Source organism: Gordonia sp. 852002-10350_SCH5691597 (assembly GCF_001665715.1).
In the GTDB taxonomy this organism is placed as follows: Bacteria; Actinomycetota; Actinomycetes; order Mycobacteriales; family Mycobacteriaceae; genus Gordonia; species Gordonia sputi.
On sequence record NZ_LZMO01000226.1, the window covers coordinates 1 to 49,452 of the forward strand.

Here is a 49,452-nt window from a genome sequence, read left to right on the forward strand (position 1 = left end):
TCCAAAAACTTGGACACACGATGCCAAAATATGGCATCAGACAATCTTGTCAATACACTATCGAGTTCTCAAAGAACACACACCTACCAGCGCCACCCCGCATGGCGAGGCGCTCTCTAGTAAGCTGGTGTTTGGATTTTGCTGACCCCGTCTCCGGAGCAACTCTTCCAAGCTACCAGATCCGATTCGCGTTCGCAACACTGTGTGTTGCGGGCTATTCGTTTCTGGCCGCATCGGTGTTCCAGGCTATCAGACCTGAGACACTGCAGTTTCCCCGATTCCGTGTCGGCCCCGGGGTCTTGCTCGCTGCGGTGCAACAAGAAAGTTACACACACGGGAACAGCGCGTCAAATCGCCTGGTCAGAGCGTTAAACGAGCGCCGGCAAAGCTCTTCTTACCGCGTCGGATGACCAGCCAACGGCCGTGAAGCAGGTCGGAAGTGCCTGGAGTCCACTCCGGATCGGTGATCTTGGCGTTGTTGACGTAGGCACCCCCTTCCCCGATCGCGCGCCGTGCAGCTTTATTGCTCTCAGAGAGCCCGCTGTCCACCAGAAGTCCGACGAGCGTCGGTGCGTCGGAGCTGTACTCGGCGATCGTCGTCTCGCCCAGTGCTGCGGCGAGCGTCGACTCATCGAGATCGGCCAGTTCGGCGCGACCGAACAATGCCTGGCTGGCGAGTTCCACGGCCTGGGTATTGGCTGCGCCGTGGATGAGTGTCGTCATCTCCGCTGCGAGGCGCTTCTGCGCCAACCGGAGATGCGGCGTCTCTTCGGTTGCGCGCTCCAGCTCGCCGATCTCCTCGCGCGTGAGGAACGTGAACCACTTCAGGTAGCAGACGACGTCGGCGTCGGACGTGTTCACGAAGTACTGGTACCAGGCGTAGGGACTGGTGAGTTCCGGGTCGAGCCAGAGGCTTCCGCCGCCGGTCGACTTACCAAACTTCTTGCCATCCGACGAGGTCACGAGCGGAACCGTCAGCGCGTGCACGGTGTTTCCGGTGATTCGGCGCGTGAGATCGACACCGCCGACGATGTTTCCCCACTGATCCGAGCCGCCGATCTGCAGGCTGCACCCGTGCCTGCGGTGCAGTTCGAGGTAGTCGTTGGACTGCAGCAGCAGATAGCTGAACTCGGTGTAGCTGATGCCATCGGACTCGAGGCGTCGTCGAACCGTCTCTCGAGCGAGCATCACGTTGACCGAGAAGTGCTTACCGAGGTCGCGAAGGAACTCGATGGCGCTGAGCCCTGCCGTCCACTCCATGTTGTTGACGAGGAGCGCGCTGTTCGGGCTGTCGTCGAATCGCAGGAAGCTGGCCAACTGGTCGCCGATGCGTCCCGTCCATCCGCCTACAGTGTCGACGGAGTTCATCGTCCGCTCACCGACGTCGCGCGGGTCGCCGATGAGTCCGGTGGCACCGCCGGCAAGAGCGATGGGCCGGTGACCTGCGAGCTGAAAGCGACGCAGCGTCAACAACGGCACCAGGTGTCCGGCGTGCAGGCTCGACGCCGTCGGGTCGAACCCGGCGTACACGGTGATCGGGCCCGCCTCGACCGCGGAGCGCAGTTCGTCGATGTCGGTTGACTGTGCGATCAACCCTCGCCACTGCAGATCGTCGAGAATGTGCGAACCGTCGATTCGGTCTTCAGAGGTCAGTGTGCTCACACATCGATCTTGTCATCCACCCCCGCGGGGTCGTCGCAGACCCGACCCCTGGTGATCAGGCAGATGTCAGGCGTTCGTGCTCGGCGTCGGCGACCGCCCGTGCTTCGGTGGCCAACATGACCGGGATGCCGTCGGCGTCGATCCGGTAAGCGACGCGAAGCCGCGGGTTGTAGAGCTCGTCGCCCGCGTCGAGCAGTGGCCCATGATCTTGCGGGCACACCAGCCGGTCACGAACGATCGGATCCAGTGACTGCGCGCGAGAACTCATCGACTTTGCTTCCTCTCTCAGCGGATATTCCCCAGCGACTGTTCGCACTGCCGCGGGGCATGCCAGCAAGCCTAGTGGCGCGCGCGAACGTGTCGGTCACCCAGTCGCCGCGACATCACCGTGTGCCGGTCGCCGTTTCCCCGACTCTCGTCCTCGTCGGTGTGGCCGTGGTGGCCGCCGCTTTCGCCGAGGTCGTGCGGCCGCGCGACGATGCTGACGAGGAGTCTGCGGAGGCCGGTAGCCAGTCCACTCGGCTCACCGCAGTCTTGGTGAACCGTCGGTACCTGCCCTCCGAGTCGCGGTACCAGACCTTTGACCCGGGTTTGGGAACGCCGCGGGCCGCCAGTTCGCGTGCCTGTGGCCGATACGACTCCGACACCGGAATCTCGTCGACGATCCAGACCAGATGGGGCCGGCGGTGCGCGGGCAGTGCGCCGAGCCCTAGTCGCAGTTGCGTGACGGTCAGTGAATCCACGTCGACGTCGGACCGCATGGTCAGCGCTGCCACGACGATCTGGCTTCCCGGATCGCCGAGCCGATAAGCGGCCACCTGGTCGACACCGGGTACGCGCGAAAGCAGTTGTTCGATCGGGGGAAGGTAGATGGGCCCTTCGACCGAATGCGCAACGGTGTCAACCGATCCCATGAACCACAAGTCGTCGTCGGAATCCCGGTAGAACAGGTGGCCGGACACCTCCCACCGGTCCTTGGGTGCGAAAACGTCACGCAAGACAGTCGCGGTGGTGTCGAAACGATGGCGCGATCGCGCCAGCAGCAGACCGACCTCGCCCTGCCCCGCACGATCTACGAAACCACTTTCGCCGACGACGAGACGTTCGGCGTCGACGTCGTACGCCGCGATCGCGACCTCGTTGGTCTCCGGAAGAGCGCGACCCATCGACCCGACCTTGTCGGCGGCGACGTTAGCGAGGATGGCCGACCCGTCGGCGGTCGCGAAGAACTCGAGAACGCGGGCGCGCGGAAACCGTTCACCGATCTCGTCCCACAGACCGGTGGGAAGTCCCGATCCCATGAACAACCGGATCGGATTGTGCTCGTTGACCTGAAAGTTCTTGTCGTGCAGTATCTCCCGCAACATCGACCAGGTATACGACACCACGGTGACGCCGTATCGATGAACCTCGGTGACAAAGTTCTCGGCGTCGACCCCCTCCGACAAGGCGATACGCGACCGGCCGACGGCTGTCGCCCCAAGCGTGGTCAGCAGTCCGGAGGCGTGGTGCAGCGGCGGGATGCAATAGACCGTGTCGCGGTCGGTGAGACCAGCCGCCGACGCCGCGCCGAACGCCGACATCGCAAACCGGTGATTGGTCACCGGCCACACGGCGAGTTTGCCGCGTGAGCGGGTGAAGAGGATGAACGCGAGATCGCCTGCGAGACCGGGATCCGGGCGGTACCACGCAGGCATCTGCACGACGTCGGGGTCGATCTGCTCCATGTCGATGATGGTGTGGCCGTCAGCGCCGTCGATCTCACGTGCCGACCCGCTTCCGCCACCGAGTACGAGCACCCGATCGCTGTGTGCGGTTGCGGTGTCGAGGTGAACGGGATCGCAGATGACGACGTTCGCGCCGGCCAGTCGCAGCATCTCCCCGACGTCGCCTTCACCGGCGAGGAGCACCGCAACCGCGCCCAATCGGGACAGTGCGGCAACGGCGACCAGCGCGCTCGGGCGCGTATCCATCAGGACGCCGATGTGCTCACCGGGGCGCACGCCGCACTGCACCAGTCCCGCCACCACGTTGTTGATGCGGGTGTCGACCTGAGAATGGGTGAGAACTCGATTCTCGAAGAGGAACACCTCGCGGTCGCTGCCCCAGTCGGTGTTCTCCGACATCAGCTTTCCCAGCGAGATCCGAGTGCCCGACTGGATCTGTCCGAGACGGAACAGTCGCGGCACCGTGCGGACGGATTCCTGTGCGACAGCCACCGATGTCCGCTGGACCGCGCCTGCCATTTCCCACAGCTCGCGGGACGCGCCGGCACCCGCATCGGCAACAGAACCGATGCCGTGGGTGATACGCGACAACAGTCCGACGCCGGTGCCTTTGCCGTCGATCGGTGCCTCCATCGGCTCCACGTGATCGGGCTCGGGCCCCAGGCCCTCCTGCCAATTGATCCATTCCGCAGTCGTCGGCCACGTACGAGTACCGGACGTACTTCCCACCACAAGTCCGAAATGGCCTACGGGCAACCGTGATTCGTACACGCGGGCTCGTGGCGCCGCACGGACGACACCTCGGATCGCGACCGGTTGCCCGATGTCGTCGACCTCCCCCACGAACCCCAGAACCGGAGCCGTGATCTCGGCGAGCGTCACCAGTTCTCCATTGATGACAAATCCGCCGGACACCATGCGATTGTGTGCGACGAACTGGCGCAGCAGTTCCGCGATGGCCGGCCCGGACCAGGCGACCCATCCTTCGGCTTCGAGGAAGCGTCGCTGGTCTTCGCGGGGCAGAAGCGCGTCGCGGTCGTGGAGTTGTCGGAGGAAGTCGAAGCGGCTGCGCGCGGTTTTCACCGGGTCGAGCATCTGGAAGCCGAGACGCGCGAGCCAACTCGGCACCCAGAGGTGGGGAAACACCTTGTCGGCCAGGACCTCGGCGCCCGGCGCAACCAGCGCTGCAGGGAGCCCGAGCGGTAACGCCGCAAGAACGTCGACGGGGCTACCGAAGGTGATCACGCTCGCCACGCCGCGGGATCGTCGATACGCGGCTGCCTGATAGGCGAACATGCCGCCCTGCGAGTAGCCGGCAACGTGAACGTCGCGGCCGGTGGACTCGATGATCCAGTCGACCGCCTCACTCACCGCGACCACGTGATCGGCGAGGTTGCGCTCCATCCCGCCCTCTTCGTGGTCGGGAGACCCGAAGTCGACGACCCATGGGGTGATGCCGTGGCGGTGCAACACCGAGACCGCGCCATTGTGTTCGGTCACGTCATAGACGTTGGCGGACACCATCATCGGGGGGATCAACACGATGTTGGGTCCGGTTGCGGGGGCATCCGGGAAATAGCGCCGCAACCGGAACATCCGTGTGGTCTCGACCACGGTGAACGGCGCGGGCTCGGTTCCGGTCTGCAGACCGCCGTACCGGAGCACCTCGAGCCCGTTCTGTGCCGTCGCGAGGACACGCTCGGCGAAGGCCTTCACGTCGGGAATGCCGCCGCCTGACATCAACCACGCTCCTCCCCACACACCGGATGGTGATCCAAGTCACTCTACCCAGCTCGGTCAACTCGCACCGTACACGGATCGACTTGGACCCCGCGCACTCGTCGGCCTCACTGTGACCGTGAACTCACCGACCACCGCGAGCGCAACGCGGGAAGCTCCCGATCGAGGACGTCGAGCTGTCGCTGCACCTGCGACGGAGCGGTTCCGCCGTAGGCGTCGCGCGACTCGATGGATCCGCGAACGGTCAGCACCTCGCGAACCTGTGGCGTGAGAGCCGGATCGATCGACGCGAACGTGGCGTCGTCGAGTTCGTCGAGTCCGACGCCACGGCTCTCTGCCTCACGCACGCACGCACCGGCGACCTCGTGCGCTACGCGGAACGGAACGCCTTGACGCACAAGCCATTCGGCGATGTCGGTGGCGAGGGTGAATCCCGCGGGAGCCAGTTCGGCCATCCGGTCCTCGTGGAACTCGAGTGTGCCGACCATGCCTGCGATCGCAGGCAACAGCAGTTCGAGCTGCGCGACGGCGTCGAACACCGGCTCTTTGTCTTCCTGCAGGTCGCGGTTGTAGGCGAGCGGCTGGGCCTTCAGGGTCGCCAGCAGGCCGGTGAGGTCACCGATCAATCTGCCGGCTTTGCCTCGTGTGAGTTCCGCGACGTCGGGGTTTTTCTTCTGCGGCATGATCGAGCTGCCCGTCGACCAGGCGTCGGCGAGCGTGACGTAACCGAATTCGGCGGTGCTCCACAGGATCACCTCTTCGGCGAGTCGCGACAGATCGACGGCGATCATCGCGAAGACGAACGATGCCTCGGCCGCGAAGTCTCGCGACGACGTCGCGTCGATCGAGTTCTCCGCGGCGGCCGAAAACCCCAGATCAGCGGCGATCGCCTCCGGATCGAGGCCGAGTGACGAACCAGCCAATGCACCGGACCCGTACGGGGACACCGCAGTTCGACGATCCGCGTCGGCAAGCCTGTCGACGTCGCGGATCAGCGGTTGCGCGTGCGCGAGCAGATGATGTGCGAGCAGCACCGGCTGGGCTGCCTGCAGATGTGTCTTGCCCGGCATGACGGCGTCGGGATGTGCGCGAGCCTGAGCCGTCAACGCCTCGACGACGTCGAGCACACCTGTTGCGATCGAGCGCATCGCCTCGCGCAGCCACATGCGGAAGAGCGTGGCGACCTGATCGTTGCGCGACCGTCCGGCGCGCAGCCTGCCACCGAGGTCGGCTCCGACGCGCTCGATGAGTCCGCGTTCGAGGGCGCCATGCACGTCCTCGTCGGACTCGGCGGCCACAAAGGTGCCGTCGGCGACGTCGCTCGCGAGCTGGTCGAGACCGGCGAGCATGGCGGTCAGATCGTCGTCGGACAGCAGGCCCGCGCGGTTAAGAACCCTGGCATGCGCCTTCGACGCCTGGATGTCGAACGGGGCGAGCACCCAGTCGAACTGCGTCGACTTGCTCAGCGCCGCCATCGCGTCGGCGGGTCCCGACGCGAAGCGACCCCCCCAGAGCGACCCCTTATTCGTTGTCCCCTGCTGGGCTGAGAGGCCCTGATCACTCACTGAGCAGGTCCCGCTTGGCCGCGATCTTCGACGACAGGCCGTGCAGCTCGACGAATCCACGTGCAGCGGACTGATCGAAGCTGTCGCCCTCGTCGTAGGTCGCGAGGTTGAAGTCATACAGCGACTCGCCGCTGCGGCGGCCGTTGACCGAGATGTGGCCACCGTGCAGCACGAGGCGGATCTCGCCGGAGACATGCTCCTGCGTGGAGTCGACGAAGGTGTCCAGCGAGCGCTTGAGAGGTGAGAACCAGAGGCCGTCGTACACCAGCTCGGCCCACTTCTGGTCGGTCCGACGCTTGAAGCGTCCGAGTTCGCGCTCGAGCGTGACGTGCTCGAGCTCTTCGTGGGCGGTGATCAGCACCATCGCGCCGGGAGCCTCGTAGATCTCGCGGCTCTTGATGCCGACGAGGCGGTCTTCGACGACGTCAAGGCGGCCGACACCCTGTGCGCCCGCGCGGCGGTTGAGTTCCTCGATCGCCTCCAGCACGCTGACCGGGCGACCGTCGATGGCGATCGGGCGACCCTTGTCGAACGTGATGATGACCTCGTCGGGCGAGTTCCAGTTGATCGTCGGATCCTCGGTGTAGCTGTAGACGTCCTTGGTGGGCGCATTCCACAGGTCCTCGAGGAAGCCGGTCTCGACAGCTCGACCCCACACGTTCTGGTCGATCGAGAACGGCGACTTCTTGGTCACATTGATCGGGATGTCGTTCTCCTCGGCGAAGGAGATGGCCTTCTCGCGCGTCCACGCGTAGTCGCGGACGGGGGCGATGACCTCGAGATCTGGTGCGAGCGAAGCGAAACCGACCTCGAAGCGCACCTGGTCGTTGCCCTTACCCGTGCAGCCGTGCGCGACGACGGTGCCGCCGTGATCGCGTGCCGCGGTCACGAGATGCTTGGCGATCAGCGGGCGCGACAGTGCCGACACCAACGGGTACCGGTCCATGTACAGCGCATTCGACGTGATCGCGGGCAGGCAGTAGTCGTCGGCGAACTCGTCGCGTGCGTCGACGAGCACGGCTTCGACGGCACCGCAGTCGAGCGCGCGTTGGCGGACGACCTCCATGTCCTCGCCGCCCTGTCCGAGGTCGAGCGCAACGGCGACGACCTCCTTACCGGTCTCCTTGCCGATCCAACTGATAGCGACCGAGGTGTCGAGGCCGCCGGAGTATGCAAGTACGACGCGTTCCGCCATGGTGGTGTGTGCTCCTATGTCGTGGTTCGACATCCATCATCGGATGTCGTGCCCGATGCGATCGGGCTGGGGTCTGTTTGTCGGTCCGGGTTTCGGGCCTCGGTGTGTCCGACTCCGGCTCAGGGGCCGCCGGGGCGTCGGTAAGGGGTTGTCACACGAGGCCCTCGATTCGTCGTGCGAGCTCGGCCCCGTCGATCGGTGCGCGTGCGCACACGAAGATCGTGTCGTCGCCCGCAATTGTGCCCACGACGTCGGGCAAGCTGGCCCGGTCGATCGCACTGGCCAGGTAGTGCGCGGCGCCGGGCGGGGTGCGCAGCACGGCGAGGTTTCCGCTCGCATCCGTCGACACCAGCAGTTCGCTGAGCAGGCGAGACAGTCGGGCAGTACCGCCGAACACCCCACGAACGGGCGCACCATCCTCGGGGACGACGTACACGCCGACGCCGCCGTCGGCCGCGCGCAACTTGACGGCGCCGAGTTCGTCGAGGTCGCGTGAGAGTGTGGCCTGCGTGGCGTCGACTCCCCTGCCGGCGAGCAACTGCTGCAACTCCGACTGCGACCGCACCTGATGGGAACCGAGCACTTCGACGATGAGCGCGTGTCGCCCTGCTCGCGTGCTCGCGAGCCTGGTGTCGGTGTGGTCGGCGATGCGCGCGGCGGCGCCCGCATCAGCGTTGCTGGTCACTTCTGCCCCAACAGCCAGATGAGCATGGCCTTCTGCGCATGCAACCTGTTCTCCGCCTCGTCGAGAACCGCACTCGCGGGGCCGTCGATCACCTCATCGGTGATCTCATCGCCGCGGTGAGCGGGCAGGCAGTGCAAGACGATCGCGTCCTTGTCCGCCACTGCGAGGAGGTCGGAGTTGATCTGGTACGGCCGGAACGGCGCGCGACGATCCTTGCCGTCGTCCTCCTGCCCCATGGAGACCCACGTGTCGGTGACCAACACATCGGCCCCACGCGAGGCGGCGACAGGATCGGATTCGACGCTGACCGATCCCCCGGTCAACGCAGCCCGCTTCTCGGCGTCGGCGATCACGACCGGGTCGGGCTCGAAACCGTCGGGCGCACTGATCGTCACGTGCATTCCCGCGGTCGCGCCGCCGAGCGCCAACGAATGCGCCATGTTGTTCGCACCGTCGCCGAGGTAGGTCATCGTCAGCCCCGCGGTGCGACCCTTGCGTTCGACGATGGTCTGCAGGTCGGCGAGCACCTGACAGGGATGGAACAGATCCGAGAGCGCATTGACGATCGGAATCGACGCCGTCGAGGCCATCGCTTCGAGGCGCTCCTGCCCAAAGGTCCGCCACACGACGGCCTCCACGAACCGTGACAGCACCCGGCCGGTGTCCTCGAGCGATTCGTCGCGGCCGAGCTGAGTGGTGCGTCCGTCGACGACGACGGCGTGACCACCCATCTGCGCGATGCCCATCTCGAACGAGAACCTCGTCCTCGTGGAGTTCTTGTCGAAGATCACCCCGACTCCCCGGGGACCCTCGAGCGGTCGGTAGGCGAACGGCTGGCGCTTCACCTCGGCGGCAAGGGCAAGCACTTCGGCCTGCTCGTCCGGTGTCAGGTCGTCGTCGCGAAGAAAATGTCTGGTCACTGTGCGCTGCTCTCGTCGGTTGCGGCGTCGAGGATCTGCGGCAGTGCTGCGACGAAGTCGCCGGCCTGCTCCTCGGTGAGGATGAGGGGCGGCGCGAGCCGCAGGACGTCGGGAGCCGGCGCGTTGATGAGGAATCCGTTGTCGCGAGCGGTCGACTCAACCTTCGCCGACACCGGCGCGGTGAGCACGACGCCGAGCAGCAGCCCTGACCCGCGCACGTGGGAGATCAGCGGATGGTCGAGTGCTTCAACGCCCGTTGCGATCGACTTTCCCACGGCGGCAACATGATCGACGAGGTTGCTGTTGTCGATCTCGTCGAGGACCGCGAGCGCCGCGGCCGCCGACACCGGGTTACCGCCGAATGTCGTGCCGTGCTGTCCCGGGGAGAACAGTTCCGCAGCGGGGCCCGTGGCGATGGTCGCCCCGATGGGCAACCCGCCGCCGAGCCCCTTGGCGAGAGTCATGACGTCCGGCACGATCCCCGCCGCCTGGTGTGCGAAAAACGTTCCGGTACGACCGATTCCCGTCTGCACCTCGTCGAGAATGAGCAGCGCGCCGTGCTCGGCGGTGAGCCTGCGCGCGTGCGCGAGGTAGTCCGCAGGCGGAACGATGACCCCGGACTCTCCGAGGATCGGCTCGAGAATCACCGCTGCGGTCTCCGACGACACGGCGGCGGTCAAAGCGTCGACGTCGCCGTAGGGCACGAAATCGACCCCTGCGGGCATCGGTTCGAACGGTGCGCGCTTCGCCGGTTGACCGGTCATGGCGAGCGCACCCATGGTGCGTCCGTGAAATGCCTTGTCCGCGGCCACGATCTGCGGCCTGCCGGTGAGTCTGGCCAGCTTGAATGCCGCCTCGTTGGCTTCGGTTCCGGAGTTGCAGAAGAACACCCGGCCCGGCTGCCCGAACTTGTCGAGAAGACGCTCGGCGAGTTCGACGACCCGCGGGTTGATGTACAGGTTCGAGACGTGACCGAGTGTCTGGAGTTGCTCTGTCACCGCGGCCACGATCGCGGGGTGCGCGTGACCCAATGCGTTCACCGCGATGCCACCGAGTAGATCGAGGTAGCGGTTGCCGTCGGCGTCCCACACGTAGGCTCCCTCGCCCTTCGTCAGGGCGATCGGCGGCGTGCCGTAATTCTTCATGAGGGCGGATGACCACCGCTCCTGCCAGGGTGCGGTCATGAGTGAGACGCTCCGTCTGTGTCTAGCGTGGTGTGCGTGGTTGCGGGAGAGAGGTTTTCGGGCGCGACGACGGTTGTCCCGGTGCTCGTCGCGGTCAGCAGTTCGGCCAAGACAGCGTGCGGCACACGGCCGTCGACGACATGAGCTCGCCCGACACCGCCTTCGACCGCACGCAGGCACGCCTCCATCTTGGGCACCATGCCCGCGTCGAGACTCGGAAGCAGTTGTGCCAGTGCGTCGGTCGAGATCTGCGACACGAGCGACGAGCGGTCGGGCCAATCGGTGTAGAGACCCTCGACGTCGGTGAGCATCACCAGCCGGGAGGCGCCGAGCGCCTCGGCGAGGGCGCCCGCAGCGGTGTCGGCGTTGATGTTGTGGACGACGCCGTCACGGTCGGGTGCGAGTGTCGAGACGACCGGAATCCGTCCCGCACCAACGAGATCGAGCACCGCGGAGGTGTTGACCGAGGAGATGTCGCCGACGAGTCCGATGTCCGTGGCAACTCCGTCGACGAGGACCGTGCGCCGCGTCGCCGTGAACAGGTTGGCGTCCTCACCGGTGAGGCCGACGGCATAGGGTCCGTGCGCGTTGATCAACCCGACGAGCTCGCGACCGACCTGACCGAACAGCACCATCCGCGCCACGTCCATCACCTCGGGCGTGGTCACGCGGAACCCGCCACGGAACTCGCCCGTCAGGCCGAGACGTGCGAGCATCGCCGAGATCTGTGGTCCGCCACCGTGCACCACGATCGGGTGCATGCCACAGGCGCGCAAGAAGACGATGTCGGCGGCGAAGGCGCGTTTGAGGTCGTCGTCGATCATCGCGTTGCCGCCGTACTTCACGACGACGGTTGCGCCGTGCATGGCCTGCAGCGCAGGCAACGACTCCGCGAGGATCGCAGCCTTCTCCACGCCGCTGATCGAGCCGTCCCCGCCGGGCGAGCCAGCTCCGCTGAGCGAGCCGTCCCCGCCGAGCGAGCCGTCCCCGCCGAGCGAGCCGTCCCCGCCGAGCGAGCCGTCCCCGCTGATCGAGCTTGTCGAGATCATGACGAATACGCCGAGTTCTCTTCGACGTACGCGTGCGAGAGGTCGGTGGTCCGGATGCTGCCGGTCTCCGCGCCCAGGCCGAGGTCGACGAGGACCGCGACGTCGGGACCCGACAGGTCGACGTCACGCGCGCCGTCGACGCCGGTGCCGTTGACGCAGACCGCTTTGCCGTTGAACGACACCGTGATTCGGTCCGGGTCGATGGTGACCGGTGCGATCCCCGTCGCCGCGAGCACGCGCCCCCAATTGGGGTCCGACCCGAAAAGCGCTGTCTTGACCAGACTGTCGCGGGCGATGGTGCGCGCCACTGCGATGGCGTCGTCTTCGGTGGCAGCACCGGTAACCGTGATGACGATGCGCTTGGTGACACCCTCGGCGTCGGCCATCAGCTGCGCCGCGAGGTCGTCGCACACCGACAGCACGGCGGCGTCGAGTTCGGTTTGCTCGACGGGGATCTGGCTGGCGCCGGAGCTGAGCAGGAGGACTGTGTCGTTGGTCGACGTCGAGCCGTCGATGTCGAGCCTGTCGAACGTCGTCGACGTCGCGCGCCGCAGCGCGAGGTCGAGTTGTTCTGCGCTGGCCCGCGCATCGGTGGTCAGCACGCACAGCATCGTCGCGAGCGAGGGTGCCATCATGCCTGCACCCTTGGCCATTCCGCCGATGTTCCACCCCTGTGGATGGTGCAGCGCAACCTGTTTCGGCACGGTGTCGGTCGTCATGATCGCGTAGGCGGCGTCGGTTCCGCCGGAGAGTCCGCCGCCCATCTCCTGGACGATCTCGGTCACACCCGCGAGCACCTTGTCCATCGGGAGGCGATCACCGATGAGACCGGTGGAACAGACGGCGACCTCGACGGCCCCGGTCTCGGTTCCCCAGTTGCTCAGCGCTTCGGCAACGGCCTCTGCCGTCGCGTGCGTGTCCTGGAAGCCCAGCGGACCGGTACAGGCGTTGGCGCCACCAGAATTGAGGACGACGGCGCGCAGCCTGCCGGTGGTGAGCACTTGCTTGCTCCACAGCACCGGCGCAGCCTTCACCTGATTGCGGGTGAAGACGCCTGCCGCCGAATAGTCGGGGCCCTCGTTGAAGACCAGTGAAAGGTCGGGGGCGCCGGAAGCCTTGATACCAGCGGCGATTCCCGCCGCGCGGAATCCGAGCGGAGCGGTCACACCCTGATTGCGCAGCAGGCGCGGGCCGGTCGCAGGCGCGCCACCGGTGATCCGATCGTCGTCGACCTGCGTCGTTGTGTTGCCTGCTGTCGAATTGCCTTCTGCGGCATTGCCACTCGAGCTCACGGTGCCACTCCCACGGTGCTCAGTCCTTCTGCTTCGTCCCAGTCCAACGCGAGGTTCATCGACTGGACGGCCGCGCCGCCGGTCCCCTTCGCGAGGTTGTCGATTGCACCGACCACCACGAGTGTTCCGACCCGCTCGTCGACGGTGACGGCGAGTTGCACTGCGTTGGAACCCATCACCGAGCCGGTCGCCGGAAGACTGCCCTCGGGAAGCAGATACACGAATTGCTCGTCGGCATACGCTTTCTCGTACACCGCGCGGACCTCGTCGGCCGACGCTGTGGTGCGCGCCGTGCACGTCGCGAGGATTCCGCGTGACATCGGAACGAGCACAGGCGTGAACGACACCGCGACCGGCTGGTCGGCGGCCTCCGAAAGCGCCTGCGAGATCTCCGGGGTGTGCCGATGCGACCCGCCGACGCCGTACGCACGTGCGGAACCGATCACCTCCGAGGCGAGTAGGACGACCTTGGGTGCCCGTCCCGCGCCCGACGTCCCGCTCACCGCGACGACCGTGACGTGTGGTTCCACGAGGCCGGCCGCAAGCGCCGGAAGCAGCGACAGGATCGAGACGGTCGGATAGCAACCGGGCACCGCGATCCGGCTCGCATTCCGCAGGACCTCACGGTTGCCGGGGATCTCGGGGAGTCCGTACGGCCAGGTACCCGCGTGATCGCCGCCGTAGTAGGCGACCCAGTCGTCGGAGTCACGGAGCCGGAAGTCGGCGCCGCAGTCGATGATCAGCGTCGTGGGAGGCAGAGCGTCGGCGATCTGTGCCGACGTTCCGTGTGGCAGGGCGAGGAACACGACGTCGTGACCAGCCAACACGTCGGGCGTCGTTTCCTGCAGTTCACGCTGCGCCAACGGCAACAGGTTGGGATGATGGGCACCGAGCAGCGATCCTGCGTTGCCGCCCGCCGTCAGGGCGCCGATCTCGAGGTCGCCTGATCGCAGACGCGGGTGTCCGCACAGGAGACGAAGCACTTCCCCACCCGCATAACCGCTCGCACCGGCGACAGCCACCTTGATCGTCATACACATCATTATGCATGGCGACGCAAATCAATACGGAACTAGGTCGGCGGGTGCACCGAAGTAGATTCCCAAACGGCGTCGTGTAGTCGTTCGACGGCCTCGAGAATCAGATCCACCGCGAACTCGAACTCGAAGTCGTCGTCGCAGCCAGCGGGCCCCGTACGGGCGCGAGCATCGAGGGCGATCGCCGTCACTGCGGGATATCGTTTCGCGAACTCGGCCTCCGCTGCCGCCCGGGCCGCCGGACCGAGGTCGGACGACGGCGCGGCACTACCGGTGAACACTTCCGCCGTGAAGCCCCAGATCCGTGACCCGACTACGTGCATGGCGTGGTGGGTCAGATCGACTGCGATGCCTCCGTCGATGAACTCCGCCGCCAGGGAATCCATGTACGCGAGCGCGCCCGGCGTCGGAGTGTGACGGGATTCGATCGCTGTGCGCATCCACGGGTGCGTCAGGTACACGCGCCGTGCGGCGAGTATTCGCGAGCGCACCGACCTGCGCCATCCCTGCGCAGAGGACGCGGGGTAGGAATCGACGACGACATCGATCATTCCGTCGACCAGGTCACTCTTGTTGGCCACATGCTTGTACAGCGCCATGGGCACCACGTCGAGCTCGGTCGCAAGCGCGCGCATGGTGACCGCGTCGAATCCCTCTGTATCGGCAAGGCGAACGGCACAGCCGAGCACTCGCCCTCGGTCGAGCGGAATTCGCTGGGCTGAGTCATCCGGCATACCCGAGACCCTAGCGAAGCCTTGACCAGGTGTACGTCGTACACCTACTCTCAGCGGTGTACGCCGTACACCGCTGAGACGGCACGCGTCACGGACACCAAGGCCACAGGCAGGAGACCCCGCATGGTCGAATCGAATGACCGAGCGCGAGCCCGATGGGCCGGCATCTGGTACCTCGTCACCTTCGCGACGTCGATTCCGGCTCTCGCTCTCGAGAAGCCCTTCCTCGACGGCGATCCCGCCGCATCGGTGGCCGCTGCCCAGTTCGGATGCGTGCTGGAGGTCATCCTCGCCGTGAGCTGCGTCGGCACCGCAATTGCGCTCTACCCCATCATTCGACGCCACAGCGATGCCCGCGCACGAGGCTTCATCGCGTCTCGCACCGTCGAAGCGACGCTCGTGGTGATGGGAGTGGTGGCGGTACTGGCACTCGTCACGGTCCGGGATGACCCCGGCACACCGTCAGGAGTCGACGCGGCGCTCGTCGCACTTCACGATGGCGCGTTCCTCCTCGGACCTGGCCTGCTACCGGCAGTCAATGCGCTCCTGCTGGCTCCGGTGCTGTACGCGAACCGACTGGTTCCGCGCGCCATTCCCGCCCTCGGGATCATCGGCGCGCCGCTTCTGCTCGCGTCGGCAACAGCGACGATCCTCGGCCTCGTGTCACAGGTATCGACGATCGGCGCGCTCGCCGCCGCCCCCATCGCACTCTGGGAACTCGCGCTGGGCATCTGGCTGACCGCGCGTGGCGTGCGAGAGCACAGCGAGGCGTCGGCCAGCACACCAGTCGCCGTCTCGTGACGGGCTACCGCAAGCTATCGACGGCACGAACTACCTAAGCCGCGCGCCGACGCCCTCGGTCGCGCGGGCCACGGCAGCCAGTTTGGCCGCGGTCGCCTCGTCTTCGGTGAGGGTCCGATCGCCCGCCCGGAACTTCAGCGCGAAGGTCAACGACTTGTTGCCCTCGCCGACCTGCGCACCGGTGAAGACGTCGAAGAGCTCGATGGAGTCGAGAAGCTCTCCGGCGCCCTCGCGCAGCAACGCCTCCACGTCTGCCGCGGGCACGCCATCCGACACGACGACGGCAACGTCCTGGAGGACCGCCGGGAAGACCGAAATATGCGGCGCCGGCAGTGTCGCGTCGAGCGGCAGCGCGTCGACGTCGATCTCGACGGCGCACATCCGCTTCGGCAGCCCTGCACGTTCCAGCACCGCGGGATGGAGCTCGCCGGCATGTCCGACGACCCGACCGTCGACGACGACGGCCGCACACCGACCCGGATGCCAGGGCGCGTAGGTGTCGGCCGCCAAGGTGACGTCGACCCCGGCGGCGACGCCGATCTCGCGGGCCGCTTCAAAGGCGTCGAGGTAGTCGCCGGGCCTTCCGGGACCCCACGGGCCCGCCGGATCACGCAGCCCGGTCAGCGCAACCGCGACGTGCAGTGGCTGAGCGGGTAGCGAGTCGTCGAGTTGGGCGATCTCCTCGGCGGTCGGGCGTCGGGTCACGTCGAGTTCGGCCACCGGGCGCATGCGGTCGGTGGCGAGAACGACCTGTCCGATCGTGTACAGCGACAGGTCGCGCTGGCCGCGAGCAATATTGCGGGCGACCATCTCGAACAGCCCCGGTAGGAGCGTCGTGTTCAGCTCCGGTCGGTCGGACTCCAGCGGGTTGAGCACCTTGACCGTGCGGCGTCGAACGTCACCGGCGGGCAGGTCCCAGGTGTCGAAGACGCCGGCGGGCATGAACGGGAACGGCAGTACCTCGACGTAACCGTCGAGCGCGAGCGTACGGCCGATGCTGCGGCGTCGACGCTGGGTTGGCGTCAGCCCGCGCCCGCCCGGAGCCGATGGGAGAACGGCCGGAATGTCTTCGAGTCCTTCGAGTCGCAAGACTTCTTCGACGAGGTCGGCGCGCTGGCGTAGATCCGGCCGCCACGACGGGGGCGTGACGGTCAGCGGGTCGGTGCCGGTGACCGTGCACCCGACCTCGACGAGCCGAGCTGCGGTGGTGCCGGCCGGATAGGTGACCCCGGCCGTGCGGTCGGGTTCGTCGGCCGCGATCGTGATGGGCGCGGTCGCCGAAACCGCGATCCGCTCCTCGGAGAGTGGCGACGCAATGGCACCACCCGCGAGTTCGACGATGAGGCCGGCTCCGCGGTCAGAGCCGGCGGCGGTGATCTCCGGGTCGACGACGCGCTCGAACCGCTTGCTCGCCTCCGACGTGAGCTTGTGACGCTTTCCGGTCCGGAAGACACGGACGGGATCGAAGGTCGCCGCCTCGAGCAGAACGCGCGTGGTCTGCGGGCCCACCTCGGTGCTCTCGCCGCCCATCACGCCTGCCAGTGCGACTGGGCCACTGTCGTCGGCGATGACGACGTCCTCGGGATCGAGCTCGCGTACGACGCCGTCGAGCGTTGTCAGCTTCTCCCCCGACCGCGCGTTGCGGACGGTGATGGTCCCTGACAATTTGTCTGCGTCGAAGGCGTGCAGCGGCTGTCCCAGTTCGAGCATCACGTAATTGGTGACGTCGACGATGGCGGAGATCGGGCGGACCCCGGCAACCATCAGTCGCTTCTGCATCCACCACGGCGAGACCGCAGTCGGGTCGACGCCCTCGATGAGTCGCGCGGTGTATCGGGTTGCGCCGGAATCCTTCTCGATCGCCACCGGCCAGGGCGCACCGTCGGACACCGAGATGTCGGGGACCGAGGTACCGGGATCGACGAACGGCACGGTGAAGCTGCTCGCCAGCTCGCGGCCGAGTCCGCGGATCGAGAACGCGTAGCCACGGTCGGGGGTGACGTTGACGTCGATCGCGGCGTCGTCGAGTCCGAGAACCTCGCGAGCGTCGGCGCCGGGCTCGGCGGTGCCGGGCGCCAGGACGAGGATGCCGCTGTGATCGGTGCCGATGCCCAGTTCGGACACCGAGCAGATCATGCCGTCGGAGATGTGCCCGTACGTCTTACGGGACGCGATCTCGAACGGCCCCGGCAGCACGGTTCCGGGCAGAGCGGCAACGATGAGGTCGCCCTCCGCGAAATTGCGTGCCCCACAGACGATTCCGCGGGGTTCCGACTCCCCCACCTCGACCTGGCAGAAGCGAATGGGCTTCTTGAACTCGGTCAGTTCCTCGATGTGCTCGACACGCCCGATCACCAGCGGGCCGGTGATCTCGGGGAACGACTCGATGTCTTCGATCTCGAAACCGACACGGACGAAACCAGCGTCGATCTCCTCAGTGGTCGCCGACCAGGTCGGATCGCCGGCACGGAGTACCTCGGTGTACCAAGACTGCGGTGCACGCATCGGTCAATCAACTTCTTTCATCGAGTGGAATCGGTGCGGGTTGCGGCGTCGACCGGCTCAGGCCGCCGGGCCGAACGGGAGGCTGAAGCGGACGTCGCCCTCCACCATGTCGCGCATGTCCGAGATGTCGTTGCGGAATTGCAGGGTGCGTTCGAGTCCCATCCCGAACGCGAATCCGGAGTAGACGTCGGGGTCGATTCCGCTGGCGCGCAACACGTTCGGGTTGACCATGCCGCAGCCACCCCATTCGACCCAGCCCGCACCGCCCTTCTTGGCTGGGAACCAGACGTCGACCTCGGCCGACGGCTCGGTGAAGGGGAAATAGCTCGCACGCATACGCGTCGTGGTCTCGGGGCCGAAAAGCGCGCGAGCGAACGCTTCGAGCGTGCCGCGCAGATTGGCCATCGTCAGTCCCTTGTCGACGGCGAGGCCCTCGATCTGATGGAACACCGGCGTGTGGGTGGCGTCGAGCTCGTCGGTACGGAACGTCCGGCCGGGGCACGCGACGTAGATCGGAAGGTCTCGCGACAACATCGAACGCACCTGCACGGGCGACGTGTGCGTCCGGAGCACCTGACGTGACCCCTCGGGCGCGATGTAGAAGGTGTCCTGCATCGACCGCGCCGGATGATCCGGGAGAAAGTTCAGGGCGTCGAAGTTGTAGTGCTCGGTCTCTACCTCGGGCCCCTCTGCGATCTCCCACCCCATGCCGACGAAAACGTCGGCGACCTGCTCGGAGATCACTGTGATGGGATGACGTGCACCGCCGGGACGTCGACGACTCGGCAGCGTGACGTCGACCGATTCGGAGACGAGAACCGCGGCGTCGCGCTCGGCCTGCAGCTGCGACGTCCGACCGTCGAGGACCGCGTTGACCCGGCCGCGAACCTGGTTGACCAGTTTGCCTGCTTCGGATCGCTGGTCCTTCGGTAGCGAACCGAGAGCTCGACGGGCGAGCGCGATCGGCGAACGATCGCCGAGGTGTGCGGTCTTGGCGGCCGCGAGCGCATCGAGATCAGCGGCCGCGGCAAATGCCGCAGCGGCGGCGTCGGCCGCGACGTCGAGTTCCTCGGTGCTCGGGAACGTTGGCTGCGCGTGATCGTCGGCAGAGCTGGCCACGGTCGGCGGTCTCCTCGTACTTGCTGTTTCGGATGACTGAACTCATCACGACCACCTCGATGACGACGAGAGCAGATCAGCAATGCCCGGTCGGAGGCCGTGATAGTTCCTCGTCAAGGTTAGTCGACCGGCATGGTGCCTTACCTCGACGCCCCCACCAACCCGCGACGATCGATCCACAATTCGCCCGGGTCAGCAGCGTCGGGAGCCCGCAGGTGCCCGACCCAACCACCGAGCGCCCATCGCGGCGGCGACGCCGACCACCAACCACATCCAGCCGGCGACGATCCCCGAACCGGCCAGGAGCAGAGTCGCGACACCGACGACCACCAGAAGCGTCACGATGAGGGCGTCGCGTCGTCTACTCCAACCGCCGACGATCTGCGCGTCCCACCACGGCAGCGGACGGTTCTCCAGGACGGACAGCACACCGGTCACCGGGATCATCAGCGCGAGCAGGCATGTCGTGGTCCCGAGAACCGTCGGCCAGAAGAACAGGGCGTGGGGATCGCGATGCAATCCACACACCGTGGAGAGGCCGATGATGAGCGCCAGCACCGGCAGGTGCCACAGATACAGGGTCATCGCACCACGGTTGCCGAGCACGACCCACCACCAGACACGTGGGCGCGAGGCCACTCGCGCCAGCGGCGCACGCAACGCGATGACCAGTGTGCACAGCACCACTGTGTGCCCAGCGAGTAGCAGGCTCGGCGGGCTCATATTGGACAAGTGCTGCCCTGGGACGGTCACCAGCGACACCTCGTACGGACCGAGGGCCACCAGCGCAATGTCGACGACCAGAGCCGTCACACCCAGCAGCGCCGCCTCGACCGTCGTGAACAGACGCTTCGCATACGCGACGCCGAGGATCGCCGGGATGATCCACACGCTGAGAAAGTTGACGTAACCAAGCTGACTCGACGCTCCGACGGCGATCCGAAGCGTGTCGACGGCTGCCGTCACCAGCCACGCGGCCGCGAGAGCCGACAGCACAGCGCGACGTGACGAGAGTCGTTGGAGCACCGGCATCACGGCGAGCACCAGCAGATAGGCGCCGAGGAACCACAGCAACTGAACTCCCAGGCGTGCCACGACGTCGGCGATGGCGGTGGCACCGACCAGCGTCGACACCCCGTAGACGACCAGGACGACCATGAGGTACCACCCGACCGGACGCAGAAGCCGCTGCACACGACGCAACAGCCACTGTCCGGGACGTGTGTCCGGACGCCACCCGTAGGTCGACGCCGCGGCGCCTGCGAAGAAGAACAGCGGAAGGATCTGGAACAGCCAGGTCATCGGCTGCAGAAGCGGAACGTCGGCGAGCGTGTTGCCGAGGACGAGCCGACCGTCGGCGATCGACACGGTCAACATGAGCGAATGCCCGGCGATCACGACGACCAGTGAGGTGAGCCGGATGAGATCGACGACGCGGTCGCGGTTGCCGGTCAGCGCGTCGAGTTCTGCGACCGCGGGGGTCGGGGATGAGTGGTTCAGCACTCCGAGAAGTCTTCGCCGACATGCCCGTTCGATCATGGGTGCAACTACTCAGCACGCGTATGCGTTTCAACTCGATCAGCCGGTGCCGCCCTGCGCCCTAGACTCGACGCTCATGCGATACACACTGGAAGATTCCGTTGTCGTCGAGCGCAGCCCGGAGGACGTGTACGCGCTGATCAGCGACGTCACGCGCACCGGAGAGTGGAGCGAACAGTGCCACGCGTGTGAGTGGGACAGTTCCGCGCGCGGCGCGGGCGCGACCTTCACAGGTCACAACCGCACGCCGGTACGCGAGTGGTCGACCGTCTCGACCGTGACCGTCGACGAACCCGCCACTCGCTTCGAATGGACAATCGGAACGAGCGGCACGAAGTGGGGCTATCGAGTCGCGGCCGCCGGAGACGGCAGCACACGGCTCACCGAGTACACCGCCTTCTCTGACACCGGCGAAGAGTTCTTCCACGAGAAGTATGGCGACGACGCCGATGACCAGATGAGGATTCGCCTCGTCGCGGCGGCGGAGGGAATTCCTGCCACTCTCGCCAGGATCAAACAGATCGCCGAGGCGTGAGCGCTGCGCTACAACCTAGCGGGCTTGTACTCGCGCGCTCTCGTAGAGACAGATCGACGCTGCCGACGCGAGATTGAGGCTCTCGGCGCGACCGCGGATCGGAATGGACACCCGGTGGTCGGCCGCCCGCGCGAGTGGTGCGGACAACCCGTGAGCCTCGTTGCCGAACAGCCAGGCGGTCGGCTCGGCGAGGACGTCTGAGGCGTCGTCGAGCACGAGCTCACCGTCGGCCGACGTCGCGAGGATCGTGATGCCTGCCGACCTCACCGACGACAGCGCCGCGTCGACGTCTCGCTCCCGCACGATCGGCAGATGGAAGACGCTGCCCGCGCTCGCGCGTACGCACTTCCCGTTGTGCGGGTCCACCGCATCGCCGAGCAACAGCACGGCGTCGGCGCCCATCGCGTCGGCTGTGCGGATCAGCGTCCCGGCATTACCTGGTTCACGCGGCTCGACGGCCACAGCCAGTAGGCGTGGACCGGACGACAGCACGTCGCCAAGCGACGCGTCGAGCAACTCGGCGAGAGCGAAGATTCCGGGCGGCGTCGTCGCTTCCGAGAGTTTCCCGGCGGCTCGATCCGACAGTCCGACGACGTCGATGCCTGCGCCGGATGCGTCGCCCAGGACGTCGGCGTGTCGGTCGGCGTCACTCTCTCGGACGAGGACCTGCAGTGCCCGACCGCTCTCCAGGGCGGCGGCAACCGCATTGGAGCCTTCCACGAGAAACCGTCCCTCGGCGCGTCGTGCCGGCGCTCGATGGAGCTTTGCATACGACACGACCCGCGAGGATCGTTCGGACAGGATCTCCATCAGATGATGTCCGTGATCACTCGCGGGTCGTGTGCGACGTGTTCGATGTGAACGCTCAGGCTGCGGGAGCGTTGACGTCGGCCGGCAGCGCCTTGCGGGCAACCTCGACGAGGCCGGTGAAGGCCTCGGGGTCGGTCACGGCGATGTCGGCGAGCACCTTGCGGTCAACCTCGACACCAGCGGCCTTGAGGCCCTGGATGAAGCGGTTGTAGGTGATGTCGTTGGCGCGGGCCGCGGCGTTGATACGCGCGATCCACAGCTTGCGGAACTCACCCTTGCGGGCGCGACGGTCCCGGTAGGCGTAAGTCATCGAGTGGAGCTGCTGCTCCTTGGCCTTGCGGTACAGGCGCGAGCGCTGCCCGCGGTATCCCTTGGAGGCCTCCAGCGTCGAACGACGCTTCTTCTGGGCGTTCACAGCCCTTTTCACGCGTGCCATGTCAGTTCCTCTTGTTCGTCAGATGTGGTGGTCGGGTGCGTCAGCGGTTGAGCAGTCGCTTGATACGCGGTGCGTCGTTCTCACTCACCACGGCGATGCCGTCGAGACGACGGGTACGGCGAGAGGACTTGTGCTCCAGGAGGTGGCGACGGTTGGCCTTCTGGCGGACGATCTTTCCGCTGCCGGTCACCTTGAAGCGCTTGGCTGTGCCCTTGTGGGTCTTGCTCTTCGGCATGTTCTTTCCTTCATTCGAGCGGACGCAAGCCACACCCGCGGTTGTCGGGTGCGGTATGCGTCCGCAGTGGTTCTCCGACGGCCCGTTCTCACGGACCGCATCGGCTTAGCTGGCCGTGTCGTCCTTGGCGCCCTGCTGGCGGGGCGCGCGATCGTCACGGGTCTGCTGCGCTTTCACGCGGGTCTTCGCGCCCTTGTGCGGGGCGAGGACCATGGTCATGTTGCGGCCGTCCTGCTTGGCCGAGGTCTCGATGAAGCCGTAATCGGCGACGTCGTTACCGAGGCGCTGCAGCAGTCGGTATCCGAGCTCGGGTCGCGACTGTTCGCGCCCGCGGAACATGATGGTGACCTTCACCTTCGAGCCTGCCTCGAGGAACCGGATGACGTGACCCTTCTTGGTCTCGTAATCGTGGTCGTCGATCTTCGGCCGGAGCTTCTGCTCCTTGATGACGGTCAACTGCTGGTTGCGACGCGACTCGCGTTGCTTCTGCGCTGCTTCGTACTTGAACTTGCCGTAGTCCATGATCTTGCACACCGGCGGACGGGCGTCGGGTGCGACCTCAACCAAGTCCAGGTCGGCCTCGTAGGCCAGGCGCAGCGCATCTTCAACACGCACGATGCCCACCTGCTCCGAATTCGGTCCGACGAGTCGGACCTCCGGTACGCGGATGCGCTCGTTGATGCGGGTCTCAGTGCTGATGGGGCCTCCTTGATAAAACCTGACAGGGGTGGCCGTCGCGGAGTGGTCGGTGGCCGCGCATGGAAAGGGGCTCTCAGCAGAAGAGCCCCGAGATGGTGTTCACCATCGTCAGGGCTCCGATACCGACCGGTCTGCACACCATCGGATGTGCATCGCCGACGGCGCGGAAAGACCACACCTATCGGCAGGACCGGACCGTACAACTGCGTGAATCGCGTGTGCGGTAAGCGCACATATTCGACGCGTCGTAGCGGTGGGAGCGGAACTCCACTTGCGACCCCGGCGCCAACCGGGGCGGTCGTGCTATGAAAGTCTATCAGTCATGCCCGAGAACACCTATTCGCCTTCGGGCGACGATGCAGGTGACGACCTCACCGGCGTTCCGAACAACGATTCCGCGCGTCCGGACGTGACTACTTCCACAGACGATGATGACAACGTCCGTGACATGGCAGACATTCCTTCGATCGAGGTCGTGACCCGGGCCATCGTCATGTTGATGAGTGCGTCGGCTGAGAAGCTCGGCCTGGCGCCGGGGGCGTCCGAAGACGACGCGGATCTCGATGAGGCTCGCAAACTCATCACCGCGCTGGCCGGGCTCGTCGACGCGGCCAAACCAGATCTCGGCGTGCACGCCGCCCCCATACGCGACGGACTCAAGCAACTGCAGCTGGCGTTCCGCGATGCGAGCGCATACCCGGACGAGCCTGGCGAGGGACCCGGCGAGAAGTACACCGGACCGGTTCGCGACCGTCGACGGTGACGTTCGCGCTGGCCGCGAATTTACGGCGACGTAGGTAGCGCTTGCCTAACGTTTCCGCAGTTCAGGTCAGCCTTTGCTTGCTGGAAAGCCGACACGGAGGCACCTAGATTGAGAACAGGGCAATCACCTGCCCGCCAACCTCGATCCAGGAGTTCACGATGGCCACGCTCGAAATGCCACATGTCGCCGAATGCACCGTCAGTGAGTGTTCGTACAACCACGACGGCTGCCACGCGTTCGCGATCAACGTCAGCGGAACCAACGGCACCGCCGACTGCGCGACGTTCATCCCCCTGACAACTCGAGGCGGTCTCGACCGCGTCTCCACACAGGTCGGCGCATGCCAGCGTGTCGACTGCGCGCACAACGCGAATCTCGAATGCACGGCCACTGCGGTCCGTATCGGTGCAGGCGAGAGTTCCGACACCGCCAACTGCCTGACCTACTCCCCTCGCTGACGGCTCAGCGTCACCAGACCACTCTGCAGCCCTCGACGGACGTCGTGCGGGTCATTCTCTGACCGGCGCGGCGTCCGTCGTCTTGTACGCGGGACTAGCCTGAATCCATGACCTCTCAAGGCGCGCCCGATCACGATCCGGCCGATCCGACGCGGACAACCGCCCCGGCCGACGAGACACAGCCTGTAGGAGAGGTTGTCGACGGCGAGCTTCTGGACGCGGATGTCGTCGAAACCCCTTCGCCTACATCCACGTCCCCTGCATCCACATCCCCCGCGTACACGACCATCTCAAGCCCCACACATATCGATCCCGATTACAGCGAGCAGGGTGTGCCGAGTTTCGATTTCGTCCGCGACAAGATCGAGAAGCGCATTTCGACCGCCATCGGCTCCCAGGAACTCGCCGAGGGCACGCCCGAAGGGCAGGGCGTCGACGACATGATGCGCAAGCGCGACGAGGCCGCGAAGAAAAAGCTCGAGGAGATCCGCAAATCGATGGGTTCCTGACGCGCCTCACCCGGCGGTTGCGACCGGCTCCCCCGTCTCGAGCACGTCTGCGAGGAACTTCCCGGTGTGGCTTCCGGGCGTTTCCGCGATGTCTTCGGGAGTTCCCTCAGCGATCACCGTGCCGCCGCCCGTTCCACCTTCTGGCCCCATGTCGATGACCCAGTCGGCCGTCTTGATGACGTCGAGGTTGTGCTCGATCACGATCACGGTGTTGCCCTTGTCGACCAGTCCGTTGATGACGTCGAGGAGCTTCTTGATGTCCTCGAAGTGCAGGCCGGTCGTCGGCTCGTCGAGGATGTAGACGGTGCGGCCCGCCGACCGCTTCTGCAACTCGGCGGCCAGCTTGACGCGCTGGGCCTCGCCGCCCGAGAGTGTCGGGGCGGGTTGACCGAGACGGACGTATCCGAGGCCGACGTCGACGAGCGTCTTGAGGTAGCGGTGGATCGAGGTGACCGGCTCGAAGAAGTCGGCGGCCTCCTCGATCGGCATGTCGAGAACCTCCGAGATGGTCTTGCCCTTGTAGTGCACCTCGAGGGTCTCGCGGTTGTACCGCGCACCGTGACACACCTCGCAGGGAACGTAGACGTCGGGCAGGAAGTTCATCTCGATCTTGATGGTTCCCTCGCCCTGACACGCCTCACAGCGTCCGCCCTTGACGTTGAACGAGAAGCGTCCGGGCTGGTAGCCGCGCACCTTCGCTTCGGTTGTCGCCGCGAACAACGTGCGGATCTTGTCGAAGACACCCGTGTAGGTCGCCGGATTCGAGCGCGGTGTCCGACCGATCGGCGATTGATCGACCTGCACGAGCTTGTCGAGGTTGCCCAGACCGTTCACGCGCGTGTGCCTGCCCGGTACCTGACGCGCACCGTTGAGCTTGTTCGCCAGGACAGTCGCGAGGATGTCGTTGACCAGCGTCGACTTTCCGGATCCGGACACACCGGTGACCGCGGTGAGCACGCCGAGCGGAAACGAGACGTCGATGCCGCGCAGGTTGTGCTCGCGCGCTCCCACCACGGTGAGCTGCCGATTCTTGTTGATCGGCCGACGGATCGGCGGGACCGGAAGCGTCTCGCGGCCGGACAGGTAGTTGCCCGTCAACGACTTCCGGTTCTTCAGCAGATCCTTGTAGCTACCGGAGTGCACCACCTTGCCGCCGTGCTCGCCCGCGCGCGGACCGATGTCGACGATCCAATCCGCTGCGCGGATCGTGTCCTCGTCGTGTTCGACGACGATCAGCGTGTTGCCCAGGTCGCGCAGTCGCGTGAGGGTGTCGATCAGTCGACGGTTGTCGCGCTGGTGCAGTCCGATCGACGGTTCGTCGAGGACGTAGAGCACACCGGCAAGCCCCGAACCGATCTGGGTGGCCAAGCGAATTCGCTGTGCCTCACCACCCGAGAGCGACCCGGCGGCACGGGACAGCGACAGGTAGTCGAGTCCGACGTCGAGGAGGAACGTGATGCGTGCCTGCACCTCTTTGAGGACGCGGCCGGCGATGGCCTGCTGGCGTTTGTCGAGCTTCAATCCGCCGAGGTAACCCGCGGCGTCGGCCACCGAGAGCGCCGACACCTCGGCGATCGATTTCGGTCCGTATTCGGGATGATCGAGCGTCACCGCGAGGATCTCCGGTCGCAGCCGCGCACCCTGACAGACAGGGCACGGAACGTCGCGCATGTAGCCCTCGTACCGCTCCTTCATCTGTTCGGATTCGGTCTGATCCATGCGGCGGTTGAGGAACGCCATGACGCCCTCGAACTCGGTGTAATACGACCGTGTCCGTCCGTACCGGTTGCGGAACTTCACGTGCACCTGATGGTCGCTGCCGTTGAGCAGCGCGTTCCGCGCCTTGGCAGGCAACTTCTTCCACGGGGTGTCGACGTCGAAGCCCATCTGATCGGCCAGACCGGACATGAGCCGCAGGAAGTAGTCGGCGTTGTGTCCGGTCGACCAGGGTGCGATGGCGCCCTCGGAGAGTGAGAGGTCGGGATCGGGCACGACGAGGTCCTCATCGACCTCCTTGCGAATCCCGAGGCCGTCGCATTCGGGACACGCGCCATACGGCGAGTTGAACGAGAACGACCGCGGCTCGAGGTCGTCGATGGCGATCGGGTGCCCGTTCGGGCACGCCATGCGCTCGGAGAATCGTCGTTCGCGGTGGGGATCGGTCTCCTCGACGTCGACGAAGTCGAGGACGACGATGCCGTCGGCAAGCCGCAGGGCCGTCTCGACCGAGTCGGTGAGACGCTGCTTGGCGCTCGGCTTCACGACGAGTCGGTCGACGACGACATCGATGTCGTGCTTTTCCTGCTTCTTGAGCTTGGGCGGATCCGTCAGCGAATGGATCTTGCCGTCGACGCGCGCACGCGAGAAGCCCTGGGTCTGCAGTTCGGCGAACAGATCGACGAACTCACCTTTACGGGTGCGGACGACAGGGGCGAGAACCTGGAAACGGGTGCCCTCGTCCATCGCGAGCACCTGATCGACGATCTGCTGGGGTGTCTGCTTGGCGATCTCGGCACCACAGACCGGACAGTGTGCGACACCAGCGCGCGCGTAGAGCAGGCGCAGGTAGTCGTAGACCTCGGTGATCGTGCCGACCGTCGAGCGAGGATTTCTGTTCGTCGACTTCTGGTCGATCGACACCGCGGGCGAGAGACCTTCGATGAAGTCGACGTCGGGCTTGTCCATCTGGCCCAAGAACTGCCGCGCATACGCGGACAGCGACTCCACGTAGCGTCGCTGTCCCTCGGCGAAGATCGTGTCGAAAGCCAGCGACGACTTCCCCGAACCCGAGAGTCCGGTGAAAACGATGAGGCTGTCGCGGGGCAGATCCACATCGACACCGCGAAGGTTGTGTTCGCGGGCACCACGGACGATCAAACGATCAACCACTACAGTCCTATCCACATATCTCGGCTGGTCCATACTTCTTGGCCAGCCCCTGCGCGGGATCGCCGCGCATCCGGTCGCCGCTGGGCACCGATCGTCGACCGGTGTCTCGTAGGGCGTGTCTGTCTCGTTGGGCGTGTCTGTCTCGTTGGGCGTGTCTGTCTCGTCAGGCGTGTTTGGGGCTCACCATAACGGCAGCCACCGACGAGAATTCTCGACGCCGTGCCGGCGGTCTCCAGGCGGCGTCACAACACTTGTCAACGATACGCGGCCCACCAGGTGTTCCCATCCCCGTCCGCCCCGTCGACCTGCGTGGCTACGCTGAGTTCATGACTTCGTCCGACCTCACCATCACCGACGATTACACCGGCGATCTGTCCGAAACCGGCCCGCAGCGCCGCACGCTGAGCAACGCCTCGATCGTGAAGATCTCGGTCGGGCCCATGGACAACAACGTCTACATCGTCACCAGCGCCGCGACCGGAGACCAACTGATCATCGACGCCGCCAACGATGCGGACACCATCCGCGGTGTGCTCGACGAACTCGACGGCGCTGGGCGCACGATCTTCACCACGCACCAGCACTACGACCATTGGCAGGCACTCGCCGACGTCGCGGCAACGACAGGCGCGCCGACCGCCGCTGGTCGGATCGACGCTCCTGAACTGCCCGTAGCCCCCGACATCCTCCTCGACGACGGCGACGTCCTGACCGTCGGTGACCTGACCTTCGACGCAATCCACCTCGTCGGCCACACGCCCGGATCGATCGCGCTGGCCCTCACCGATCCCGCAAGCGGCGTCGTCCACCTCTTCACCGGCGATTCCCTCTTCCCGGGCGGCGTCGGAAAGACGTGGGCGCCAGGCGACTTCGACACTCTCGTCGACGACGTCGAGACCAAGCTCTTCGAGCGCTATCCCGATTCGACCGTCGTGTACCCCGGCCACGGCAAGGACACGACCCTCGGCACCGAACGTCCGTCGCTGGACGAATGGCGCAAACGCGGCTGGTGAGCATCGGCCTACACGCACATCGCTTGCGCCAGATCATCAACTCCACCGAGCGCCCCTACACCGGACAGGTAGCCTCGAAAGAGCGCCGCCGACCCAGTCCAACGCGTGATCGACCAACGCAGTGACCGAAAGCCGCAGTAAACGAAATGCCGCAGTAAACGAAAAGCCGCAGTGACCGAAACGCACAGTGACCGACTAATGCAGTGACTTCCGAAGGGACCGTGTCAACAAGATGATCCTCCGCCGTATTGCCCGACCGATGCTCGCATCGGTGTTCATCGTCTCCGGCTATGACGCCCTGCGACACCCGCAGAAGCGCGCAGAAATCGCGGAGCCCTTCGTGGAGAGCACCGTCGGTGTGCTGCCGGACGAGGTCACCTCCGTCATCCCCACCGATCCGGTCACGCTGGTCCGGGTGAACGGCGGCATCCAACTCGCGAGCGGCGTCCTGCTGGCGACGGGCAAGTTCCCGCGCTTCGCGTCGGCCGTTCTCGCGGGCTCGCTCGCACCGACGACGTTCGCCGGCCATCCCTTCTGGGAGGAATCCGACCCGGTCGCGCGGAACATGCAGCGCACACATTTCCTGAAGAACCTGAGCCTGATGGGCGGCCTGCTGATCTCGGCGGCCGACACCGAGGGCAAGCCCTCACTCGCGTGGCGTGGTCGACGCAAGGCCGACGCCGCGCTCGCGGCCCTGCCTCTCGGCGCGAAGGCGAGCACCACGGCGTGGGATTCGATCCGCGAGCACGCACAGGAATCCGCGTCGACGCTCGGCGAGAAGTCCAGCGAGGCTGCCGGTCTCCTGAAGCAGGACGCACACAAGTTGGGAGAGCGCTCTGCCGAGGCAGCGGACAAGTTCCGCGACCGCGCACCCGTTGTCGCCGAGAACGCCCGGGAGCGTTCGGCGGAGTTCGCCGACAAGGTCCGCGACCGCGCGCCCGTCGTCGCCGAGAACGCCCGCGAGCGCTCCGCCGAGATCGCCGAAACGGCGCGTGAGCGCTCCGCAGAGTTCGCCGACAAGGTCCGCGACCGCGCCCCCGAGATCGCCGAGGCTGCGCGCGAACGCTCCGCCGAACTCGCCGAAGCCGCACGTGAACGCTCCGCAGAGCTCGCAGAGTCGGCCAAGGAACTGGTGTCGACCGCAGGCGACAAGGCCGACGCCGCTGTCGCCGACGGCAAGAAGCGCTGGCGCAAGGCCCGGTCCTGACCCCTTCGCTCCACGCGCGGACCCCATCGCCTTCGGAACAGACTCCGACCGGGCGCATGGGGTCCGTCGCGTTTCCGCCACACCTCTATCCGTGGGTCTTCGACCCTGCGGGCTTCGTCCCGCTCGAGATTCGACGCGAAGGCCGCACACTCATGGTCGCCGTTGGGTCCAACGCATCCCGCGCGGTACTGACCGCGAAGCTTGCCGATGTGGGCGGCGTCGACATCAGTCCTGCCCGCGTCGTCGTGCACGGTATCGCCGTCGGATACTCCGGCCATGTGTCGGCACGCGGATACATTCCGGCAGCCCCCTTTGCGTCTCCCGACGCCGCCTCGACGCTGACCGCGTTCTGGCTCGACGACGAGCAACTCGCCGCACTCGACCGCACCGAACCCAATTACCATCGATTGACAGTGACCACGACTTCTCATCCCCTGCGTGAACGCCTCGACGACGTCGACTCCGTTCCGGTCCGCTCACCGGTGCCGGTGCGCGAGTTCGCCGTATACGCGTCGAGACACGGAGTCCTCACCGATCGACAGTCGGCCCCGCTCCCCTTCTCCACCCAGGGCGCAGTCCTCGCGCAGCTTGCGGAAGATCTCGACGACCCGTCGTTGACGCAGCCACCCGCGACCGTCTGCGCGCGACTCGGCGACCCCGACGCAGGCAAGGACCTGACAAGGCGCATCCACCAGCGCAGACTGTGCCGTCCGGACGGCCTCACCCGCGTCCCCGCACCCCACCATCCCGACGACCCCGCGCACACCGAATTCGGTGCGTACGCCGAACCCGACGATGAGATCCGATGAGTACCTCGCCGACACACACCGACACCGAACGCACCGATCCCCGCATCGATGAGGAGCAGACCCACCTCGACGCCGTGTACCGACGCCTCGACAGAATGCGTGCCAACACCCGTCGTCGACTCGCCTCGACGCTGCGGGAGTCCGCGGGCACCCCGCAGGCGCTGTCCGAGCGCGAATCCTACGAACGCATGTATGTCGACGACCTCGCGAAATACGATGCCGCCGAACACAATCTGTATTTCGGCCGCCTCGACCTCGACGACGGCGAGATCCGTCGGATCGGACGCATCGGAGTCCTCGACGACGACGAGGGCGACACCACACTCCTCCTCGATTGGCGAGCGCCACTGTCTCGGGCGTTCTATCTCGCCACGCCTGCCGCACCCGAAGAGGTCGCTCGCCGCAGACACATCCGCACCCGAAACCGCGGCGTCCGTGAAGTCAACGACGAGTTCCTCACCGCGGGTGAAGCTTCCATCGACGAGTCAGCACACGGCGACGTCGTGAACGAGTCCGCGCTCGTCGTTGCGCTCAATGCCGCGCGCACCGGCGAGATGACCGACATCGTCGAGACCATCCAGCGCGAGCAGGACCTGATCATCCGGTCGGCGCATCGCGGCGTCACGGTCATTCAGGGTGGGCCGGGCACCGGTAAGACCGCCGTCGCACTACACCGTGCCGCCTACCTTCTGTACACGCACCGAGACATCCTCTCGCGCAGTGGAATTCTCATCATCGGACCCAACAGCGACTTCCTCGACTACATCGGCCAGGTGCTGCCATCGCTCGGTGAGTCCGGCGTACTCCTCGCGACGATCGGCGAGCTCTTCCCCGGTGTCACCGCGACCGGGGACGAACCCCGCCGCACCCGTGAGGTCAAGGGTCGCCTGCAGATGCTCGACGTCCTCAAGCGCACCGTCCGGTCACACGAGTCGCTGCCGACGAAGCCTGTCTCCGTGGATTTCGACGGCTACCGGGTCGAGATCGACAGCGCGCTTGTCAAGGCAGCCCGCGCGGCCGCACGTGGGTCGCGCAGGGCGCACAACCAGGCCCAGCCGGTGTTCCTGCGCTCGGCACTCGACGCGCTCGCCGCCAAGCACTCGGCCGCGATCGGCGCCAGTCTGCTCGACGGGTCGCAGCTGCTCACCCCCGCCGACCTCAAGGACATTCGCGACGACATGGGCCGCGACCCGGATATCCGCCAGGCGGTCCTCACATTCTGGCCGACGTTGACTCCGACGGACGTCCTCCGCGATTTCTACGACGACCCCGCCGCCATCCGCAAAGCCACGCCAGGCTGGTCCGACGACGATCGCGCAGCACTCCACCGCGCACGCCGCACAGCCACAGGCAGTGCGGACAAGGGCAGCGAGAGCGGCGAGTTCACGCCCGCCGACGTTCCGCTACTCGACGAACTCGCCGAACTCGTCGGCTATGGCACCGACGAGGCCGAACGCGCCGAACGCGAGCGCTGGCGTCGACAACTCGCCGACGCGCAGGATGCGCTCGACATCCTGACCGGTTCGGCACCACAGGATCTCGAGGACGAGCTCGACCCGGAGATCTTGATGGCGTACGACCTGATCGACGCCGAGCAACTCGCCGCGCGCCAGACCGACGTGCAACGCGCGACCACCGCAGAGCGCGCATTCAACGACCGCACCTGGACGTTCGGTCACGTCATCGTCGACGAAGCGCAGGAGTTGTCAGGCATGGCGTGGCGCATGGTGATGCGACGAATCCCCAACCGATGGATGACGATCATCGGCGACACCGCACAGACCGGCGACCTCGCGGGTACGACGTCGTGGAGTGAAGTGTTGACACCCTACGTCGCGAACCGTTGGCAGTTGCGCGAGTTGACCGTCAACTACCGCACGCCGAGCGAGATCATGACCTACGCCGCGCGCGTTCTGGCGCATGTCGGCGGTTCGCTCACACCACCGACGTCGTTGCGCAGCAACGGAATCGATCCGTACGCCCGCACCGCGTCGACGGCCGACGTCGTCGCGACCGCGATCGAGGAGGCCACGAGACCGGAGCTGCGCGGCCTGACCGGAATGGTGGTGCCCGACAGCCTTTTCGAGGAAACCTCACGGGCGGTCGCCGACCTCGACCCATCCGCGCTCGGCATTGACGAGCTCCCCCGCGTCCACACCGTGACCACCTGCAAGGGACTCGAGTTCGACACGACTGTCGTCGTCGAACCGAGCGCGCTCATCGCTCAGTCGCCACGCGGATACAGCGACCTCTACGTCGCACTGACCCGCAGTACGCAGCGCCTCGTCGTGGTCAACGCCGACCCGCTACCAGCAGAACTCGACGACATGCCCCGTCGCTGAACGGCTTTCGACGATGCTCTTCACACCGTCGAGCGCTCATTCGGATTGCCCGCACACCCTTCCTCGGGGTGTAGGATGACGAGTTCGCGGGTCGCGCGGGTCATCGATACGTAGCGGTCGACGGCCCCGGTGATCCCGGCTCCGAAGGCCTCCGATTCGACGACGGAACGTTGGCGTCGGGTATGGCGGCTCGGATCACGGGTTCAGCCGCCTCCATGATCTCTGCGGGCGTTCGGTAGTTGATCGACAACGACTGGACGCGCACGTCCCGACATCCGACACTGCGGAGTCGCTCCGACCACGTCTCGGCGAACCCCGCGCGCGCCTGCGCCCTGTCGCCGACGATCGTGATGCTCCCGGACGGGTTGCGCCGCAACACCATTCGCCACTGCGCCGGGGTGAGTTCCTGCGCCTCGTCGACGATGATGTGCGCGAAGGGTCCGTCGAGAGCGTCGGCTTCGACGTCGGGCACGGCCGAATCGTCCACGAGAACGTCGCGCAGGTCGTCTTGCCGAAGCATCGACATCAGGCCCTCGCCGTCGTCGTAGGTCGTCGACGCCATGAGGTCGTCGACGACGAAGTCCATACGACGGCGCTCAGCGCGGAGGGCGGCGGACCGGCGGCGGTGACGATCGTCTGCGCTGCGGTCTCCCAATCGGTTGCGCGCGGCGTCGAGAAGCGGGAGGTCGGCGTCGGTCCACGCGTCCGGACGTTCTCGCTGGAGGAGTCGCAGATCATCCGGCGTCAACCACGGGGCACACATTCGGAGGAACGCGGGAACCGACCACAGGTCACCGACGAGATCCGTCGCGTCGAGCATCGGCCACGCGCGCCCCACTGCAGTAGCGAGAGATTCATTGCGCTGCAACGCTTCCTGCACCTCGTCCCGGTCGAGATCGTCGTGACCGATACGTCGTTGCACCGTCTCGGCCAGGTACTGCCAGATCACGCCGCGCGCCTCGTTGTGTGGTGTGCCCGCCTCGGGTGCAGCGAACGCTTCGGCCCAATCCCGCCGCCGCAGAGTCACATCCGCCCACTCGGTCTCGACGAGAAGCGACTCGGTAGGCGGTTCCTCGTACCATCGCACCGCAGTCTCGATCGCGTCGACCATCCCGGCCGTCGACTTCAGCGATGCCACAACGTCGTCGGCTTCTCGCACTGCGGTGTCGCCCCCGGCGACCAGATCTTGCAACGTGCACGTCTGCACGCCTTCTTCACCGAGACTCGGCAAGACGTCGGCGACATACGACAGGTACTGCTCGTGCGGCCCGACGATCAGGAGGCGGCCACGCGTAAGCCTCGCGTCGGAGTAGAGCAGATAGGCGGCACGATGCAGCGCCACCACGGTCTTTCCTGTACCGGGGCCGCCATCGACGACCAGCGCGCCTGCCGAGTCGGCGCGGATGATGGCGTCCTGGTCGGCCTGGATCGTCGACAACACGTCGCGCATGCGTGGCGACCGACTCGCCGAAAGGCCTGCGAACAGCGCCGAATCGCCATCGAGCCATACCCCGTCGTCGACGGCGTCCGCGGTGAACACTTCATCCCAGTAGTCGGTGATCTGCCCGCGCGCCCATCGATAGCGTCTGCGCGAGCGCACCCCCATCGGCTGCGCCGCCGTCGCGTTGAAGAACGGAGCAGCGGCTGGGGTTCGCCAGTCGACGAGCAGTTGACGGCCCGTCGAGTCGGTCAGTCCGACGCGGCCGACATACACCGGCTCCGGCTCGTCGGTCAGCGTCATCCTGCCGATGCACAGGTCGAGCCCGAAGCGACGAAGCGTCCGTAGGCGGCCCGTCAACTGGTGTATCTCGAGGTCGCGATCCGATGCGCGCTGCCCACCACCGCCCTCTGCCTTTCGCGTGGCATCGAGTCTGGTCGAGAGGACGTCGACGGTGCCGGCGAGCGCCGCGGCGGTGTCGGCGAAATAGCGCACATCGCTCTCGATGCGCGTCGAGGCGGATTTCGGTGAACCGGCGGGAAGGTTGAAGACATGGTCAGTCACTGCAGGCACTGGGCGACTCCGAAAAGGGCTGGGCGGGGGCGGAATCACCGATTGTGCACCCGGTTAGGGGCCTTGCGGCAAGGCCCCTACCTCGCGTTATAGTGAAATGGGCAGGGACGTAGCGGCGATCACGGCGGATCAGGCCACGCTCCCCTGAGCACACATCACGACGGCACGCATCACCACGACAGTCATCACAGCCAGCAGCACACGCGCAACAGCCGGGAGACGAATGCGTCTGCCCGGCTGTTGGTCTCGATGAGAACGGAACTAGGTGGTGTGCACGATCAGCACATCGCACGCAGACTTACGCGCGACGTCGGCAGGCACCGAACCCAGCAGACGCCCCGCAATCGAGTTGAGTCCACGATTGCCGACGACGAGTAGATCAGCCTGCACATCGGTGACCAGTTGCAGCAGCGCGTCGACGGGTGCGCCCTTCACCGGGCGCGCGACGATCTGCGTGGCTCCCGACTTCGATGCTCGCTCTTTCGCCCGTCGCAGGATCTCGTCGGTCGGCGCACTTCCGGTCACCTGGTAGGCCTCGTCTTTGAGAACATCTGCGGCCTCGCCGGCGCCGCGGTCGTTCGGAAAGTATGCGCATGCGATCACCAATTTCGAATCGCCCGCGATCGCACCCGCTCGATCGACCGCCTTCAACGACGATTCCGATCCGTCCGTTCCGACGACGATCGTCTGGTAAGCGCCCATCCCTTGACCTCCACACATGTCTGATTCCGCACCTTCGCGGACTTCATCGATCACGACAACTCTAGAGTCACCTGAATCGGCAGGATAGTGTGCCACGCAACATTTGTCCGATGATCACGATGATCGCTACATCCCGAACCCCAGTGGGACGAACGTCCCACTTTCCAGAGACGGTTACTTGATTCCGGCAGCATCCATACCGCGCAGCTCTTTCTTCAGATCTGCGATCTCGTCGCGCAGCCTGCCCGCGAGTTCGAACTGCAGATCGCGAGCCGCGCTCATCATCTGCTCGGTGAGCTGCGCGACCAGATCGGCGAGTTCGGCCCGTGGCATCGACCCGACGTCTCGCTTCTCGATGACTCCTGCGGAACCGCCCTTCGCCTTGGAGACCTCTCCCTGCGCTCGCCGTCCGCGGCTGGCGTTGCGGCCGGAACCTCCGACATCGACGACCGAATCCTCCGCCTCGCGGTACACCTGATCGAGAATGTCGGCGATCTTCTTACGCAACGGTTGTGGATCGATACCGTGCTCTTTGTTGTAGGCGACCTGCTTTTCGCGACGACGCTCGGTCTCTTCGATCGCGTTGCGCATCGACTCGGTGACCGTGTCGGCGTACATGTGCACCTCGCCGGAGACGTTACGGGCGGCACGCCCGACCGTCTGGATCAACGACGTCGTCGACCGCAGGAACCCTTCTTTGTCGGCGTCGAGGATCGCGACGAGCGACACCTCGGGAAGGTCGAGTCCCTCGCGTAGGAGGTTGATACCGACCAGCACGTCGTATTCGCCCGACCGGAGCTGCCGCAGCAACTCGACCCGTCGTAGGGTGTCGACCTCGGAGTGCAGGTACCGCACCCGGATACCGAGTTCGAGGAGGTAGTCGGTGAGGTCTTCGGCCATCTTCTTGGTCAACGTCGTCACCAGCACGCGTTCATCGCGCTCGGTACGGTCGCGGATCTCGTGGACCAGATCGTCGATCTGCCCCTTCGTCGGCTTCACCACGATCTGCGGATCGACCAGCCCGGTCGGGCGGATCACCTGCTCGACGAACTCTCCGTTGGACTGGCCGAGTTCGTATGCGCCAGGCGTCGCGGACAAATAGACCGTCTGCCCGATGCGTCCGACGAACTCGTCCCAGGTGAGCGGACGGTTGTCGACCGCAGAGGGCAACCGGAACCCGAAGTCGACCAGATTGCGCTTGCGCGACATGTCACCCTCGTACATGCCGCCGATCTGCGGAACCGTCACATGCGACTCGTCGATCACGAGCAGGAAGTCATCGGGGAAATAGTCGATCAGCGTTGCGGGGGCGCTGCCCGCAGGCCTGCCGTCGATGTGGCGCGAGTAGTTCTCGATGCCCGAGCAGAACCCGACCTGCCGCATCATCTCGAGGTCGTAGCTGGTCCGCATGCGCAGGCGCTGCGCCTCGAGGAGTTTGCCCTTGCCCTCGAGGTCGGCGAGACGCGCCTCGAGCTCTTCCTCGATGCTCGTCATGGCCTTCTCCATGCGCTCAGGTCCCGCGACATAGTGCGTCGCGGGGAAGATGCGCAGCGTGTCGACCTGTCTCACCACATCGCCGGTCAACGGATGCAGGTAATAGAGCGCCTCTACCTCGTCACCGAAGAACTCGATCCGCACCGCCAACTCTTCGTACGACGGGATGATCTCGACGGTGTCGCCCCGGACACGGAAGCTACCGCGGGTGAACGACATGTCGTTGCGTGTGTACTGCACGTCGACCAGCAACCGGAGCAGTGCGTCGCGGTCGATCTCGTCGCCGACTTCTACCTCGACCGAACGGTCGAGGTAGGACTGCGGCGTGCCGAGACCGTAGATGCACGACACCGAAGCGACGACCACCACGTCTCGTCGTGACAGCAGGCTCGACGTCGCCGAGTGTCGCAGACGCTCGACGTCGTCGTTGATCGACGAGTCCTTCTCGATGTAGGTGTCGGTCTGGGCGATGTACGCCTCGGGTTGGTAGTAGTCGTAGTACGAGACGAAGTACTCGACAGCGTTGTGCGGCAACATCTCTCGAAGCTCGTTGGCGAGCTGCGCAGCAAGCGTCTTGTTGGGCGCCATCACGAGCGTCGGGCGCTGGACCCGCTCGATCAACCACGCGGTGGTCGCGGATTTACCGGTACCGGTGGCGCCGAGAAGGACGATGTCGCGCTCCCCCGCCGCGATGCGACGTTCGAGGTCGTCGATCGCCTTCGGCTGGTCACCTGCGGGCTCATACTCGCTGACCACCTCGAACCGACCCTCGGTACGTTCGACGGCACCGACCGGACGGTGCTCGGAGTGCGCGAGAATCGGGTGTTCGGTAGCAAAAGCCATAGTGCCAGGGTAAACGCGACCTGTGACAATTCTGTTCCGGATTCACGCACACCCCGTGACCTGCGGTTAGGGTGTGACGATGTCCGATCTGCACCCGCCGAAGCGGGAGATCTTCGACGTGCCCGCGATGATCAATACCGACAACAAGGGATTCGTCCGTCCGGTGGAACGCTACGAGGAGGCCTCGTTCGGTCTCTACATGTCGCGCACCGCCGATCACCCCAGATTCAGCCATCTCGAGTCCTGGCTTCTTCCTGCGCTCGGACTTCGCGCCAACATCTTCCACTTCGTCGAAGGACACCGGACCGGGCAGCGCCTCTACCTCGACATCGGGCGTTTCCAGGGCCCCGACACCGACGGCCGCTGGCACGCCGAGGACTGGTATCTCGATCTGGTCGACGTCCCCGGTCGCCCACTGGAACTCATCGACGTCGACGAACTGTTCGAGGCACACATAGCCGGCCTGTTGTCGACCGTCGAATGTGAGGAAGCCGTCCATATCGCCCGACGCGCACTGGTTGGTGCGGCAGAACACGACCACGACATCCAGAAGTGGCTCGACGTCGCGAGCGGTGGGCATGTGTCGTGGCTCGACGGCTGATGGCGCTACATCTCCCGACGATCGGCACGCCAGGCGGCGACTCGCGCATACGCGCTGTCGAACCAGGGTTCCTTCGCCGAGACGTAGGCGTCGCGGTCGCCGTCGGCTGCAGCCAGTGCGGCCCGCTTGACCTCGGCGTACTCGTCACGTGCTGCGGCGTCGGACCGCATCCAATCGCGGAACTCGACGGCGAACCGACCGCCCGGTGAACCCTGCGCCCGCAGATGCACATTGACCGACCGTCCAGGATCGGCCGAACCGTGGAACCTCTTGCCCCAGAGGCCCTCATCGACCGAGCCGGTCTCCGGATCCGGCTTCGGCCGGTCGCTGGTGGTCTTCGGATCACGCGGGAACCCGCCGTCGGCAAGCACGTCGGCCAGAGCATCCGCGACGTCGAGGTCGGCCACGGTGACCTGGATGTCGATGGTCGGCTTCGCGATCAGCCCCGGCACCGCCGTCGAACCGATGTGATCGATCGCCGACGCCTTGTCGCCGACGAGTGCCCACAGTCGATTGACCAGTCGCGCACCTATAGCCGCCCATGCCGGCTCCGGAGCAGCCAGTTCCAACGGTCCGGGGACGATCGTTCGCGAGCGCACATTCTCCTCGTAGGGCACCAACCGCTCGTCCCAGAGCTCGGCGGCAGCCGCCGCGAGATCGTCTGGCGTGCCCGAGTTGTCGAGCCAGACGTCAGCGACGGCCCGTCGCTGTTCGTCGGTGGCCTGGGCGCGGATTCGGGCGCGCGCGTCGTCCTCGGGCATGCCACGCAGCTCGGTCAGGCGTTGGACGCGCAGCTCCTCGTCGGCCCCCACGATCACCACGAGATGGAAGAACGGAGCCATGTTGCCTTCGACGAGCAGCGGGATATCTTGCACCACAATGGCATTCGACGCAGCTTGAGCGAGCAGTTCCTGCGTGCGAGCACCGACCAGCGGATGCGTGATCGAGTTGAGCTTCTGCCGACTCTCGTCGTCGACGAAGGCTTTGGCGGCCAGCGCTGGTCGATCGAGCGTCCCGTCGGCGGCCAGGATGTCGTCGCCGAAAGCCTCGACCAACTGCGTCAGACCGGGCGTGCCCGGTTCGACGACCTCGCGGGCGATCTTGTCGGCGTCGATGTGGTACCCACCCCGCTCCACGAAGGTCTTGGCCACGGTTGATTTGCCGGCTCCGATGCCGCCGGAGAGTCCCACTCGGATCACAGCCTCCAGTGTCGCAAACGCCGAGTCATCACGATCATCCGAGTGGCGACCCGATCAGCCGGTGACGCCGGTGAGCTCGATCGTCTCGTGCGGCAGCGACACCCTACCGACGACCTTCGCCGCGGTGAGGTCGACGGCGTAGAGGGTCTTGGTCGACGGTTCACTCACGTACGCCCGATCGCCCTGAATGAAGAGGTTCGGCATCGGCGACTGCCATTCGTCGGGCTCGGCCCACGCCCGGATCACCGGGATCGACGCGACCTGAGCCGCTGACTGCGGATCGAAGACGTGGAGGTTACCGTCGGTGCCGAGAATCACGGCCTGCCCGTCGGGGCCACGCTCGATGGATCGGAAACTGTAACTCGAGTCGATCGGCACGACCCGCAGCGTGGCAGTACGGGTGTCGGTGAGTGTGAACCGATTCGGTCGCTCGAGGTCAGCGTTCTTGTCGGTCTTGTAGTCGCCGAGAACGATCGGCGAGGCGGCAGTACCGGCCTGATTCCCGATGCGGCCGTACGAGTCGGGGCTCGCTACTTTCGTGATCTCGTTTCCTCGCACGATGAGAATGCCGTTTTCGCACCCGAAGGTGAGTACTCCGTTCGCTGCACCTGCCTCTCCGTGGACGCCCGGGCACTCATCGCTGCGAGTGATCTCCCCGCGCTGCTTGTCGAGTATCGCGATCCCCGACCGTTCGTTCTCATTGCCGAGAGTCACGACGAGAGAGCCGTCGCCGCGTGACACGGCGACTCCGTGATGCGGTTCGGGTGCCGTGTACGTCGTCGACGCGGCCTTTCCCTGCGCCAGCGCGACCGGCTCCACGACCGTGACCTCACCCGTGCCGTCGGAGAACAACGTCAACCGGTCCTCGAACGACACGGCATGTCCCGGCTCCTCACCGCCGAAGGTGATGTCGGTCATGCGAGGTGACGATGAGTAGTGGTGGCCGTGATCCCCGTGTCGGCGGGTCCATACACCCATGTCGAGGACGTGGAATCCATCCGATTCGCTGATCAGGACGTCGCGCCCGTTGTCGGCGCTGTTGAGACGGACGAATCCGTCGACTTTGATGTCGCCGACCTGTGTCAATGAGTCGGCGTCATAGACCAGCACACCGCCGTCGTAGGTCAACGCCAGCCGACCGACCGCGTGCTGCTCTTCAGTCGGGCCCGCCGTGGCGGACGACGCGGCGTTCTGCGCGTCGAAGTCGGTGTCAGGGGCACCGCACCCTGCCACAAGGCATGCTGCGACGGTTGCGAGGGCGGTCCACGTAGTCATTTTTGTCCGATGTGAATGCACGCGGACGAGTGAACACGTTAATGAAAATTATTGTCAACAGCTTATTCCTTTGCCCTGCTGGTCACGCCGACGGCACCGGCAGGGCCGTGCCACGAACAAGAGCGCCTTCCGGACGAATCCGGAAGGCGCTCTTGGCGTTTACGTGCGAGACGCGACTATCAGGCGTTGCCCGACAGCTTCTCGCGCAGTGCGGCGAGCTGCTCGTCGCTGGCCAGCGAGCCACCCGTCGATGCGGGAGCGCTGCTCGACGAAGCGCTGCGGCTCTCCGACGATGCCGACGAGTAGTCCTGCGGGGCCTTCTCGGCCTCGGCTGCGGCAGCAGCGAACTTCTCGATCTGCGCGGTGTGCATCTTGTGGCGACGCTCGGCCTCGGCGTAGCGGTTCTCCCACTCCTCACGCTGCTTCTCGTAGCCTTCGAGCCATTCGTTGGTCTCGGCGTCGAAGCCCTCGGGGAAGATGTAGTTGCCCTGCTCGTCGTAGCTGTCGGCCATGCCGTACTTCGAGGGGTCGAACTCCTCGGTGTAGTCCTCGTTGGCCTGCTTGAGGCTCAGCGAGATACGACGACGCTCGAGGTCGATGTCGATGACCTTGACCATCGCGTCGTCGCCGACGGCGACAACCTGGTCCGGAACCTCGACGTGGCGCTCGGCCAGCTCGGAGATGTGCACGAGGCCCTCGATGCCGTCGTCGACGCGGACGAACGCACCGAACGGAACCAGCTTGGTGACCTTGCCCGGCACGATCTGACCGATCGCATGGGTGCGGGCGAACTGACGCCACGGGTCTTCCTGAGTTGCCTTGAGCGACAACGACACACGCTCGCGGTCGAGATCGACGTCGAGAACCTCGACGGTGACCTCGTCACCAACGGTGACGACCTCGGACGGATGATCGATGTGCTTCCAGGAGAGCTCGGAAACGTGGACCAGACCGTCGACGCCGCCGAGATCGACGAACGCACCGAAGTTGACGATCGAGGACACGACGCCCTTGCGGACCTGGCCCTTCTGGAGCTGGTGCAGGAACTCGCTGCGGACCTCGGACTGGGTCTGCTCGAGCCATGCACGACGCGACAGCACCACGTTGTTGCGGTTCTTGTCGAGCTCGATGATCTTGGCTTCGATCTCCTTGCCGATGTACGGCTGCAGATCCCGCACACGACGCATCTCCACGAGCGATGCCGGGAGGAAGCCGCGCAGGCCGATGTCCAGGATCAGGCCGCCCTTGACGACCTCGATGACGGTGCCCTTGACGGCCTCGTCCTTTTCCTTGAGCTCCTCGATGGTGCCCCAGGCACGCTCGTACTGAGCGCGCTTCTTGGACAGGATGAGGCGGCCTTCTTTGTCCTCCTTGGTGAGAACAAGAGCCTCGACCTCGTCACCGACGTTGACGACCTCAGAGGGGTCGACGTCGTGCTTGATCGACAGTTCACGAGAGGGGATCACGCCTTCGGTCTTGTAACCGATGTCGAGCAGAACCTCGTCCCGATCGACCTTGACGATGGTCCCTTCGACGATGTCGCCATCGTTGAAGTACTTGATCGTGGAGTCGATGGCTGCGAGGAAGTCCTCAGCCGAGCCGATGTCATTGACGGCTACTTGCGGCGAGGTGATCGTGGGGGACGACATATGTTGAGTTGCTCCGGACAGGTATGTAGTAGGTACAGTTCACATTGTTTGAACAGCGATGTCAGGCGACGCGCATCTCGATCACAGTGCGACCGATCAACGTTCTCCCAGGTCATCACACGAGGGTGACGTCCAGGTGACGACAAGCTGAACTGCGCGAAAGATGCCTCCACGCGCTTTGTCCACCTTACTCTAGCGGCGTTGTGCTGGGCAAATACCACTTCTGAGTGCATCCCGCCACCGCGCACACGACACAGCAGGCACACGACACAGCAGGGGTACGACGAGACGCGAGAGGTGCAACGTTGGCGCATTCGGTCGAATTCCTCTTCGACGACGAGTCGGAACGTCGCCTGCGCGCGCTGTGGGATGCGCTCGCGGCGTCGAACCTGCCCAACGCAGGCAGAAATCCGTCGCCCACCAACCGCCCGCACGTCACGGCCGCCGCGACGCATCGGATCGACGCAGCCGCCGACCACTCGATACATCAGTGCACCGAAACCCTTCCGATTCCGGTCACCATCGGGGCACCGCTGGTCTTCGGCCGTGACGACCGCCTCGTCGTCGCACTGCTGGTGGTGCCGACGGCTCGCTTGCTGGCCGCCCATATGCGGGTGGTCGAGGCGCTGTCCGGCCACGCGTTCACCGCCGACGACGAGCCGGGCGTCTTCTCCCACTCGCTGCCCGGATCGTGGACTCCACACGTCACGATGGCGCGCCGCGTGCACTCGGACACTCTCGGCGACGTCGTGGCCGCGCTCGATCTGTCCTCTCACAGCGGTCGCCCTGACGGCGCTCTCGCGACCATCACCGCGATCCGACGTTGGGACGGCGATAGTCGGACAGATGTCGTCCTCGGCAAGCGTCACGAGAGTTCGGACTCGGGCGAATGACTCCCAGGGGTTGGCGGCCGCGACGGATCTAGACTCATGCAGGTGATCGGCGACGACGAGACTCCGCACGCGCCGCGACTGCTCGGACGAATCGATTCGTCGACGAGCGAGGCTGCGAGCCGCACCTGGTGGGACGCAGAGGCACAGGACTATCACCGCGAACACGGCGGTTTCCTCGGCTCCGACTCCCGTGGCGGCGAGTTCGTGTGGGGGCCAGAACGATTGCGAGAGGGAGACGTTCACCTACTCGGCGATGTCGCCGGCCGCGACATCCTCGAGATCGGGTGCGGTTCCGCGCCGTGTTCACGGTGGCTCGTCGCCCGTGGTGCGCGCGCCATCGGACTCGATCTGTCGCAGAAGATGCTCGATCACGGACTCGCCACCATGAAGCGATTCGAGGAACCGCGGGTACCGCTCGTTCAGGCGACCGCAGAGTCGCTGCCCTTTGCCGACGAGAGCTTCGATATCGCCTTCTCGTCTTTCGGCGCAGTGCCTTTCGTCGCCGAACCCGGCCGGGTGATGGCGGAGGCCGCGCGCGTCCTACGGCCGGGCGGCCGCTGGGTGTTCTCGGTGAATCACCCGATGCGCTGGATGTTTCCCGACGACCCAGGGCCTGCCGGGCTGACCGTCACGATGCCGTACTTCAGCAGGACCCCCTATTCCGAGGTCGACGCCGACGGCACGGTCACCTACGTCGAACATCACCGCACCATCGGCGATCGGGTCCGTGACATCCGCGCTGCCGGACTCATCCTCGACGACATCGTCGAGCCGGAATGGCCGGACGACCTCGAGGACGAGTGGGGTCAGTGGAGTCCGCTTCGGGGACAGTACTTTCCGGGCACCGCGGTGTTCTGTTGCGTCAAACCCGGCTGAGCACAACGCAACCGATCACAGCTGAACCGATCACAGCGGGGCCGATCACAACAGCTTCGAGAGGAACGCCTTGGTCCGCTCGTGCTGCGGGTTCGCGAGCACCTCTCGCGGATCTCCCTGTTCGACGACGACGCCGCCGTCCATGAACACCAGCTGGTCGGCAACCTCGCGGGCGAAGCCCATCTCGTGCGTGACCACGAGCATGGTCATGCCTGTCGAGGCGAGTTCCCGCATCACGCCGAGCACATCACCGACCAGCTCGGGGTCGAGCGCCGACGTCGGCTCGTCGAAGAGCATCAGTTTCGGCTCCATCGCCAGCGCTCTGGCGATCGCGACGCGCTGCTGCTGCCCGCCGGAGAGTTGCGACGGATACGACTGCGCCTTGTCGGCGAGTCCGACGCGCTCCAGCAGGTACTCGGCGCGAGAAGTGGCCTCGGCCTTGTTCTTTCGTTTGACCTGCGTCGGCGCCTCGATCACGTTCTCGAGCACCGTCCGATGCGGGAACAGATTGAAGTGCTGGAACACCATGCCGATGTCGCGGCGCTGCTTGGCCGCGTCCTTCGGACTCATCTCATAGAGCTTGCCACCGCGTTCGCGGTATCCGATCAGGTCACCGTCGACGTAGAGTCGACCGGCGTTGACCTCCTCGAGGTGATTGACACAGCGCAGGAACGTCGACTTTCCCGAGCCGGACGGGCCGATGATGCAGAGCACTTCACCGCGTTGCACTTCGAGCGAGATCCCCTTGAGAACCTGGGTGGTACCGAAGCTCTTACAGACGCGGTCGGCGAGCACCATCGGCTGGTCAGCGGTAGCGTCGGCTGCTTCCGTCATAGTTGTCCACCCCCGCCATGCGGGGCACCTTTCGACTCCGTCAATGTCGCCTGCGCTTTACGCTGCTTGTTCGTCATCGCCCGTGTCGCACCCTTCGCGTAATACCGCTCGAGGTAGTACTGACCGACCATCAGGATGCTCGTCACCACGAGGTACCAGGTCGACGCGACCATCAGCAGCGGAATCGGCTGGAAGATCACGCCCGAGATGTCACGCGCACGTCCATAGAGTTCGAGGCTGAACGGCACCGCGGCCACGAGGCTGGTCGTCTTGAGCATGCTGATGACTTCGTTGCCTGTCGGCGGGATGATCACTCGCATCGCCTGCGGGAGCACCGTTCTGCGCATGGTCTGCGACCACGTCATACCCAGCGCCACCGACGCCTCGGTCTGCCCCTCACCCACAGATGACACACCCGCGCGCACGATCTCCGCCATGTAGGCGGCCTCGTTCAGAGCCAGGCCGATGACCGCGAACAGAAATGCCGCGTTCAGCGACTGGATGTCGAAGTGTGCAAACTGCACCGTGAACGGGATACCGAGGTCGATCCGCTTGTAGATCGACGGGAACAGGCCCCAGAACACCAGCTGCACATAGACCGGGGTACCGCGGAAGATCCACAGGTAGACCCACGACGTCGCACGGAGAACCGGATTCGGCGACAGGCGCATGATCGCCAACACCACACCCAGCACGATTGCGATCACCATCGACAGGACCGTCAGCGCGAGTGTGTAGCCGACGCCCGACATGATGCGGGTGTCGAACAGGTACTTGGCGTAGGTGTCCCACGCATACGCCTTGTTGGTGGCCGCGCCGTAGATGAACAGCGCGACGAGGATGAGCACGATCGCCGCGGCGATCCACTGACCGGGATGTTTGAGTGGTACGGCCTTGATCGGGGTCGGCTCCACTTTCGCGGAGTCGACCCCGACTCGGCCGTCAGACGGCGTCGACACAGGTCAGCTGACCGCGCCGTTGATCACAGATTTCTGGATGGCGCCGGCCTCGACGCCCCAGTTCTCGGCGATCTGCTTGTACTGACCGTTGTCGATGAGGTGCTGCACGGCCTGCTGCAGAGCCTGCGTCAACGACGACCCCTTCTGCACCGGGTAGCCGTAGGGCGCCGAGTCGAACACTCCACCGGCAGCCTCGAGCTTGCCGTTCGAGCGCTTGATCGCGTACGCGGTCACGGGCGAATCCGCCGACATCGCGTCGACCTTGCCGAGCACGAGCGCGTTGGTTGCTTCGTCCTGGCTGTCGAACTTCACCTTCTCGATCGCAGGCTTGCCCGCATCGGTGCATGCCTTGCTCTTGGCAGGAACCTCGTCGGTGTCCTCGACGGTGGTCGACTGCACGGCAACCCGCTTACCGCAGGCGTTGTTCGGGTCGATGTTGCCGCCCTTCTGCTGGGCCCACTGCACACCGGCGTTGTAGTAGGTGACGAAGTCGACCTGCTGCTCGCGCTCCTTGCTGTCGGTGAACGACGACATGCCCACGTTATAGGTGCCCTGCTGGATCGCCGGGATGATCTTGTCGAAGTCGGCTTCCTTGTACACCGGCTTGAGACCCAGGACGCCGGAGACGGCGTTCATGAGATCCACGTCGTAGCCGACGATGTTGCCGGAGGGATCCTTGAACTCGTTGGGCGAGTAGGGAACGTTGACACCGACGATCAGCTGGCCCGACTGCCGGATCGGTGCGGGTACCAGCGCGGCGATGGAATCGACCTTGGCGACCTCCACTGCCTTCGACGAGCTGGCTGCCGCCTCGCCACCGCCTTCGTCGGATTCATTGTTGGTACATCCGGCGAGTACCAGTGTCAGAACAGCCACAAGCGCGGTGAACAGACCGCCGAATCGCCATCGTCGCGAACGTGTCGAATGCTGAAGTCGCATCGAAATCCTTCCCCCGGCGCCCCCATGAGCGCCTCGAGACCACACACCGACACACCGTCGGCACTTCGCAATAACTTACTGGCTTCCGGTGCAATCCACCCGGTAGTTACGAAGGATTAACCGTGCTTCGACCCGACGACGCGCCCGAGCACCGGCGCGGCCGGGCGCGTGGTTGTACCCACCCAAATCCCGTATCGATCACCAAGAAAGCACGTACGATTCGAAAATTCTCTCCGCGAACATTTTCTAGAAAACGTGAATTGATGGATTCACGATATAGTTTGCGAAGAGCCTTTATTCGAATTAGCATTCCGAGCGTGATACGCCCCACTCGGCCATTCTGGGTCGCATTGTCCGGATTTGTTGCGGCACTCTTGGCGGCGACGCTCACGGGTTTTCCTCGTGCCCGCAACAGGTTCCGCGAGTCCATTGAAGCCTCCATCCCAGAACCCCTTCTACGGCACGCAGCGAAGTCTCACCCACGTCGCACCCGGTGCCCCACTGAAGACTCGCGTCGTCCAATTGGCCTACGGCGACAAGAGGTTTCCGGCAGTTGCGACGCAGATCCTGTTCCGCACCACGGATCAGTTCGGCACGCCGACGGCAGCAGTCACCTCCATCATCGAGCCGTTGACATCCGGACCGCGAAAACTGATCTCGTATCACTCCCCCTATGACGCACTCGGGTCACAATGCGATCCCTCGTACGCTCTCCGCGGTGGCAATACCGGCCGCGGACCGGAATTCGACGACATCATCATCGGCTCATTTCTTGCGCAGGGATACACCGTCGTGGTCCCCGACTATGAAGGCTTGAAGATGCGCTGGACGATGGGGCGCGAGTCCGCGCAGACCGCTCTCGATAGCATCCGTACCGCTGAGCGACATCTGCGCCTGCCCTCGTCGACGCCGGTCGGGCTCTTCGGCTACTCGGGCGGATCGGTGCCCACCGGCTTCGGCGCCGACCTCGCCGCGAGCTACGCTCCCGAACTCCACATCGTCGGCGCCGCCGCGGGTGGAGTCCTCGTCCAGCCGTCGCACAACCTGCCCTATGTCAACGGAAGCAAGCAGTGGGCGGGCGTGATCCCCGCGCTCATGAACGTCTACAACGCGACCTTCGACCTCAACATCGGCCAGTACCTGTCCCCCAAGGGAACCCAAACACTCGCGCAGACCCAGGGGCAGTGCCTGATCAACTTCGCGACCAAATATCCGGGACTGACCGACACACAATTGCTGCTACCGCAGCATCCGGGGCTGTTGACCGTCCCGGGGATCCCGCAAGCCTTCAACCAGAACTTCATGGGTTGGGTCGGCAAGCCGAGAAATCCGATGTTCCTCGGTGTCTGCAACGTCGACGGAACCGGCGACGGGATCATGATCGACGGCGACGTGCAGGGATTGGCGACCAAGTACTGCCGTGAAGGAGTTCCTACGCAATACAAGACCTATCCCAAGCTCAGTCACTTCGATGCATTCCTGCCCTGGGCACCCGATGCGGAGAAGTTCCTCGCCGACCGTTTCGCTGGGCGTCCCGCGACCTACTGCTCGGGAATTCCGACCGGCAATACCCTGGGCCCCATCAGCTAGTCAGGACCCATCAGCCCGTTCGGTGGCCCGGGGGGACGCGTAGGCCCCCCCGGCCCCCCACCCGGGTGTGGTGGCCCGCCCCCCCCGCTACGCCCGGGGAATCCCCCCCGCCCCCGGGGCCGGGCTGG

General features: G+C 65.5%; 41 protein-coding genes and 1 pseudogene. 13 read left to right on the top strand and 29 right to left on the bottom strand.

Annotated elements, in window-relative coordinates; all coding sequences use genetic code 11:
- Window positions 1-360 precede the first annotated feature (360 nt).
- The 12 genes from tyrS to A5777_RS16530 all read right to left on the bottom strand — a co-directional run bounded on the left by tyrS (window position 361) and on the right by A5777_RS16530 (window position 14,790).
- Complete coding sequence (gene tyrS / locus A5777_RS16475; protein ID WP_064863468.1) at window positions 361-1,662, bottom strand: tyrosine--tRNA ligase; 1,302 nt, start codon at window positions 1,660-1,662, stop codon at window positions 361-363.
- 55 nt (window positions 1,663-1,717) lie between these two features.
- Window positions 1,718-1,930 (bottom strand): Trm112 family protein, encoded by a 213-nt coding sequence (locus A5777_RS16480; protein WP_064863469.1) that lies wholly within the window; start codon window positions 1,928-1,930, stop codon window positions 1,718-1,720.
- Between the two features lie 115 nt (window positions 1,931-2,045).
- Entirely contained in the window at window positions 2,046-5,129 is a 3,084-nt protein-coding gene (locus tag A5777_RS16485; protein ID WP_064863483.1) for an AMP-binding protein, read from the bottom strand.
- A gap of 107 nt (window positions 5,130-5,236) precedes the next feature.
- Window positions 5,237-6,694, bottom strand: coding sequence for an argininosuccinate lyase (argH, locus tag A5777_RS16490; RefSeq protein ID WP_064863470.1), 1,458 nt, complete (start codon window positions 6,692-6,694; stop codon window positions 5,237-5,239).
- Complete coding sequence (locus A5777_RS16495; RefSeq protein ID WP_049698547.1) at window positions 6,687-7,889, bottom strand: argininosuccinate synthase; 1,203 nt, start codon at window positions 7,887-7,889, stop codon at window positions 6,687-6,689. The genes argH and A5777_RS16495 overlap by 8 nt, the downstream gene beginning before the upstream one ends.
- A 151-nt stretch (window positions 7,890-8,040) precedes the next feature.
- Window positions 8,041-8,538 (bottom strand): arginine repressor, encoded by a 498-nt coding sequence (locus tag A5777_RS16500; RefSeq protein WP_039856974.1) that lies wholly within the window; start codon window positions 8,536-8,538, stop codon window positions 8,041-8,043.
- Window positions 8,539-8,570: 32 nt separating this feature from the next.
- The gene (argF, locus tag A5777_RS16505) at window positions 8,571-9,494 is read right to left on the bottom strand and encodes an ornithine carbamoyltransferase (protein WP_005208889.1); all 924 of its coding nucleotides are present in this window, start codon (window positions 9,492-9,494) and stop codon (window positions 8,571-8,573) included.
- Window positions 9,491-10,678: an acetylornithine transaminase gene (locus A5777_RS16510; RefSeq protein ID WP_039856957.1), complete on the bottom strand. Its 1,188-nt coding sequence runs from the start codon at window positions 10,676-10,678 to the stop codon at window positions 9,491-9,493. The genes argF and A5777_RS16510 overlap by 4 nt, the downstream gene beginning before the upstream one ends.
- Window positions 10,675-11,727 (bottom strand): acetylglutamate kinase, encoded by a 1,053-nt coding sequence (gene argB / locus A5777_RS16515; RefSeq protein WP_005208894.1) that lies wholly within the window; start codon window positions 11,725-11,727, stop codon window positions 10,675-10,677. Before argB ends, A5777_RS16510 begins: the two co-directional genes overlap by 4 nt.
- Window positions 11,724-12,944, bottom strand: a complete 1,221-nt coding sequence (gene argJ / locus A5777_RS16520; protein WP_051994129.1) for a bifunctional glutamate N-acetyltransferase/amino-acid acetyltransferase ArgJ — start codon at window positions 12,942-12,944, stop codon at window positions 11,724-11,726. The genes argB and argJ overlap by 4 nt, the downstream gene beginning before the upstream one ends.
- Window positions 12,945-13,015: 71 nt before the next feature.
- Entirely contained in the window at window positions 13,016-14,053 is a 1,038-nt protein-coding gene (gene argC / locus A5777_RS16525) for an N-acetyl-gamma-glutamyl-phosphate reductase (protein WP_005208897.1), read from the bottom strand.
- A gap of 38 nt (window positions 14,054-14,091) precedes the next feature.
- The gene (locus tag A5777_RS16530) at window positions 14,092-14,790 is read right to left on the bottom strand and encodes a TetR/AcrR family transcriptional regulator (RefSeq protein ID WP_039856960.1); all 699 of its coding nucleotides are present in this window, start codon (window positions 14,788-14,790) and stop codon (window positions 14,092-14,094) included.
- 123 nt (window positions 14,791-14,913) lie between these two features.
- Here A5777_RS16530 and A5777_RS16535 point away from each other — a divergent pair, with 123 nt between their 5' ends.
- Entirely contained in the window at window positions 14,914-15,591 is a 678-nt protein-coding gene (locus A5777_RS16535) for a DUF4386 domain-containing protein (RefSeq protein ID WP_005208901.1), read from the top strand.
- 30 nt (window positions 15,592-15,621) lie between these two features.
- On the opposite strand, the gene pheT is transcribed toward A5777_RS16535, so the two are convergent.
- The 3 genes from pheT to A5777_RS16550 all read right to left on the bottom strand — a co-directional run bounded on the left by pheT (window position 15,622) and on the right by A5777_RS16550 (window position 20,754).
- A complete protein-coding gene (pheT, locus tag A5777_RS16540) occupies window positions 15,622-18,096 on the bottom strand; it encodes a phenylalanine--tRNA ligase subunit beta (RefSeq protein WP_005208903.1) in 2,475 nt (824 codons plus the stop codon).
- Window positions 18,097-18,153: 57 nt separating this feature from the next.
- Window positions 18,154-19,215: a phenylalanine--tRNA ligase subunit alpha gene (gene pheS, locus A5777_RS16545; protein WP_005208904.1), complete on the bottom strand. Its 1,062-nt coding sequence runs from the start codon at window positions 19,213-19,215 to the stop codon at window positions 18,154-18,156.
- Between the two features lie 192 nt (window positions 19,216-19,407).
- On the bottom strand, window positions 19,408-20,754 hold the full coding sequence (locus tag A5777_RS16550; RefSeq protein ID WP_005208906.1) for an acyltransferase family protein: 1,347 nt from the start codon (window positions 20,752-20,754) through the stop codon (window positions 19,408-19,410).
- Between the two features lie 76 nt (window positions 20,755-20,830).
- On the opposite strand from A5777_RS16550, the gene A5777_RS16555 reads away from it, so the two are divergent.
- Window positions 20,831-21,289 carry an SRPBCC family protein gene (locus A5777_RS16555; RefSeq protein WP_039856963.1) on the top strand — a complete coding sequence of 153 codons (459 nt, stop codon included), beginning with the start codon at window positions 20,831-20,833 and terminating at the stop codon, window positions 21,287-21,289.
- Window positions 21,290-21,304: 15 nt separating this feature from the next.
- Here A5777_RS16555 and A5777_RS16560 read toward each other — a convergent pair whose 3' ends face one another.
- From A5777_RS16560 to infC, 4 genes and pseudogenes are all read right to left on the bottom strand, one after another.
- Complete coding sequence (locus A5777_RS16560) at window positions 21,305-22,099, bottom strand: TrmH family RNA methyltransferase (protein WP_197502403.1); 795 nt, start codon at window positions 22,097-22,099, stop codon at window positions 21,305-21,307.
- Window positions 22,100-22,154: 55 nt separating this feature from the next.
- Window positions 22,155-22,535 carry a 50S ribosomal protein L20 gene (gene rplT, locus A5777_RS16565; protein WP_005178731.1) on the bottom strand — a complete coding sequence of 127 codons (381 nt, stop codon included), beginning with the start codon at window positions 22,533-22,535 and terminating at the stop codon, window positions 22,155-22,157.
- Window positions 22,536-22,575: 40 nt separating this feature from the next.
- Window positions 22,576-22,770, bottom strand: coding sequence for a 50S ribosomal protein L35 (gene rpmI, locus A5777_RS16570; protein ID WP_005208912.1), 195 nt, complete (start codon window positions 22,768-22,770; stop codon window positions 22,576-22,578).
- Window positions 22,771-22,875: 105 nt separating this feature from the next.
- A pseudogene (infC, locus tag A5777_RS16575) lies at window positions 22,876-23,530 on the bottom strand (translation initiation factor IF-3).
- A 261-nt stretch (window positions 23,531-23,791) separates the two neighbouring features.
- Here infC and A5777_RS16580 point away from each other — a divergent pair.
- From A5777_RS16580 to A5777_RS16590, 3 genes are all read left to right on the top strand, one after another.
- Entirely contained in the window at window positions 23,792-24,232 is a 441-nt protein-coding gene (locus A5777_RS16580; RefSeq protein WP_005208917.1) for a DUF1844 domain-containing protein, read from the top strand.
- 158 nt (window positions 24,233-24,390) lie between these two features.
- Window positions 24,391-24,690, top strand: a complete 300-nt coding sequence (locus A5777_RS16585; RefSeq protein ID WP_064863471.1) for a DUF1540 domain-containing protein — start codon at window positions 24,391-24,393, stop codon at window positions 24,688-24,690.
- Window positions 24,691-24,797: 107 nt separating this feature from the next.
- Window positions 24,798-25,199, top strand: coding sequence for a hypothetical protein (locus A5777_RS16590; RefSeq protein ID WP_064863472.1), 402 nt, complete (start codon window positions 24,798-24,800; stop codon window positions 25,197-25,199).
- 6 nt (window positions 25,200-25,205) lie between these two features.
- On the opposite strand, the gene uvrA is transcribed toward A5777_RS16590, so the two are convergent.
- On the bottom strand, window positions 25,206-28,088 hold the full coding sequence (gene uvrA / locus A5777_RS16595) for an excinuclease ABC subunit UvrA (RefSeq protein ID WP_064863473.1): 2,883 nt from the start codon (window positions 28,086-28,088) through the stop codon (window positions 25,206-25,208).
- 326 nt (window positions 28,089-28,414) lie between these two features.
- On the opposite strand from uvrA, the gene A5777_RS16600 reads away from it, so the two are divergent.
- The 4 genes from A5777_RS16600 to A5777_RS16615 all read left to right on the top strand — a co-directional run bounded on the left by A5777_RS16600 (window position 28,415) and on the right by A5777_RS16615 (window position 33,459).
- Window positions 28,415-29,101: an MBL fold metallo-hydrolase gene (locus A5777_RS16600; protein ID WP_064863474.1), complete on the top strand. Its 687-nt coding sequence runs from the start codon at window positions 28,415-28,417 to the stop codon at window positions 29,099-29,101.
- 232 nt (window positions 29,102-29,333) lie between these two features.
- On the top strand, window positions 29,334-30,308 hold the full coding sequence (locus A5777_RS16605; protein WP_064863475.1) for a DoxX family membrane protein: 975 nt from the start codon (window positions 29,334-29,336) through the stop codon (window positions 30,306-30,308).
- Window positions 30,309-30,364: 56 nt separating this feature from the next.
- The gene (locus A5777_RS16610; RefSeq protein ID WP_064863476.1) at window positions 30,365-31,117 is read left to right on the top strand and encodes a hypothetical protein; all 753 of its coding nucleotides are present in this window, start codon (window positions 30,365-30,367) and stop codon (window positions 31,115-31,117) included.
- On the top strand, window positions 31,114-33,459 hold the full coding sequence (locus A5777_RS16615) for a HelD family protein (protein ID WP_064863477.1): 2,346 nt from the start codon (window positions 31,114-31,116) through the stop codon (window positions 33,457-33,459). The genes A5777_RS16610 and A5777_RS16615 overlap by 4 nt, the downstream gene beginning before the upstream one ends.
- A 100-nt stretch (window positions 33,460-33,559) precedes the next feature.
- On the opposite strand, the gene helR is transcribed toward A5777_RS16615, so the two are convergent.
- From helR to uvrB, 3 genes are all read right to left on the bottom strand, one after another.
- On the bottom strand, window positions 33,560-35,470 hold the full coding sequence (gene helR, locus A5777_RS16620; protein ID WP_442903054.1) for an RNA polymerase recycling motor ATPase HelR: 1,911 nt from the start codon (window positions 35,468-35,470) through the stop codon (window positions 33,560-33,562).
- 261 nt (window positions 35,471-35,731) lie between these two features.
- Window positions 35,732-36,172, bottom strand: a complete 441-nt coding sequence (locus A5777_RS16625) for a universal stress protein (RefSeq protein WP_005208939.1) — start codon at window positions 36,170-36,172, stop codon at window positions 35,732-35,734.
- 174 nt (window positions 36,173-36,346) lie between these two features.
- A complete protein-coding gene (gene uvrB / locus A5777_RS16630; protein ID WP_005208941.1) occupies window positions 36,347-38,509 on the bottom strand; it encodes an excinuclease ABC subunit UvrB in 2,163 nt (720 codons plus the stop codon).
- 79 nt (window positions 38,510-38,588) lie between these two features.
- On the opposite strand from uvrB, the gene A5777_RS16635 reads away from it, so the two are divergent.
- The gene (locus tag A5777_RS16635; protein ID WP_064863485.1) at window positions 38,589-39,110 is read left to right on the top strand and encodes a DUF402 domain-containing protein; all 522 of its coding nucleotides are present in this window, start codon (window positions 38,589-38,591) and stop codon (window positions 39,108-39,110) included.
- A gap of 5 nt (window positions 39,111-39,115) precedes the next feature.
- Here A5777_RS16635 and coaE read toward each other — a convergent pair whose 3' ends face one another.
- From coaE to rpsA, 3 genes are all read right to left on the bottom strand, one after another.
- Entirely contained in the window at window positions 39,116-40,309 is a 1,194-nt protein-coding gene (gene coaE / locus A5777_RS16640; RefSeq protein ID WP_064863478.1) for a dephospho-CoA kinase, read from the bottom strand.
- A 54-nt stretch (window positions 40,310-40,363) separates the two neighbouring features.
- Complete coding sequence (gene aztD, locus A5777_RS16645; protein ID WP_156529408.1) at window positions 40,364-41,584, bottom strand: zinc metallochaperone AztD; 1,221 nt, start codon at window positions 41,582-41,584, stop codon at window positions 40,364-40,366.
- Window positions 41,585-41,763: 179 nt separating this feature from the next.
- Window positions 41,764-43,233: a 30S ribosomal protein S1 gene (gene rpsA / locus A5777_RS16650; RefSeq protein WP_064863480.1), complete on the bottom strand. Its 1,470-nt coding sequence runs from the start codon at window positions 43,231-43,233 to the stop codon at window positions 41,764-41,766.
- Between the two features lie 305 nt (window positions 43,234-43,538).
- Here rpsA and A5777_RS16655 point away from each other — a divergent pair, with 305 nt between their 5' ends.
- Window positions 43,539-44,126: a 2'-5' RNA ligase family protein gene (locus A5777_RS16655; RefSeq protein WP_064863486.1), complete on the top strand. Its 588-nt coding sequence runs from the start codon at window positions 43,539-43,541 to the stop codon at window positions 44,124-44,126.
- A 36-nt stretch (window positions 44,127-44,162) separates the two neighbouring features.
- A complete protein-coding gene (locus A5777_RS16660) occupies window positions 44,163-45,002 on the top strand; it encodes a class I SAM-dependent methyltransferase (RefSeq protein ID WP_064863481.1) in 840 nt (279 codons plus the stop codon).
- Window positions 45,003-45,047: 45 nt separating this feature from the next.
- Here the strand turns inward: A5777_RS16660 and A5777_RS16665 are convergent, their stop codons facing one another.
- Genes A5777_RS16665 through A5777_RS16675 form a run of 3 tightly spaced genes read right to left on the bottom strand, consistent with a single transcriptional unit; the run spans window position 45,048 to window position 47,734 of the window.
- Complete coding sequence (locus A5777_RS16665; RefSeq protein ID WP_269447010.1) at window positions 45,048-45,836, bottom strand: amino acid ABC transporter ATP-binding protein; 789 nt, start codon at window positions 45,834-45,836, stop codon at window positions 45,048-45,050.
- Entirely contained in the window at window positions 45,833-46,795 is a 963-nt protein-coding gene (locus A5777_RS16670) for an amino acid ABC transporter permease (RefSeq protein ID WP_064863482.1), read from the bottom strand. The genes A5777_RS16665 and A5777_RS16670 overlap by 4 nt, the downstream gene beginning before the upstream one ends.
- Before the next feature lie 3 nt (window positions 46,796-46,798).
- Entirely contained in the window at window positions 46,799-47,734 is a 936-nt protein-coding gene (locus A5777_RS16675) for an ABC transporter substrate-binding protein (RefSeq protein ID WP_197502404.1), read from the bottom strand.
- Between the two features lie 429 nt (window positions 47,735-48,163).
- Between A5777_RS16675 and A5777_RS16680 the strand changes: the two genes are divergently transcribed.
- Window positions 48,164-49,324 (top strand): lipase family protein, encoded by a 1,161-nt coding sequence (locus A5777_RS16680; protein ID WP_005208717.1) that lies wholly within the window; start codon window positions 48,164-48,166, stop codon window positions 49,322-49,324.
- The last annotated feature ends 128 nt before the right edge of the window (window positions 49,325-49,452 follow it).

What these genes read in the sequence shown, in the direction of transcription:
- A5777_RS16480 (WP_064863469.1), bottom strand. Translation starts at nt 1,930, where the DNA reads ATGAGTTCTCGCGCGCAGTCACTGGATCCGATCGTTCGTGACCGGCTG.
- A5777_RS16485 (WP_064863483.1), bottom strand. Translation starts at nt 5,129, where the DNA reads ATGTCAGGCGGCGGCATTCCCGACGTGAAGGCCTTCGCCGAGCGTGTC.
- A5777_RS16495 (WP_049698547.1), bottom strand. Translation starts at nt 7,889, where the DNA reads ATGGCGGAACGCGTCGTACTTGCATACTCCGGCGGCCTCGACACCTCG.
- A5777_RS16510 (WP_039856957.1), bottom strand. Translation starts at nt 10,678, where the DNA reads ATGACCGCACCCTGGCAGGAGCGGTGGTCATCCGCCCTCATGAAGAAT.
- argB (WP_005208894.1), bottom strand. Translation starts at nt 11,727, where the DNA reads ATGATCTCGACAAGCTCGATCAGCGGGGACGGCTCGCTCGGCGGGGAC.
- argC (WP_005208897.1), bottom strand. Translation starts at nt 14,053, where the DNA reads ATGACGATCAAGGTGGCTGTCGCCGGTGCGAGCGGTTATGCGGGTGGG.
- A5777_RS16530 (WP_039856960.1), bottom strand. Translation starts at nt 14,790, where the DNA reads ATGCCGGATGACTCAGCCCAGCGAATTCCGCTCGACCGAGGGCGAGTG.
- A5777_RS16535 (WP_005208901.1), top strand. Translation starts at nt 14,914, where the DNA reads ATGGTCGAATCGAATGACCGAGCGCGAGCCCGATGGGCCGGCATCTGG.
- pheT (WP_005208903.1), bottom strand. Translation starts at nt 18,096, where the DNA reads ATGCGTGCACCGCAGTCTTGGTACACCGAGGTACTCCGTGCCGGCGAT.
- A5777_RS16550 (WP_005208906.1), bottom strand. Translation starts at nt 20,754, where the DNA reads ATGATCGAACGGGCATGTCGGCGAAGACTTCTCGGAGTGCTGAACCAC.
- A5777_RS16555 (WP_039856963.1), top strand. Translation starts at nt 20,831, where the DNA reads ATGCGATACACACTGGAAGATTCCGTTGTCGTCGAGCGCAGCCCGGAG.
- A5777_RS16560 (WP_197502403.1), bottom strand. Translation starts at nt 22,099, where the DNA reads ATGGAGATCCTGTCCGAACGATCCTCGCGGGTCGTGTCGTATGCAAAG.
- rplT (WP_005178731.1), bottom strand. Translation starts at nt 22,535, where the DNA reads ATGGCACGCGTGAAAAGGGCTGTGAACGCCCAGAAGAAGCGTCGTTCG.
- rpmI (WP_005208912.1), bottom strand. Translation starts at nt 22,770, where the DNA reads ATGCCGAAGAGCAAGACCCACAAGGGCACAGCCAAGCGCTTCAAGGTG.
- A5777_RS16580 (WP_005208917.1), top strand. Translation starts at nt 23,792, where the DNA reads ATGCCCGAGAACACCTATTCGCCTTCGGGCGACGATGCAGGTGACGAC.
- A5777_RS16585 (WP_064863471.1), top strand. Translation starts at nt 24,391, where the DNA reads ATGGCCACGCTCGAAATGCCACATGTCGCCGAATGCACCGTCAGTGAG.
- A5777_RS16590 (WP_064863472.1), top strand. Translation starts at nt 24,798, where the DNA reads ATGACCTCTCAAGGCGCGCCCGATCACGATCCGGCCGATCCGACGCGG.
- A5777_RS16600 (WP_064863474.1), top strand. Translation starts at nt 28,415, where the DNA reads ATGACTTCGTCCGACCTCACCATCACCGACGATTACACCGGCGATCTG.
- A5777_RS16605 (WP_064863475.1), top strand. Translation starts at nt 29,334, where the DNA reads ATGATCCTCCGCCGTATTGCCCGACCGATGCTCGCATCGGTGTTCATC.
- A5777_RS16610 (WP_064863476.1), top strand. Translation starts at nt 30,365, where the DNA reads ATGGGGTCCGTCGCGTTTCCGCCACACCTCTATCCGTGGGTCTTCGAC.
- A5777_RS16615 (WP_064863477.1), top strand. Translation starts at nt 31,114, where the DNA reads ATGAGTACCTCGCCGACACACACCGACACCGAACGCACCGATCCCCGC.
- A5777_RS16625 (WP_005208939.1), bottom strand. Translation starts at nt 36,172, where the DNA reads ATGGGCGCTTACCAGACGATCGTCGTCGGAACGGACGGATCGGAATCG.
- uvrB (WP_005208941.1), bottom strand. Translation starts at nt 38,509, where the DNA reads ATGGCTTTTGCTACCGAACACCCGATTCTCGCGCACTCCGAGCACCGT.
- A5777_RS16635 (WP_064863485.1), top strand. Translation starts at nt 38,589, where the DNA reads ATGTCCGATCTGCACCCGCCGAAGCGGGAGATCTTCGACGTGCCCGCG.
- aztD (WP_156529408.1), bottom strand. Translation starts at nt 41,584, where the DNA reads ATGACTACGTGGACCGCCCTCGCAACCGTCGCAGCATGCCTTGTGGCA.
- rpsA (WP_064863480.1), bottom strand. Translation starts at nt 43,233, where the DNA reads ATGTCGTCCCCCACGATCACCTCGCCGCAAGTAGCCGTCAATGACATC.
- A5777_RS16660 (WP_064863481.1), top strand. Translation starts at nt 44,163, where the DNA reads ATGCAGGTGATCGGCGACGACGAGACTCCGCACGCGCCGCGACTGCTC.
- A5777_RS16665 (WP_269447010.1), bottom strand. Translation starts at nt 45,836, where the DNA reads ATGACGGAAGCAGCCGACGCTACCGCTGACCAGCCGATGGTGCTCGCC.
- A5777_RS16675 (WP_197502404.1), bottom strand. Translation starts at nt 47,734, where the DNA reads ATGCGACTTCAGCATTCGACACGTTCGCGACGATGGCGATTCGGCGGT.